Source organism: Aquabacterium sp. (assembly GCF_049317225.1).
GTDB lineage: Bacteria > Pseudomonadota > Gammaproteobacteria > Burkholderiales > Burkholderiaceae_C > Aquabacterium.
This window is the reverse complement of sequence record NZ_JBMOIR010000023.1, coordinates 1-46,738: the sequence shown is the minus strand read 5'-3', so window position 1 is coordinate 46,738 and position 46,738 is coordinate 1. Positions and strand designations below refer to the sequence as shown.

Below are 46,738 nucleotides of genomic sequence, written 5' to 3'. Positions count from 1 at the left end.
ACGATCTGGATCACCAGCACCAGCATGGCCAGCGAGCCAAAGAAGTACCAGAAGTTGAAGTTCTTCGGCGCGTAGTACTCGGACATGTGCTCCTTGTACATCTTCGTGGCCGGGAATCGATTGTCGATCCAGGTCATGAACTTCTCGCCTGCCGAGGCGCCCGCAGGCGCTTGCTTGAATTCAGCCATTGTTTATCTCCGATCAGGCCTTCTTGTCTTCACCAATCAGCAGCTTGGTGTCAGACAGGTACATGTGGGGAGGAACTTCAAGGTTGGTGGGCGCGGGCTTGTTCTTGAACACGCGGCCAGCCAGGTCAAAGGTCGAACCGTGGCAGGGGCACAGGAAGCCACCTTGCCAGTCGTCCGGCAGCGAAGGCTGAGGACCGGTCTGGAACTTCGACGAAGGCGAGCAACCCAGGTGCGTACAGATGCCGACCGTCACCAGGTACTCTGGCTTGATCGAGCGGTGCGCATTGCGGGCGTACTCGGGGCACTCTTCAGGCTTCAGCTCGGACTTGGGGTCCGTCAGCTGGCCTTCGATTTTGGCCAGAGCAGCCAGCTGCTCGGGCGTGCGGCGCATGATCCACACGGGCTTGCCGCGCCATTCGACTGTCATCATTTCGCCCGGTTTCAGGGCGCTGATATCAGCCTCAACGGCGGCACCGGCAGCACGAGCACGCTCGGAAGGTTGGAATGTCGAAACGAAGGGGATGGCGGTGGCCACGCCGCCCACGCCACCGGCGGCGCAGGCCATGGTCACCCAGGTCCGACGGCTTTGATCCACTGGCTTGTTGCTCATGGGTATCCTCAGGGACTGATGGGACGATGACAGAGGTTTGGGGTCAACCTCGTATTCTAACGGACGCCAACAGGGTTAATTACCTAGTCTCATCAAGGTTGCTCAAACATCGCACAAAACAGCCTGCAACTTTTTCGCAACAGCCGGCACCAGACGAGACGCATCCAGAGAGGCTACCTCGTCGTCGCCCCACCGCTGCCATCCTCATGCGTTTTTTCACCAATGCACACGAATTTGATGCACTCAAAAGTAAAGGGATGATCTGAAATGGTTAACCTTTACAAAGTCAGGCGCTTGGTCAGCGGGCTTGCGCAGCTTTCATCATTCAAAATTGGTGACAGTTTGCAAAAGCACGAAAGCCGCAGCGCCGGCGGTCGATAACCTACGATAACGGGGCTCCGCGCGGAGCGCTCCGTGCTTCTCACCTCATCAACTTTGCAGTGATTGGATGTTTGCGTGACAGACCATCGTCTCGAAACCGTTTTGCAGGCCGCCGTGGGCCGCATCAAGGTGACGGTGTCGTCCACCCTGGACAAGCTGGCCACGCAGTTGGGCCCCTTGGCCTTGTCCGCCACCAATAACGCCCAACGGCAGGTACTGAACGAGGCTGATCGCGTCTTGCGCCTGAAGGGCAGCGCGATCAAATCATCGTTTGATCGCGCCATCGAAAGCCAAGTGACCCGAGGTGGTCGCAACAGCCAGCAAGGCACCTTGAGCAACGGCCCAGATGCAACAGACTGGGCTTCGCTCTCGCTGGTCGACAACGACGAGGTTGAACGGGGCGTGATGGCCGATCGCATGGCCCGCACCGTTCTGGCCGACTGCGACAATGCTTTCGAGTCGGTCGGCAGCTTCATCGCCTCGTTGGTCGGCGATGCCAGCCCGGATCGCAACCCACTGCGGCCACAGAAGATCACGCGCGCACTGCTGGATGCCATGGCCGAAGCCGGCTGCGACGAAGAATCGCTCCAGGTCCTGGCAGGACAGTTAGCCCGCACACTCGGCCCGGAACTCGACGCCTGCTACAAGCAACTGGCGGCCGACATGCGGACCCAGGGCGTGCAGCCACTGGCCATGACGCTCCAGCGTACTGCAGCCCCCAACAACTCCATGTTCGCCGGACTGAGCGGCACGTCGTCCGGGGGCACCACCAACTCAGAGCAAGGCGAGTTGGGAGCGTCGTCCACCCGCAGCGGCGCTTTTGGCGAAACGCAGTCGGGCCGGATGACTTCCTCGCCCCCGCCCGAGGCCCATCTGCGCGCAGCACAGGCGCTGGGTGAAATGTTCGGCGTCAGCATGCCCAACACCACCACTGGTGCGCAGTCCGGGCTCGCGCCATTGGGCTGGGCACCCCGTACAAGCGGCGCGCCTTTGCCCCCCGTCAGCGCCGACTTCCAAAACCTGCTCCGCCAGATCACGCAACAGGCGGGTCCGTCCGGTTGGGACACGCTGGCTGCTGCCGGGTACTCGACACCCGGCATCGGTTTCCCGGGTGCGTCAGCTACCGATGCCGCAGGAGCTGCCGGGTTTGCCGGCCCCCTGATGGCCGCCAATCTGATCAGGGTTCACCGCGATGAACTGATCAAGGCCAGCGGCGGTGCTGCCATCGACCAGATGGTGATCGACATCGTGGCAGCGCTGTTCGATCAGGTGCTCTCTGACCCGAAGGTAGCCCCCCAGATGGCACGGCAGATTGCCCGGCTGCAAATGCCCGTGCTGCGTGTCGCGTTGGGCGACATGACCTTCTTCAACTCGCGCAAGCATCCGGTTCGGCGCTTCGTGAACCGCATGGCCACACTGTCGGCGTCATTTGATGACTACGACCAAGGACCGGGCAAGGCTTGCCTCGACCGCATCACCGAATTGGTCAACGAGATCGTCGATGGCGATTTCGACCGCATGGATGTGTATGACGCCAAGCTGAAAGAGCTGGAATCGTTCATTGATGCCGAAAGTGCGCGTGATGCCGCCGAGCATGCGGCCGTCGCAGAGTTGCTCAGCGGCAAGGAAGCCGATTTGCGCGTTCAGCAGCGCTACATGCAGATCCTGAAGCGCGAACTGCTGGACGTCGAAATGCCGGAGTTCGTGCGCGACTTCCTCTCGCAGATCTGGAGTCAGGTACAGGTCATGGCTCTCGCGCACGGCGGCCCAGACTCGCCTTTGGCACAACGCATGAAACGTGCAGGTCATGATCTGGCGCTCAGCGTGCAGCCCAAGGGCAGCCCACAGCTGCGCAAGGAGTTTCTGCTGCGGCTGCCGCAACTGATGAAGGACCTGAACGAGGGTCTGGCCATGATTCAGTGGTCAGAGTCCGCCAAGCAGCAGTTCTTTGCGCAGTTGTTGCCGGCTCACGCGGCCGGTCTGAAGGCGGCACCGCCTCACGAATTGACCACACGACTGCTGGAGCAACGCCTTCATCAGGTCGAACAGATCTCCATTCCATCCAGAGAAGAAGCGGCCAACGATCCGCTGCCGTCATCTCTGGATCAGTTGGGCGAAGCACCGACCTTGACGGTGGCCTCGGCACTCTCCCCCGAGGAAGTCCAGCAAGCCGGCTTCGTCCCCGAAGCCGCACTGAGCGCAGAGGGTGATCTCGACATCAACCTGGATTTGCCAGGCGAGGCCGACCCCAGCCTGAGCGACATCGATATCAATCTGGACATCCCGCCGCCGCCCTCTGCGGGGCTGCAATTGGTGCACCACATCCAGAAGGGCACGCCGTACCAAATGATGATGCAGGGCCAGTGGAAAAAGGTGCGTCTGACCTGGGTGAGCGATGGCCGCACCTTCTTCATCTTCACGCACGGGCAGATGCACAAGCAGACCATTTCGCTGACTGGCCGCACGCTTGCCAAGATGTGCGAAACCGGCCGCTTCAAGGCCTTTGAACAGTCCGAGCTGATCGAGCGCGCCACGGTGCGCGCCCGCCGCCAACTGGCTGCACTGCGCAGTCAGTCTCGCGCAGCCGGCGCTGCCTGACGCCCCGAGACCAGCAGGCGCGCCATGCGCGCAGCCTCGGCCAGACTGGATTCGTCGGCCCGCCCCGTCCCAGCCAGGTCGAAGGCTGTGCCGTGATCCGGACTGGTGCGCACAAACGGCAAGCCCAGGGTGACATTGACCCCCTGATCCAGCCCCAGGTACTTCACCGGAATGAGCCCTTGGTCGTGGTACATCGCGACCACGACGTCAAACTCGCCCGTGTGCGCGGGCGGCGCATGCCGCGCACGCATGAACACGGTGTCCGGGGCATAAGGGCCACTGGCATCGATGCCCATGGCGCGAGCCGCCTCAATGGCCGGGCTGATGATGCGCAACTCTTCGTCACCAAACAGCCCCCCCTCCCCGGCATGCGGGTTCAAGCCCGCGACAGCAATGCGTGGCGACGGCTGCCCCCACAGGCGCGCGCTGCCATGCGTGATCCGCAACGTTTCCAGCACAGCGTCATAGGTCACCTGTTCGATGGCCTGTCGCAACGAGACGTGGATGGTGACCAACACGGTTTTGAGCTGATCGTTGGCCAACATCATGCGCACGGGAGCGGGCGGCTGCCCGGGCGGGGCACCCTCTGCCTGCAGCAACTCGGTATGGCCAGGATATGGCTCACCCGCCAGCGACAAGGCCTCTTTGTGCAGCGGTGCCGTGACGATGCCAGCCACCAACCCCTGCTGCGCCAGGCGAACGGCCTCACGAATGCTCGCCGCTGCCGCACGGCCCGCGCGCGCATCAATCTGCCCCACAGGCGCATCGATCACGTCGGCCGGCAAACCGGGCGGCTTCAGCACAGCCATGTCCCCAGCCAACAGGCCTGCCACCTCTCCCACCGACGCCACGGGCACCACCCGAAGTTCGGCCCCCCGCCCCACGCTCAGTACGGCACGCCGCATCACGACGGGACAACCGATGACCAGCGCGGCGGGGCGCCCTTGCCACCACTTGGCGATGATCTCGGGGCCAATGCCACAGGCATCCCCCATGGTGACCGCCAGCAGCGGCAAGCTTGCTTCATCCCGAGCAGACACGAACCGAATCCTTCATGAGGGTTTGAGATAAGGATATTGTGATGCCTTCCATCCCTTCGAGCGTCATCTGGCCCCTCGATTGCTACACTCCCCACCTATGACTTGGTTAGATGAAATCCGCTGGGATGAAAACGGCTTGGTGCCGGTCATTGCCCAGGAAGACAGCACGGGTGACGTGCTGATGTTTGCCTGGATGAACCGGGAGGCACTGGCCTTGACCGCTGAACGCGGTGAAGCCGTGTATTGGAGCCGCTCGCGCAAAAAGCTCTGGCACAAGGGCGAAGAATCCGGCCACATCCAGAAAGTGCATGCCATCCGCATGGATTGTGACAACGATGTCGTGCTGTTGCGCGTGACACAACTCGGTCACGAACCTGGCATAGCCTGTCACACTGGCCGTCACAGTTGTTTCTTCCAGAAGTACGACAATGGCCAATGGGTCGCTATCGACCCTGTTCTCAAAGATCCTGAACACATTTACAAATGACCGCCTCGCTGGATACCTTGGACGTGCTGAACCGTGTGGCAGCCGTCATTGAGTCGCGCAAAGGTGGCGACCCTGACAAGAGCTACGTCGCACGCCTGTTTCACAAAGGCACGGACACCATCCTGAAGAAGGTGGGCGAGGAAGCCACGGAAACCGTACTGGCCGCCAAGGACATGGCCGCCGAGGCCAGCCCCGAGCACCGCAAGGCCTTGGTGGGCGAGTTCGCTGACCTGTGGTTCCACTCAATGGTCGCCATGGCCCATCTGGGCGTCGGCCCAAACGATGTGGTGGCCGAATTGGCGCGCCGCGAAGGCCTGTCTGGCCTGGAAGAATTTGCATCGCGCCAGTCCAAGCCTGGTGCTGCAGCCTGATCAACGTTTATTTTGGGTCCTCTGCGCCCTAACTGGAGTACATCATGGGTTCGTTCAGCATTTGGCACTGGCTGATTGTTCTGGTCATCGTGGTTCTGGTGTTCGGCACCAAGAAGCTCAAGAACGTGGGCACCGATCTGGGCGCCGCCGTCAAGGGTTTCAAGGACGGCATGCGTGACGGCACCACCTCGGCCGACGCCGCACAGCAGCAAGTGACCAACGCCACGCGCAACGACGCCAACACGGTCGACGTCGACGCCAAGACCAAGTCCTGAGTCCCCTCGCCCTCTCCGCTTGGCGGGATCTGACGCATGATCGACTTTGGTATTGACAAAATCGCCCTCATTGGCGCAGTGGCCCTGATCGTCATCGGTCCGGAAAGGCTGCCTCGCGTCGCCCGCACGGTGGGCTTGCTGATTGGCAAGGCCCAGCGCTATGTGTCACAGGTGCAAAGCGAAGTGAACCGTTCCATCGAGCTGGAAGAGCTCAAGAAGATGAAAACGGGCATGGAAAACGCTGCACGGGACATCAATGCGTCGGTCTCCGACGGGCTGAAAGAGGCTGCCCAGGCCTTGGGCGAACAGCACCAGACCACGAGCGGCCCGGGTTACTACAACGACCTGCCCGATCTGCCTTACACAGATGACGGCAAGCGTGTCCGCAAGAATTGGCGGCTCAAGCGAGGCGCGACGCCGCTTTGGTACAAACAACGCCATGGCGTGCGCCGACACATCCAGTCGGGTGCCGCGCGCGTGGCACGCTTCCGGCCGCGTTCGCGGTGAAGCACTCAAGCATTGACTGATCCCTGTGAGCGACAACCCACGCCCTGATGAGCTCGACGGCACCGAGCAGCCTTTTGTCTCCCACCTGATCGAACTGCGCGATCGGCTGGTGCGTGCCTTGATGGCAATTGGCGTGGCCTTCATTGTGCTGGCCATCTACCCGTCGCCATCGGGCTTGTATGACTTGCTGGCCATGCCCCTGGTGCAACACCTGCCCAAGGGCGCCACGCTGATTGCCACCAACCCGATCTCACCCTTCATGGTGCCCATCAAGGTCACCATGCTGGCTGCCTTCATGCTGGCTCTGCCCGCGGTGCTGTATCAGATCTGGGCCTTTGTTGCTCCGGGTCTGTACAGCCACGAAAAGAAACTGGTGCTGCCACTGATCGTTTCCAGCACCCTACTGTTCTTCCTGGGTGTGGGCTTTTGCTACTTCTTCGTGTTCGGGAAGGTATTCACCTTTATCCAGTCGTTTGCACCCAAAAGCATCACGGCCGCCCCTGACATTGAGGCCTACCTGAGCTTCGTGCTCAACATGTTCCTTGCGTTTGGCGCCGCTTTCGAGGTGCCGGTGGTCTTGGTCATCCTCGTGCGCATGGGCATGGTATCGGTGCAAAAGCTGCGCGAATTCCGCAGCTACTTCATCGTCATCGCCTTCGTGATCGCCGCCGTGGTGACCCCTCCTGACGTGGTGTCACAACTGGCACTGGCCATCCCGATGTGCTTGCTTTACGAAGCAGGCATTTGGGCCGCGCAGTTGTTCGTCAAGCACACACAGGCGCCGTCAGAAGACAGCGCCAGTTGATCCGCTCACTCACTGCTCGTCGCCGTCTTGGCGGGGCGACACGGCCATGTGCGGGCGCTTGGCCACGACCACGTCGACGTTGAGCACCTCACCGCCTCGCTGCACGCGCAACTTGGCCGATTGGCCGGGCCGCAGCAAAGCCACAGCGTTCAGCAATTGCGCGGTGTTGGCCACCTTGGTGTCGGCCACTTGAACCACCACGTCGCCCGGGCGGATGCCACCCACGGCTGCGGGACCGTTGTGCAACACGCCGGTGATGAGCACCCCTTCTTTCAAGGGCAGGTTGAAGGTTTCGGCAATTTCAGGGGTCAGATCACGGGGTTCCACGCCGATCCAGCCACGGGTCACCTGTCCGTCCTTGATCAAGCTGTCCATGACCTGGCGCGCCGTAGACACTGGGATGGCAAAGCCGATCCCCATGTTGCCGCCCGAGCGCGAATAAATGGCACTGTTGATGCCGACAAGGTTGCCATCTACATCCACCAGCGCCCCGCCCGAGTTACCGGGGTTGATGGCCGCATCGGTCTGGATGAAGTTCTCAAACGTGTTGATGCCCAACTGATTGCGCCCCAAGGCGCTGACGATCCCGGCCGTGACGGTCTGCCCCACCCCGAACGGATTACCGATAGCCAGGACCGCATCGCCCACCAACAAGGTGTCCGAGTTACCGAAGGTGATTGCGGGCAAGCGATCCAGATCGATCTTGAGCACAGCCAAATCGGTGTCAGGGTCGGTGCCGATCACTTTGGCACGCGCTTTGCGCCCATCGGTCAGCATCACCTCAATGTCGTCCATGCGATCGACCACATGGTTGTTGGTCAGCACATAGCCTTCAGGTGAAACGATGACACCCGAGCCCACACCCGATTGAGGCTGCCCGTCCTGGTCACCAAAGAAATAACGAAACCATTGATCACCACGGCGCGGACTGCGTGCTGCGGCGTTGCTGGTCACCACACTGACCACGGTGGGTGCGGCACGTTGTGCCGCCATGCGGAAGCTGGCACCCGCTGTGCCACTTTTACCAGCGAGGGCACCACTGGCTGGCGTTGGCGCGACCGCCACCGTCGGCCCGGGCAGCGCCTGACGCCAGGAAATCGACTGAATCCACTGGGGGCGGAAAGTGGACACCACGAAAACGACAGCGACAGCAACTGTCACAGTCTGCGAGAAAATCAACCAGATTCGACGCATGAATATCACCAGCCAGAAAGGGCCCACCGTGATCGAAAGAGATGCTTTGCTCAGCCACCTGCAATCGCTGCTGGAGCCTGAGCGCTTCAAGGATTATGGGCCGAACGGTCTACAAGTTGAGGGCAAGACAACGATTCGCAAGGTTGTCACCGGGGTCACAGCCAGTCTGGCCCTGATCAATGCAGCGGTGGCCGCAGGCGCCGATGCCATTCTGGTGCATCACGGACTGTTCTGGCGCGGGCGGGATGGTCGTGTCACGGGCTGGATGAAGCAGCGCCTGGCACAGCTGATTCGCCATGACATCAACCTGATTGCCTACCACCTGCCCCTGGATGCCCACCCAGGCTTGGGCAACAACGCACAGTGGGGTGCCTTGCTGGGTTTGTGTGCCGACGAGACGTTTGGTGAGCAGTCACTGGGTTTCATCGGCGCTGCGCAAGAGATGACCAGCGTGGACCTGTTGGCCGCGCGCGTCCGGGAGCGCATGCAGCGCGCCCCCGTGCTGATCGAGGGTGACGGTCGCCCGCTCAAGCGGATCGCCTGGTGCAGCGGCGGCGCGCAAAGTTACTTTGAAGCCGCCATCGCCGCCGGTGCCGATGCATTTTTGACCGGAGAAATTTCCGAGCCGCAGGCGCATTACGCACGTGAATCCGGCGTGGCCTTCATCGCATGCGGGCACCATGCCAGCGAACGCTATGGTGTGCAAGCGTTAGGTCGCCATCTGGTCAATGAACTGGGCATACAGCACCAGTTCATTGAAATCGACAACCCAGCCTGACCCGTGACCCGGAGCGACTTGGCGCGTCAGTGATGTGCCAAGTCGTGCTCAAGCTCGGCAAAGGTGCGTGCGTGCAACCCAGGCTCGATGGTGATGCTCATCGCCATTTCCAGTCGACGTGCAGAGAACAGGCCGCGCAACACTGTCTGACCGTTCTTCTGCTGGGTAACCAACAGATAACGCAAGCCATGGTCGCGCAAGGTGGCGGCGATGTCTCCCAAACGAGAGGTGCGCACCACGCTCATGTCCACTGTGGGCCACTGCGACAGCGGGACCATGACATCGGCAATGGTCAGTTCATGATGGGAGACTCGGCGTGTTGCCGCATGCAGAACGGGACGCTCGCCCTGAATGTCTTCGGCACTCACCATGCCGATGAGCGATCCATCGGCACCAGACACGAACACCATGCGAACCCCGGCGCGCATCATCAGATGCAGGGTCTGGTCCAATCCATCATGGTGATCCGCCACCACACAAGCACTGTGATGCAGGTCCGTGAACAAGGTAACCGCTGGATCCTGGGGACGCGCTGTACGCTGCACCGAGGGAAGTTGTGGGGCATGAGAGAGGCCCACCAGAGGCAAAGGCATGAAACGATAGCTATCGGGCATGAAGCGCTCCTTGAATCGTTGCCGAAGACAGCTTCAGCTTACGCCTCGGCCTCGGGGCTCGCCAAGACCTGATCTACCCTAGGGTTTTCGGGCAAGATTGCCTCGCTCAGGGTGCCTCAGATGTGAAAAAAGCCACCTTTCGGTGGCTTGGCAGGCTCAAGTTGCACGGTCGCTCAGATGCGAACCGGGATGCCGCGTTGGGCCATCAAGGCTTTGGCCTGGGCCACGGTGTATTCACCGTAATGGAAGATGCTGGCCGCCAGGACGGCATCTGCGCCGCCTTGCTGCACGCCATCGGCCAAGTGGTCCAGGTTACCCACGCCACCGGAAGCGATCACCGGCACACCCACAGCGTCGCTGACCGAACGGGTCAACTCGAGATCGAACCCCGACTTGGTGCCGTCACGGTCCATGCTGGTCAGCAGGATCTCGCCAGCGCCATGCTCGGCCATCTGCCGAGCCCACGCCACGGCATCCAGACCGACGTTCTTGCGCCCACCGTGGCTGTAGACATCCCAACCCGGTCCGCGTGCGGCGAGGTCGTCGCCATGACGCTTCTTGGCATCAATGGCCACCACGATGCACTGCGAACCGTATCGCTCGGACGCATCACGGATCACCTGAGGATTGGAAATGGCCGCAGAGTTGAAGCTGACCTTGTCGGCACCGGCATTGAGCAGGCGACGCACGTCTTCCACCGTGCGCACGCCCCCACCCACCGTCAAGGGGATGAAGACTTGCGAAGCCACGGCTTCGATGATGTGCAGGATCAGGTCGCGGCCATCGCTGGTGGCCGTGATGTCCAGGAAGGTCAGTTCGTCGGCGCCCTGCTCGTTGTAGCGAGCCGCGATTTCAACCGGATCACCGGCATCACGCAGCTCAACGAAATTGACGCCCTTGACGACCCGACCACCGGTCACATCCAGGCAGGGGATGATGCGTTTGGCCAGCACGTCAGACGCCGCCGTTCAGTTCGTCAGCACGCTTCTGGCCGGCGGCAAAGTCGAGGTCGCCGGTGTAGATGGCACGTCCGCAGATCACGCCTTCCACGCCCTCGGACTCGACTGCGCACAGACGCTCGATGTCTTGCAGGTTGGACAGGCCACCCGAGGCGATCACGGGGATGCTCAGGGCCTGCGCCAGCTTGACCGTGGCGTCGATGTTCACGCCCGACAGCATGCCGTCACGGCCGATGTCGGTGTAGATCACGCCTTCGACGCCGTAGTCTTCGAACTTCTTGGCCAGGTCCACCACTTCGTGACCGGAGAGCTTGCTCCAGCCATCGGTCGCGACTTTGCCGTCCTTGGCGTCCAGGCCCACGATGATGTGACCACCGAAGGCGGTACAGGCATCGCGCAGGAAGCCGGGGTTCTTGACCGCAGCGGTGCCAATGATGACGTAGCTCAGGCCGCCGTCGAGGTAGCGCTCGATGGTGTCCAGGTCACGGATGCCGCCGCCCAATTGCACGGGGATCTCATCGCCCACCTCTTTCAGGATGGCCTTGATGGCGGCCTGGTTCACAGGCTGCCCGGCAAAAGCGCCATTGAGGTCCACCAGGTGCAGGCGACGTGCGCCCGCATCCAGCCAACGGCGTGCCATCGCGGCAGGATCCTCGCCGAAGGTGGTGGAATCGTTCATATCGCCTTGCTTCAGGCGAACGCATTTGCCGTCTTTCAGGTCAATCGCAGGGATCAGCAGCATGGCTGTGGTGCGGTAGTGAGGAAAAATCGAAAAAAGATTCTGGAAGCCAGTTTAAGGTTTCCAGAGGAGGAAATTGCGGTACAGCGCCAGCCCGTGTTCTGCACTTTTTTCAGGGTGGAACTGCGTGGCAAAAATGTTATCCCTTGCCACGGCGCAGGTAAAGCGAACACCGTACTCGGTTTCCCCGGCGCTGTGCTGGGGATTGTCCACGACCGCATGGTAACTGTGGACGAAATAGAAAAAGCTGTTGTCCGGCACACCAGCCCAGACCGGATGAGGCTGCCCACCCCACACGCCGTCATGGCGCGCCTGGTGAACACGGTTCCACCCCATCTGCGGCACTTTGTAGCGGCTGCCATCCGGCTGCTTGAGGCCATCCAGGCGGAACTTGATCACCTTGCCGGGAATGAGACCCAGGCCCGGCGTGTCTTGCTCTTCAGAATGGTTGAGCAGCATCTGCATGCCCACGCACACGCCCATCAACGGCTTGTTGGCGGCCGCGTCCAGCACAGCACCGAGCAACTCGCCGCCATGGGCTTCGCGCAGTTCGCGCATGCAGTCGCGCATGGCGCCCTGGCCGGGCAGCACGACGCGCTCGGCCGACTGCACCACCTTGGGATCGTTGGTGACCACCACCTTCAGGTTCAGGTCCTTGGCAGCGTGTTCCACTGCCTGCGACACCGAACGCAAATTGCCCATGCCGTAATCGATGACGGCCACTGTCGAGGTCTGGCTCATGAGAGTCAAAAAGTAAGCAACAGAGGGGCGAGGTTCACAAGGAACCCTTGGTGGACGGGATGATGCCGGCCATACGGGGATCACGCTCGAGCGCGCCACGCAGGGCACGTGCAAACGCCTTGAACACGGTTTCACACTGATGGTGGGCGTTGGCCCCCTTCAGGTTGTCGATGTGCAAGGTGACGCCAGCATGGTTGACGAAGCCTTGGAAGAACTCGTAGGTCAGTTGCGTATCGAAACCGCCGATGCTCCCCGCCGTGAACGGGATGTCGATGTGCAGACCGGGACGACCTGAGAAGTCGATGACCACGCGAGACAAGGCCTCATCGAGAGGCACATAGGCGTGTCCATAACGGCGAATGCCCTTTTTGTCGCCCACGGCCTTGGCAAAGGCCTGACCCAAGGTGATGCCCACGTCTTCCACCGTATGGTGTCCGTCGATGTGGAGGTCACCCACCGCGTGAATGTCCAGATCAATCAGACCATGGCGGGCGATCTGGTCGAGCATGTGGTCGAAGAAACCAATGCCGGTATGCAGCTTGGCCGTGCCAACGCCGTCCAGGTTCACACGAACCGTGATCTGGGTTTCTGCGGTGTTGCGGGTGACTTCTGCGACGCGGTCTGCGCAGTCGGGGGTCACCGTTTGGGGAGCGTTCATGCGGATGGGTGGATCAAAGGTTCACTCAGGATGTCAGCCAAAGCCGTCATCAAGGCGTCATTCTCCGAGGGCAAGCCCACGGTCAGACGGATGCAGTTTGCCAGCAAATGGTGCAGTCCGGACACATTCTTGATCAGGATGCCACGCGCTTTCAGGGCCGCAAAGGCCCCTGCCGCATCATGGACACGCACCAGAATCATGTTGGCCTGACTTGGATAGGCCTTGGCGCCGGGCACGGTGGCGAGGAAGGCCAGCAGGCGCTCACGCTCGGACTTGATGGTGTCAGCCTGACGCGCAAATTCGTCAGCGTGCTCCAGAGCAAAAATGGCGGCCTCGGTGTTGAGCACACTGATGTTGTAAGGTGGACGCACCTTCTCAACCTGCTCAATCAGGTCGGCGCGACCCATCATGTAGCCCAGACGCACCCCCGCCAAGCCAAACTTGGACAAGGTGCGCATCAGCAGCACGTGAGGGTGACGACCCAGTCGGTCCAGATAGGACTTGGACGCGAAAGGCTGGTAGGCCTCATCCATCACCACCAGGCCTTGGCCATTGGCCGCCACAGCCTCGATGATTTGCTCGATGGCCGCGTCATCCCACAGATTGGCCGTGGGATTGTTGGGATAGGCCAGATAGGTCAGCGCAGGCTTGTGTTCACGAATGGCCGCCAGCATGGCCGGCACGTCCAACTCAAAATCGGAAGTCAGCGGCACGCCCACGAAACGCATGCCAGTTTGCTTGGCAAACGCCTCGTACATGACGAACCCAGGCAGCGGCGCCAGCGCGACGGCCCCAGGCTGAGCGCACGCCACCGACAGCAATGAGATCAGTTCGTCGGAACCATTGCCCAGCACCAGCCCGCAATGGGCCGGCACCTTGGCGTGAGCGCGCAAGGCGTGGTGCAGGTCATGGATGCGAGGGCCTGGATAGCGATTCAACGCCACCTTGCCCAGACGTTCACCCAGTTGGGCTTGCAGTTCAGGCGGCAAGGCAAAGGGGTTCTCCATGGCGTCCAGCTTGATGTAGCCGGCAGCGTCCTGCACGTGATAGGCATGCATGGCCAGCACATCAGGACGGAAGACGTTGAGCAGACTCATGGCTTCTTACTTTTTCAAACGGAACTCTGCGGCCTGTGCGTGGGCTTGCAAGCCCTCACCGTATGCCAGCACAGCGGCCGTCTTGCCCAGAATCTGGGCGCCCGCTTCGCTGACTTCGATCAGGCTGGAACGCTTCTGGAAGTCGTACACACCCAGCGGCGAGGAGAAGCGCGCCGTCCCCGAGGTGGGCAGCACGTGATTGGGCCCTGCGCAATAGTCGCCCAAGGACTCCGAGGTGTAAGCACCCAGGAAAATGGCGCCTGCATGCTTGAGCAGCGGCTCCCACTTGTGCGGTTCGTTGGAGGACACCTCCAGGTGCTCGGGCGCAATGCGGTTGCTGATCTCGCACGCTTCTTCCATGTTGCGAGTGAGGATCAATGCGCCACGACCTTCCAGCGAAGCGCGAATGATGTCGGCGCGTGGCATGGTGGGCAACAGGCGGTCGATCTCGGCCTGGACCTGGGCGATATAACCCGCATCCGGGCACAGCAGAATGCTCTGGGCCAATTCGTCGTGCTCAGCCTGACTGAACAAGTCCATGGCGACCCAGTCTGGCGGCGTCGTGCCATCTGCCAGGACCAGGATCTCGGACGGGCCGGCGATCATGTCGATGCCAACCTGACCGAACACGTGCTTCTTGGCGCTGGCCACGTACGCGTTGCCGGGGCCGGTGATCTTGTCGACCTTGGGCACGGTGGCGGTGCCATAGGCCAAAGCAGCCACGGCTTGCGCACCACCGATGGTGAAGGCACGGGTCACACCGGCCACATAGGCCGCGGCCAACACCAAGGGATTCTTTTCACCACCCGGCGTGGGCACGACCATGATGATTTCACCCACACCGGCGACGTGCGCGGGAATGGCATTCATCAACACGGACGAGGGGTACGCCGCCTTGCCACCCGGCACGTAGATGCCGACGCGGTCGAGCGGCGTGACCTTCTGACCCAACAAGGTGCCGTCTTCGTCACGGTACGACCAGCTCAGACCACAAGCCTGCTTCTGGCGTTCGTGATAGCTGCGCACACGGGCTGCGGCACTTTCCAAGGCCTCGCGCTGCACCCCAGGCAGGCTGTCAAAAGCAGCCTTGAGCTCTGCCTGGCCCAACTCCAGCGCCGACATGTCTGCCACGTCCAGGCGATCAAAACGCGCGGTGTATTCCAGCACGGCAGCATCGCCGCGCGTGCGCACATCGGCCAGGATGGCGGCCACACGGTCTTCGATGGCCGAATCGGTCTCGGCCGACCAATGCAGCACCTTCTGGAAGGCGGCATCGAAATCGGGCTGCGTGGTGGCGAGGTGGCGGATCTGGACTGTCATGGTGCCAAGGATCTCAGAAATCAGGGGCAAAGGGGACGTGACCGCGATGGGTTCTCGCGATCAGCGTCATAGCTCAGGCAGGGATGGCCGATTCGAACGCCTGGATCAACGCACGGATGGGCTCGCGCTTGAGTTTCAGCGATGCCTGGTTGACCACCAGACGCGAACTGATGCTCATGATCTGCTCGACTTCGACCAGGTTGTTGGCGCGCAAAGTGTTGCCGGTGGACACCAGGTCCACGATGGCATCGGCCAGGCCGGTCAGCGGTGCCAGCTCCATCGAGCCATACAGCTTGATCAGGTCCACGTGCACGCCCTTGTTGGCAAAGTGCTCACGGGCAATCGTCGTGTACTTGGTGGCCACGCGGATGCGCGAGCCTTGCTTGACGGCGGCAGCGTAATCAAAGTCCGAACGCACGGCCACGCTCATGTGGCACTTGGCGATGTTCAGATCCAGCGGCTGGTAAAGGTTTTCGCCGCCGTGCTCGATCAGCACATCCTTGCCGGCCACGCCGATGTCGGCGCCGCCGTACTCGACATAGGTGGGCACGTCGGTGGCGCGCACCAGCACCACGCGAACATCCGGGCGGTTGGTCGGCAAGATGAGCTTGCGGGTCTTTTCTGGATCTTCGGCGACCTCAATGCCTGCTGCAGCCAGCAAGGGCAGGGTTTCTTCAAAGATGCGGCCTTTGGAAAGAGCAAGTGTGATCATGGGCTTCAGGCCTTGACGCGTTCGATGTCTGCGCCAATGCCGCGCAGTTTGGCTTCCATGCGGTCGTAACCACGATCGAGGTGATAGATGCGATCGACCAGGGTTTCACCGTCGGCCACCAGGCCGGCGATCACCAGGCTGGCCGAGGCGCGCAAATCGGTGGCCATGACGGTGGCACCCGACAGTTGCGGCACACCCGTGACCACCGCGCTGTGACCGTCCACGGCGATTTTGGCGCCCAGACGGATCAGCTCGTTGACGTGCATGAAGCGGTTTTCAAAAATGGTTTCGTGAATGATGGCCGTGCCGTCCGCCACGCAGTTGAGCGCCATGAACTGGGCCTGCATGTCGGTCGGAAACGCCGGATATTCACGGGTACGGAAGCCGACAGCCTTGGGTCGTTCATCGGCACGCACGCGGATCCAGTCGTCACCCGACTCGATCTGCACGCCCGCTTCACGCAGCTTTTCAATCACGGCATCCAGATGGCCGGCAAAGGCCTTGCGCAGCAAGACGTCGCCCCCCGTGGCGCCCACCGCGCACAGGAAGGTGCCGGTTTCGATGCGATCGGGAATGATCTGGTGCGCACGATCCGGCGTCAAACCATGCAGGCGATCCACACCCTGGATGCGGATGCGACTGGTGCCCTGCCCTTCGATCTTGGCGCCCATGGCGATGAGCATCTCGGCCAGGTCGACGATTTCGGGCTCTTGCGCCGCGTTTTCGAGGATGGTTTCCCCCTCAGCCAGCGACGCAGCCATGAGGAAGTTCTCGGTGCCGGTCACCGTCACCATGTCGGTGGTGATCCGGGCGCCCTTCAGGCGTGTGGGTTGACCGTGGGCATCGACCGGCGTACGCGCCTCGATGTAGCCATGCTCAACCGTGATCTGCGCCCCCATGGCCTGCAGGCCTTTGATGTGCTGATCGACCGGGCGCGAACCAATGGCACACCCCCCCGGCAAGGACACACGGGCGCGTCCAAAGCGCGCCAGCAAGGGACCCAGCACCAGGATGGACGCACGCATGGTCTTGACCAGTTCGTACGGTGCTTCCGGGTTGTTGACCTGCCCGGCATCGAGCGTCACGCGATCCGGATTGGCCGCATCGCGCTGCGCCACCACACCCATGTTGGCCAACAGCTTGAACGTGGTCGACACGTCCTGCAGTTGCGGCACGTTGTCGAGCGTCACCGGCTCGGCGCTGAGCAGGGTCGCGCAGAGGTCGGGCAAGGCAGCATTTTTGGCGCCAGAGATCGTCACTTCGCCTTGCAGGCGGCGACCACCGCGAATCAGGAGTTTGTCCATGAAGCACAAAGGGCGCGATGCCACCGCCACAGCGGGGTCGCGCCTGAATAAATTGAATGACTAAAGTCGAGCGATGCCGGATCAGGCCTGCGCCGACCACTCGTCGGGCGTCAAGGTCTTCATCGACAGGGCATGAATCTCAGCCCGCATTCTATCGCCCAGGGCCTGATAGACGCGCTGATGACGCTGGATCCGGGACTTGCCTTCGAACTCAGACGAGACAATCGTCGCGAAAAAATGCTGTCCGTCGCCGTCGACTTCGAGGTGGGTGCAGTGCAAACCGTCGGCGATGTACTGCTGGATGGCGGCTGGCGTGGGATTGGCCATGTCGATTCTTTCACTTAACGAAATCTACAACCACAGGGGCAACGCGTGCGCGCCCTCAGTGACGGATCTTGTAGCCCGACTTGAGCAGGTGCAGGCTCCAGGCCGACACCAGCACCGTGGCCGACAACACGACGGACAGGCTCAACCAGGGGCTGACATCACTGACGCCGAAGAAGCCACGACGGAACCCGTCGATCAAATAGAAAAAAGGATTGAGGTGAGACACCGTGTGCCAGAACGGCGGCAGGGAGTGCACCGAGTAGAACACGCCCGACAGGAAGGTCATGGGCACGATGATGAAGTTCTGGAACACCGCCATCTGGTCGAATTTGTCGGCCCACAGCCCAGCGATCAGACCGAGGCTGCCCAGGAGCACGCCCCCCAACACCGCGAAGATCACGGCCCACCAGGGTTCGGCCAGCCCGGGCACGGCAAACCAGAGGGTGGCCAGCAAAACACCCCCCCCCACCACCAGCCCTCGCACCAGCGAGGCCCCCACGTAAGCCACAAACCATGCACGGTGCGACAAAGGCGTCAGCAGGATGAAGACGAGGTTGCCCGTGATCTTGCTCTGGATGAGGGACGAGGAGGTGTTGGCGAACGCGTTTTGCAGCAAGCTCATCATCACCAGGCCGGGGATGAGGAAGCGGGTGTAGCTCACGTCCTTGAAGACGTGTACATGGTCTTCCAGCACGTGGCCGAAGATGAGCAGGTACAGCACGGCGGTCAGGATGGGGGCCCCCACGGTCTGGAAACTCACCTTCCAGAATCGCAGCACTTCTTTGTAGAACAGGGGGCGAGCGCCCTCCAGGGTCTTGAGCACGCTCATGCGGCCACTCCTTGCTTGCCTTGCATGATGGCCAGGAACACGTCTTCCAGATCCGCGCGACCCAACTCCATGTCTTCGATGGGGCAGTTTGCTTCGCGCAACTGCGCGAGGATGCGCTCCACGTCCAACGCGTCTTTCGCGGGCACCTGCACGATGCGCCCCGTCACACGGGCTTGCGCGGCCAGATCCGGCGGCAAGCTGACATCGGTTTTGAACCGCAACATGGTCGACGCCGTGCCTGCCAGCAAAGCCGAGGTACGGTCCAGCGCCACCAACTCACCTTTTTTGAGCATGCCAATGCGATGGCACAGCGCCTCGGCTTCTTCCAGATAGTGAGTGGTCAGCAAAACGGTGTGCCCGGCCTTGTTGAGGCGGGCAATGAAATGCCACAGCGTTTGGCGCAATTCCACATCCACCCCGGCCGTGGGCTCGTCCAGCACGATGACGGGGGGGCGATGCACCAGGGCCTGCGCCACCAGCACACGGCGCTTCATGCCGCCAGAGAGTTGACGCATGTTGGCGTCCGCCTTGTCACTCAGCCCGAGATTGGCCAGCAGCTCGTCGATCCAGTCGTCGTTATGACGCAAACCGAAGTAGGCACTCTGGATGCGCAAGGTTTCGCGCACCGAGAAAAACGGGTCGAACACCAGTTCCTGGGGGACCACACCGAGGGCGCGGCGAGACTCGCCATATTCGCTCACGACATCGTGCCCAAGCACGGACACACGCCCACCCGAGGCACAGCTCAAGCCGGCCAGGATGCTGATGAGGGTGGTTTTGCCGGCCCCGTTGGGGCCCAGCAAACCGAAGAACTCCCCTTCCGCGATGTCGAAACTGACATCGTTGAGGGCACGCACGGTGCGCCCGCCTGAGGAGAAGGTCTTGGATACGTGCTGAAAGGTGACGGCGCTCATGGAGGGGCCGATTTTAGGCCCCTGCCCCGCACCTCACAGTACGTCGGCCAATCAGGCCTCGCCGCCGGAGGCCTTTTCGATCATGCGGGTGAAGCTCTTGGTGATCTCGGCTTCGATCATGGGCTTGAAGGCCTTCATCATCAGGCCGAGCTTGATGTCGACGTTGAAGCTCTCGCCGGTCACGATCATGGTGCCGTTGACGCCCGAACGTTCGAAGCTCACGACGTCCTTATCGGCACCTTGCTCGGTCTTGCAGGTCAGACCCATCTTGGCACCTGCTCCTTCGACCCAGCGCTGGGCCAGTTCACGTGCCTTGTCCAGGCCGAGAGTGTGGGATTGCTGGAATTGCACGTCGCTCATGTCGGTTTCCTCGTACTCAATCAGGGTTTGCTATGACGGGCGCAACTATAAGGGAGCAGACGGGTAAGATGACCAGCCTCGCAACATGCGACCCGCAGTCGCGCTGCTTTGAACATGACGTCTGTCCACCCTGTTTCGCCCGACACTGTTTTGCCGGACATCCTCGAACAGGCCGATGCCATGCGGGCATTGCGGCGAGACCTGCACGCCCACCCCGAGTTGTGTTTTGAAGAAGTCCGCACCTCGGACATGGTGGCACGCACCCTTCAATCGTGGGGGGTTGAGGTGCACCGCGGGTTGGGCAAAACCGGCGTGGTGGGGGTAATTCAGGGCCGCCCGGGGCCGCGTTCGGTGGGTTTGCGCGCCGACATGGACGCCCTGCCCATGACCGAGCACAACACCTTTGCGCACGCCAGTCGCCATGCGGGCCGCATGCACGCCTGCGGTCACGATGGCCACACGGCCATCTTGCTGGCCGCTGCGCAACACTTGGCCGCCACGCGCGATTTCGATGGCCGCGTCGTCCTGGTGTTCCAACCCGCCGAAGAAGGCGGCGGCGGTGCGCGCGAAATGATGCGAGACGGGCTGTTTGATCGCTTCCCGATGGATGCCATTTTCGGCCTGCACAACTGGCCTGGCATTCCCGCAGGGCATGTGGCCGTGAAATCCGGCCCCGTGTTTGCATCCAGCAATGAGTTCGTGATCACCATCAAGGGCAAGGGTTGCCATGGCGCCATGCCCCACCTGGGCATTGACCCGGTACCCATCGCGTGTCAGCTGGTGCAGTCCTTCCAGACCATCCTGACGCGCAACATGCGCCCGTCCGAAACCGGCGTCATCTCGGTGACGATGATTCAAGCTGGCGAAGCCACCAATGTGGTGCCCGAATCTGTCACGATGCAAGGCACGGTGCGCACCTTCACCACCGATACGCTGGACCTGATTGAAAGCCGGATGCGCGAACTCACTGAGCACCTGTGCACGGCTTTTGGCGCCACGGCCGAGTTCGAGTTCATGCGCAACTACCCGGCCACGATCAACCATCCGGACGAGACGGCGTTCGTGCGTCAGGTGATGGTGGACATGCTTGGGGCCGACCATGTGCAGGAGTTCGAGCCCACGATGGGCGCGGAAGACTTCAGCTACTACCTGCAAGAAAAGCCGGGCACCTATTTCGTGATCGGCAACGGCGATGGCACCCATCGCGAAGGGGGCCATGGCTTGGGCCCCTGCACCCTGCACAACCCCAGCTACGACTTCAACGACAGCCTGATCCCGTTTGCGGCAACGCTGTGGGTGCGGCTGGCTCAACGTTGGCTCAGCCAGCCCTGATGCGGCTTACGCTTCGCCGTCGTCGGTCCAGACGACGCGATTCCACTGGATCGCACGGTTGCGCCAGTGCTCTTCAATGGCCTGCACAAAGTCCGGACGAACGAGCTTGGCCCGCTGCAGCAACCAGTCGTCATCTTCGTAGCGGATGACCACGCCTTCCAGGTGCCCATCACGGTAGTGGCTGCGGTGGGCCTCCACCCATTGGGTCAGCTCCGACAAACTGGTCTGCCCCTGGCTGACCTGCGGCACCTCTCGCAGTCCCAGCTTGACGGCCAATTCATGACGGCGGCGCGTGCTCCAAAATTTCTGGGCCTGCCGGTCGTACACGTCAAAAGCCATGTACCAGTCGGGCAAGCCGTCGTAGTCCAGCGAGTGCTGGGCGGCACACCACTCGCCAAACAGAATGAGCTGATCGCCCAAGGCATCAAACAAATCGCCTTCCCGAATGGCCAGCCACTCGTCGAGGCGCGCAAACTGTCCGCCATACGGCTTGTTGAGATACTGCCCGCGGTTTTGCACGTGCAGCACCGCCTCGCTCGAAAACGAGATGCCCATGTTGGCGCCGTCGAGCTTTTCTTCGACCACCACCGCGTGTTGCAGCAAGGCCTCGGCCTCGCTCGGCGCCAGCACCTTGTCGTCACGCGGCGTGCCCTTGGACAACCAGGCAATGTGCGGCGTGTGCGGAAAACGGAAAAAATCGTGTGTGTGCATGGGCAATGAGTAAACGTCAGACACCGAACTTGTGCCGATGAAAGAGATGCAAGTCGGGCGAGCACAGAAAACGGATGCTCACATCGTGCTCGGCCAGGCAGGGCGACCAATCCAGCCATTTTGAATCGGCCGCCTGCAAGATGGTGGGGTGCTCGGGATGGGTGCGCGCCACGGCCACGAACTTACGGTCGGAGAGGTCAAACGCCGACAGGCGTGTGTCCGGCGGAAAGGCTGTGTAGCCACGATCCGCATCAGCCACCACGGGCACAAGATCACAACGCGCACTGTCGTCGAGGTGGTGAAGCACCCAGCGCAAAAAAGCATCCCCCAAGCCCTGACCATCGCTGGCATGGGTCTTGTGCTGGTACTCGCGAACGATGGCGAAATCGCTGTCCAGAGCAATGCGCCCCTCGGCCATCACCCAGGTCAACCACTGCTGACACGCGGCCACGCAGGCCGACGTTACCCCCGGATGCTGGCCATTGGCCACCAGGATGACGTTGGTGTCCACCACGTAAGTGGCCGGCCGGAACTCCGCGGGCCTCTCGACCGACTTCTCGGGATGATCTGGGGGAAACGATGAGTGGATCGACATGACTCCTTTCGATTGTGCATGAAGTGCGTCGCAGAACCAGGCACAAGCAACGGTATCCTTCAGGGCATGTACGCGTCTTACTTCGGCCTGAAGCAGTCCCCGTTTTCGATTGCGCCTGATCCACGCTATTTGTTCATGAGCGAACGCCACCGCGAGGCGCTCGCTCATCTGTTGTATGGCGTCAATGGGGGCGGCGGTTTCGTGCTGCTGACGGGTGAAATTGGCGCGGGCAAGACCACGATCTGCCGCTGCCTGCTGGAGCAAATTCCGCGCCGCTGCAACGTGGCCTACATCTTCAATCCGAAGATGACGGTGCCAGAGTTGCTGCAAAGCGTGTGCGACGAGTTTCACATTCCGTTGAAGCACGAGGGCCACAGCCCTGCGACCGTCAAGGACTACATTGACCCGCTCAACGAATACCTGCTCAAGACCCATGCAGTGGGGCAAAACAACGTCCTGATCATCGACGAAGCGCAAAACCTCTCGGCCGAAGTGCTCGAGCAGTTGCGCCTGATGACCAATCTGGAAACGAATGAGCGCAAGCTGCTGCAGATCATTCTGATTGGTCAGCCTGAATTGCGTGACATGCTGGCACGTCCCGACATGGAGCAACTGGCGCAGCGCGTGATTGCGCGCTGCCATCTGGATGCCATGTCCGAAAAGGAAACGGCGCAGTACATCCTGCACCGCTTGACGGTGGCGGGGCTGAAAAAGGGCGCGCTGTTTGAACCCAAGGCCATCCGACGCATCCATCAGATCACACGGGGTGTGCCGCGGCGCATCAACCTGCTGTGCGACCGATCCTTGTTGGGGGCGTACGCCGAGGGCAGAACCAAGGTAGACCGCCCCATCGTGGACAAGGCTGCGACCGAAGTGTTCCCGCCACCGACCAAGCCCAGCCATGGGAGCGTCATCCCCTTACAAGCTGTCAGCGTTGGCTTGCCCCCATACCGTCCGTGGCTGGCCATGGGCTCTGCGGTCCTGGCTGGTGTAGTCATGGTCGGCGCGGCCGCCGCGCTGTACCAGAGGCAAGCCGAACGACTCTCCAAGCAGACACAGCCGAAGGCCACCGACAGCCGTACCACGACAGTTGCCACCGCGACTTCGGCGCCAGCCATCGCGGCCAGCGCAGCGACGATACCGCCCTCTGCCCCATCGGCTGCCGCAGCTGCAACAAACATCCCCGCCAACGCTGCATTGCCCCTGGGAACTGCGGAGGAGGTTCTGGCGGCTGCGTGGCACAACGAAGACACAGCTGTGACCGCCTTGGCCAAGCAATGGCAAGTCCAACTAGGCAAAGGCGACGCCTGTCAGGTCGCAACACGCCAACAACTTTTTTGCTTCCGAAACAGCAGTGGCTTGCCACTTGTTCGCCAGCTCGAGCGTCCGGTCATGCTGATGCTGCATGGGGATCGCACACCAACGCTGTATGGCGTGCTGGTGGCGCTCGACGATCAATTTGCCGTGTTGCAACTCGGTGAACAGCGCCTGCGCATCGCACTCGGCACATTGGCCAACGTGTGGCGTGGCGATTTCGTGACCCTGTGGAAGGCGCCCGAAAGCTATCGCAGCAAGATATTGCTGGGACAGAGCGGACCGGTCGTGGATTGGGTGGCGCAGCGCATGAGCCAAATCGATGGCAAAGGCACGCCATCGCAAAGCGAGCGCATCGTGTACGACACTGCGCTGCAAGGACGTGTACAGGACTTTCAACTCGCCCAAGGCCTGAAGCCAGATGGGGTGGTGGGTGGCACCACCTTCATGCAGATCAACCGGCTCACGGGCATTGATGAACCCCGTCTGCCCACGCCAGCAACGTTGAGGTAAGCCATGTCGTACATCCTTGACGCACTGAAAAAAGCGGATGCTGAGCGTGAACGCGCTGCGGTGCCTGGACTGCACACTGCGGCGACACCCCTGGCAGATGACGCCTTGCCGAAAACCATCTCGGTCACCCCCCTGGCGATGGGTTTTGCCGCCGTGGCATTGGCAGCCTTGGGCGTGATGGGGTGGCAACTCTGGCAGCATGCTGCAACGCCTACGCCAGCACCTGCACAACCATCATCACCGCCCCCCATGATGATGCCGCCGCCCATGCAGCCTCCGGCGTCGATGCCCGCGCCAGCACCGAGCTTGCCTGCGTCGCAACCGATGCCAGTACCACCTCAGGCACAACCATCGCCGACGCCATTCACAGACAGCGTCAGGCAGAGCACACCGCAGCAGCCCGTGGCTTCACGCCCATCGAGCACGCCAAAGGTCACGACTCCCGCGACGGCCAACTCGCCCATCCTGCGTTTGAATGAGCTGCCCGAGGAGATGCGTCGCACACTGCCCAACATGGTGTTTGGCGGGGCGATGTATTCGGACGTGCCCAGCAAGCGCATGCTGATCATCAATGGCGGGGTTTTCCACGAAGGGGATCAGCCCATGTCGGGCTTGAGCCTCGATGAAATCCGCCTGAAATCTGCCGTATTCAGCTACCAAGGGCAGCGCTTCAGCGTCGCGTACTGACGCCCCTCAGGCGTCGCGAGAGAAGCGCACCTCGATGTCTCGCGGCACGGCATGGGGCAAGGCAGAGCTCACCAGCATCTCTGCCCCAGCAATCGCATAAGCGACCGCATTGGCGGCCGTAACCTCACCAGACACCACCAGCATCGGGTGCAGTTTGGCCGTGTGCAGGGCCAAGCGGCAGGTGCGGACGGCATCCGGTAGCATGCCTTGCAATTCCAGCACTTCGGCGCCAGCCGAGGCCATGGCCAGAGCTTCTTGCAAAGACCCGACTTCGGCCACCAGTCGCCGTTCCGGGTGGTGCTTGCGTAAGCGGCCCACGGTGTCGTCGAGCGTGGCGTCCATGAACACCCGCTGCGCCGGGGTCAGCACCAGACTGTCCGACAGGTTGAGCCGGTACATGGTCCCGCCGCCGCTGTGAACGGCCTTGGCCATGAGCGCACGGGTACCAGGAAAGACTTGTGCCGTGCAAGCCAGTGGCAGCGTGTGCCCCGCCGCACGCAATTCGGTGACGATGCGCGCCACTTCACTGGCCAAACCGCTCGTATCGGCGATGAGGGTGCGCGCCAGCGGCCACACGCGCAGCAAGGTGGAGGCCGGGCCATGGGCACCCAGCAACTCCGTCCCGGCGGGCACATGGCGCCCTGACGGTGACAGCACATGGGCCTTGGCGCCACACAACTCGAACAAGCGGGCCGCTTCCTCACACCCACACACGGTCATGGGCTGCTTGGCCGCCAGCGTCACGCTGCCCGGCTGATCGCCGAGCCCGAGGCTCATGGTGCTGAGATCCCCATAAGGGGCTTCGTCACGCAAGAGCTGTTGAAGGGCTTCATCAGACAGGGCCAGTAACGACATGGTGGTCACTCCTGTTGAGAGGGGCCCTTTCGCCCCGAGAACGGTCAGCCTTCGCTGCAGCGGCGGGCCAAATGGGCCAACGCCTCTTCCACCTGATCCACCAGCACCAGGCACAGGTCGCCCGGTTGCAGACGGTCCAGGGCTGTGTCGATGGCCAGGAACTCGCCACGGATTTCATCCACACGTTGCGCGCGCTGGGCCTTGCTCAAGCCTTCACGCAGCAACGCCAGTACTTCGCCGTCTTCACGGCCACGCTGACAGGCATCCTGGAACAGGATCAGGTCGTCAAAGGCCTCACCCAGGATCGCGGTTTGCTCCCGGATGTCTTCGTCACGACGGTCACCGGCACCGCTGATCACCACCGAGCGGCGCTTGGCAGGCAAGGCGTTCACGGCAGACACCAGCGCGCGCATGGCGTCCGGGTTGTGACCGTAGTCGGCAATGATGGTGGCGCCCTTGAAGTCCATCACATTGAAGCGACCGGGGGCGTTGTCGGTATCGGCCACGAAACTGGCCAGACCACGACGGATCGTGTCCCAATCCAGACCCGAACTCCAAGCTGCCCCCACCGAGGCCATCACGTTCTCGATCTGGAAGCCAATGGCACCGCCACGGGTGATGGGGATGTCACGCAGCGCCAGCGTTTCACGCCAGCTGCCTTCGCACACCACGATGGCATCGCCGTCCACCGAGATGGTGCGCTTGCCTTGCGCACGATGGGCCGTGAGCACCGGGTTGTGCGGATCCAGCGCAAAGTAGATGACGCCGCCTGGGCACTTGGGCGCCATGGCGGTCACGATCGGGTCAGCAGCGTTCAGGACGGCGTAGCCGTTCTCGGCCACGTTCATCACGATCACGCGCTTGAGCACCGCCAGGTCTTCCACCGTGGTGATGTAGTTCAGGCCCAGGTGATCGCCCGCGCCGATGTTGGTCACCACGGCGGTCTGGCAACGGTCAAAGCCTAAGCCTTCACGCAGGATGCCGCCACGCGCGGTTTCAAACACGGCCGCGTCCACATCGGGGTTGAGCAGCACGTTGCGAGCGCTCTTGGGACCGGAGCAGTCGCCACTGTCGATCTGGCGGCCATTGACGTACACCCCATCGGTGTTGGTCATGCCGACGCGCAAGCCACTGGTGGCCAGCAGGTGTGCAGTCAGACGGGCAGTGGTGGTCTTGCCGTTGGTGCCGGTCACGGCCACCACGGGGATGCGACCATCCTCGCCGGGTTTGTAGAGGTTGGCCACCATGGCTTCGCCCACATGGCGACCCTTGCCGTACGACGGCGACAGGTGCATGCGCAGGCCCGGTGCGGCGTTGACTTCCACGATGCCACCGCTCTGTTCTTCCAGCGGACGGTGCACGCTCTCAGCCAGCACGTCCACGCCACAGATTTCCAGACCGATGGTCTGCGCCGCTGCCACTGCACGCGCCGCCACTTCGGGGTGGACGTCGTCGGTCACATCGGTGGCGGTGCCCCCCGTCGACAGATTGGCGTTGTTGCGCAGGATGACGCGCTGACCTTGCATGGGCACCGACTCGGGCTTCAAACCCTGCATGTCAAGACGCGCAATGGCGATGTCGTCGAAACGAATTTTGGTCAGCGAGGTCGCATGGCCTGTGCCACGACGAGGATCAGCATTGACCTGATCGACCAGTTCGCGCACGGTGTGCACGCCATCCCCAATCACATGAGGGGGATCGCGGCGCGCGGCAGCGACCAGCTTGTCACCCACCACCAGCAGACGGAAGTCATTACCAGGCAGATATTTTTCAACCATGACCTGACCGATGTCGGCGGCAGCCTTGTAGGCGATGTCCAGTTGCTCACGGCTCTGGATGTTGACGGTCACGCCCTTGCCCTGGTTGCCGTCTTGCGGCTTGCACACCACGGGCAGACCGATTTCCTGGGCCACGACCCATGCGTCATCCGGATCCGCCACAGGGCGACCGATGGGCACAGGCACGCCGGCGGCGGCCAGCAAACGCTTGGTCAGATCCTTGTCTTGTGCAATCGACTCGGCCACGGCGCTGGTGTTGTCCACCTCGGCCGCCCAGATGCGGCGCTGCTTGCTGCCCCACCCAAACTGCACCAGACTGCCCTGGGTCAGGCGACGCCAGGGAATGCCACGTGCAGCGGCGGCCGACACGATGGCACCGGTGCTGGGGCCCAAGCGGACGTCTTCGTCCAACTCTTGCAATTCGGCCAGCACGGCCGGCAAGTCAAAACTGCCGTTGTCCTGCAGCGCGGCGGCCACCAGCGCTTGGGCGTAACCAAACGCGAGCTTTCCCACGGCCTCTTCCGAATACTCGACGATGACCTGGTAAACGCCGTGCTCCAGCGTTTGCGCCGTGCGGCTGAACGTCACCGGGCAACCCGCCTGGGCCTGCAGGGCCAAGGCAGCGGTTTCGAGCACATGCGCCAGGGAGATGTGTCCGGGGCGACCATCCGGGCGCAGCGGACCCAAGGTGGGGAACAGCTTGCGCAAACGGTCTTCGAAACCGGGCAGCTTGTCCAGGGTGCACTCATCAGGCTCACAGGCCACAACGGCCTCAATGGCCGTATGACGGCTCCAGAGATTGGGGCCACGCAGGGCCCGGATGCGAGAAACGTCCATCTGCTTGTCTCTTGGTGTTCGCGTCGAATGGATGGATTCAGGTTGGTGACGGCCTTAACGCACCGCCTTGCCCGTCGGATCGTAGGTTTCCAATCCGGCAGCGATCAATTCGGGGGAGATGCCCATGGCCCACGCCGCCGCCACCGCGGCCAACAAGGCCTGGATGCTGGCGCCGGGCAACGGCTGCTCCGACAATCCACCGGTCATGCGGCGAGCCGCAGCACTGTTCAGGTCGGCACAGCGCACCGCCATCTGACCGTTGTGGGTCAGCAAAACATGGTGCCCCTCGACCGACACGGTCCGGCCGCCTTTGGCGCGGTGCGCGACCATGGCCGGGTTGTCGTGATGGGTGTCGTAGAAGATGACGTCGCCGTCGCACAGGTCAGCCATTTCCACCAGGCGTTCATCGCCGGCATTCAGCACCGCCACGCCGTCGGACAAGACCACATCCACCTGCGTGCGCAGCACCTTGAACATCTGCTCGCTGGCATGAATGTCGTGGTGAGCCAAAGCCGGAGCCACCGGGGCTTCGGCGCCATGCAGGTCAGTGACCACGCCCACCGTGCAGCGGTCGTAGGCCAAGCCGTCGTTGAGGATGCTGACGGGGCCGTTTTCCATGACCACCGCATTGACCTCGCGGTTCATGAGCAGGCGTTGCCCCGCAGCGAAGTTGGCACGGTTGCCCTGCTCGACACGACGCGAACCGAGGAACAAGCCATCTGCACAGGTCAGGCCCACATGGCGACCGCTCAGGTGCAGGAACCAAGCGATGAGGCGGCTGACTTGCGTCACGCCATCCGAGCCCGCCACGCCAATGATGGGCACGCGGCCGGTTTCATCTTCGTCAAACAGGTTGTCGACAATCGCCTTGCCCACAGGGCGCGGCAGGCCTTCCGCCGGCTTCAGGTGCATCAGCAGACCCGGACCCGCGTTGACTTCCACCACTGCGCCACCTTGGGCGGCCAGCGGCTTGGAGATGTCTTCGACCACGAGGTCGATGCCGGCGATGTCCAGCCCGACCACGCGCGCCGCCAGGGAAGCCGCGTGCGCCACATCGGGGTGCACATCATCGGTGCAGTCGATGGCCACATTGCCGTTGCGCTGCACCAGCACCTTCTGACCATCTTTGGGGATGGCTTCGCCGTGCAAGCCCTGACGCTCGAGCAGCAGGCGCATGGCCGGCTCGCGCTCCAGAATGATGGTTTCGAGCGGGAACTCTTCAGCCTCGCCACGGCGAGGGTCGCTGTTGAGTTGCTTGTCAATCAACTGGCGCACGGTGTCGCGACCGTTGCCGTGAATCCACAGGCTTTCGCCACGCGCAGCAGCCACCACCTTGCCGCCCACGACCAGCACGCGGTGCTCGTCGCCACGGATGTAGCGCTCGACGATCACATCGCTGCCTTCGGCGTCCGCGATCGCATACGCGGCCTCGACATCGGCCTGCGTCATCAATTCGAGCGACACGCCACGGCCGTGGTTGCCGTCCAGCGGCTTGACCACCACTGGCAGGCCAATGTCTTGCGCAGCTTCCCAGGCCGCAGCCGGGCTGTTCACCACTTCGCCTTCGGGCACGGGCACGCCACACGCCTTGAGCAGGGTCTTGGTCAGGTCCTTGTCGCCGGCAATGCCTTCGGCAATCGCGCTGGTCTTGTCGGTTTCGGCTGTCCAGATGCGACGTTGCGCCTTGCCGTAGCCCAGTTGGACCAGGTTGCCGTCATTGAGGCGAATGTGCGGGATGCCACGGTCGGTCGCGGCCCCCACGATGGCCGCCGTGCTGGGGCCAAGGTAGCAGTCGTCGATTTGTTCACGCACGCGCTCCACGGCGGCGGCCACACCAAATGACTCGTCGTTGATGGCGGCCATCAGCAAGGCATGGCCTTCCTTGAGGGCACTGCGCGCCACTTGTTCGTCGCGGGCACGAAACACCATGCGGTAGACGCCGCGCTGGGAAGTGCTACGCGTTTGACCAAAGCCGGTGGGCATGCCCGCCAGGTTCAGCAACTCAATGACCACGTGCTCCAGGATGTGCCCGGCCCAGGTGCCTTCTTGCAAACGCTGGATGAAGCCACCACGCTCGCCCACGCCGCAATGGTGCTCTTCGAGCGCGGGCAGCAGGGCCGTGAGGCGTTCGTTGAACCCGGGCAGCAGGTTGGACGGAAAGTCTTCGAGCTCTCCGAGGTCCAGCCAGACTTCCAACACCTGGCGGTAAGTCCAGATATTGGGTCCGCGCAGGTAGTTGATGCGCAACAGCTTGATGTCGTTCTTCTTGCTCATGTCCAGCGTGGATTACTGCGTCCTGACGATGATGCCGGACCAACTGGGAGGTTGAAAGAGTGACATTGTCGCCCCTTCATCGGTCAAAATGACGTTGTCCGTGCAGAGAGCGATTGATTCTTTGCTCCCGTGGATACAGACAACACCATGCACCATCACCACCCCGCTGATGCCTCAGGGCACCTGGTCGTTCAAGACAAAACCAGCGTCGATTTGCCGCTGGCATGTGGAGAAAACGTTTTGGTCAGCCTCTCGGTTGACCTCGACCACCAATTGCGTTTTGCCGCCAGCCAGCTTGTCCTGACCGATCAGCGCCTTGTGAGCCGGGTTTCCGGCCAAACCGACTGGCAAAGCTGGCCATTGAGCTCTGCGCTCAGCCTGCATCACCACGACCATGCAGGCGTCGGCACACTGGAACTCCACTCGGCTGACACCCGTCTGGCGCTCTGGCATTTCACCCTCGATACCCAGATGCAGGTGTTGCGCCTGGTCGAGCAATTCGACCGACACATCCTCGCGCTGCGTACCGGCGAACTCCAGCCAGAAGACGACAGCGCTCAGTGTCCCACATGCAAGGCCCAACTCCCGCCCGACAGTGACGAGTGTCCGGTTTGTTCGCGTGAATTGCAAACGCCACCGTCCACCTGGGTGCTGCTGCGCCTGTGGCGGTTTGCCAAGCCTTATCAGGGTAAGTTGCTGGCCGGCTTCCTGCTGACGCTGGCGGCCACGGCGGCCACCCTGGTCCCGCCCTACCTGACCATGCCACTGATGGACGAGGTGCTGATCCCGTTCCAGAACGGCCAGGCCATCGACACCACCAAGGTGGCATGGCTGCTGGGCGGCCTGCTCGCGTCGGCGCTGTTTGCCTGGAGCCTGGGTTGGGCCCGCACCTACCTGCTGGCCCTGGTGTCTGAGCGGATTGGCGCCGATCTGCGCACCACCACCTTCGAGCACCTGCTGCGACTGTCGCTGGACTACTACGGCAGCAAACGCACCGGCGATCTGATGAACCGCGTGGGCTCGGAAACCGATCGCATCAATGTGTTCCTGTCGCTGCATGCCCTGGATTTCGCCACCGACGTGCTGATGATCGCGATGACGGCGGCCATTCTGGTGTCGATCAATCCCTGGCTGGCGTTGGTCACCCTGGTGCCCCTGCCCTTCATCGCCTGGCTGATCCACGTGGTGCGCGACCGCCTGCGCACCGGCTTCGAAAAGATCGACCGGGTCTGGAGTGAGGTCACCAACGTGCTCGCCGACACCATTCCCGGCATCCGCGTGGTGAAGGCCTTTGCACAGGAAAAGCGCGAAGCAGACCGCTTCCGCGCAGCCAACCAGTACAACCTGCAGGTCAACGACAAGCTCAACAAGACATGGTCACTGTTCTCACCCACCGTGTCGCTGCTGACCGAAATCGGTCTGCTGGTGGTGTGGGGTTTTGGCATCTGGCTGGTGGCGCATCACAGCATCACCGTGGGGGTGCTGACCGCCTTCATCGCCTACATCGGTCGCTTCTACGGCCGACTGGACTCGATGAGCCGCATCGTGTCGGTGACGCAAAAGGCCGCGGCAGGCGCCAAACGCATCTTTGACATCCTGGACCATGTCTCGAACGTGCCGGATCCGGTCAACCCGGTGAAGATGCCCATGGTCAAAGGCGGCATCTCGCTGGACAACATCGGTTTCCGCTACGGCAGCCGCTCGGTGATCCGTGGGGTGAGCCTCGAGATTCATCCTGGTGAAATGATCGGATTGGTGGGTCACTCCGGGTCGGGCAAGAGCACGCTGGTCAACCTGATCTGCCGCTTCCACGACGTGAGCGATGGCGCCATCAGCATCGATGGCACCGACATCCGCCGCATCGCCGTGGCCGACTACCGCCGCAACATCGGCCTGGTACTGCAAGAGCCCTTCCTGTTCTTTGGCACGATTGCCGAGAACATTGCTTACGGCAAGCCCGATGCCACCCGCGAAGAAATCGTGGCCGCAGCCCGCGCGGCCCACGCACACGAATTCATCTTGCGTCTGCCGCAGGGCTACGACTCGCTGGTGGGTGAACGCGGCCAAGGCTTGTCGGGTGGTGAGCGCCAGCGCATCAGCATCGCCCGCGCCCTGTTGATTGATCCGCGCATCCTGATCATGGACGAGGCCACATCGGCCGTCGACACGGAAACCGAAAAGGAAATCCAGAAGGCTCTGGACAACCTGGTGCAAGGTCGTACCACCATCGCGATTGCCCACCGGTTGTCGACACTGCGCAAGGCCGACCGCCTCGTGGTGATGGACAAGGGCAAGATCGTGGAGGTGGGGCCGCACGACGAACTGATGGCCCGCCAGGGCGCCTACTGGCGCTTGTACATGGCGCAACAACGCAAGGCCGAGCAAGACGCGCTCATTGACGCCGAAACCGCCCACTGACGCGAGGCCCACACCATGACTGCACTCACTTTTCAGCTGGCACGCAACGCCTTCGGCAAACTGGTTCTGACCGATGCAGAGGGGGCCACCCACGTGGGCATTACCCCCGTCCGCGCCTTCCCCATGTCCGCCCCGGATGACGGCGTGTCCCTGGTCAGCCCGGACGGCCATGAACTGGCCTGGATCGACCGACTCAGCACCCTGCCTGCGCCGGTGCGCCAGTTGCTGGATGAGGAACTGGCCGTGCGCGAGTTCTCCCCCACCGTGCTGGCCATCCAGGAGGTGTCCACCTTCTCAACCCCGTCCACCTGGACGGTGGACACCGACCGGGGACGCACTCAGTTTGTACTCAAGAGCGAAGACGACATTCGCCGACTGGGCAACGGCCGCCTGCTGATCAGCAGTGGCCAGGGCCTGTATTTCAGCGTGAAGGATGTGGCTGCACTCGACAAGCATTCCAAGAAGTTGCTGGAACGCTTCCTCTGATTGGAGAAAGCTACGCCAAAACAAATGGGCCGCATTGCGGCCCATTTGCTGTGCAGCGGGGCGAGCAGACTCACCCCGGCAAAATCACTTTTTCTTCTTCAGCCAGTTGCAGGCATCGTTGCGCTCAGGAATGATTTCCGAGCCCTTGGCCTTGGCGCGCTCAACCATGTCGGCCTGATGCTGGTCCACGAAGGACTGGCATTCTTCGGGCGTCTTCATGCCCTTCATCTTGGCGCGATAGTCGGCACGCTCTTGAGCCGTCATCAGCTTCCAGCCCGGGGTGTTGTACCAGTTCGCGCGTGCACGCTTCGCAGCGCGGGGAGCGGGTGCGGCAGCGTCCGCCGCAGCCTTGTCAGTGGATGGCACAGGCGCATCGGCGGCAAAAACCGAACTCATGCACACCACCGCGAATGCAGACACCAGCGCTTTTTTGATGACAGACATTGATCACTCCTGAAAACGGTAAGAGATTCAAGGATAAACAGCTTGCTATCCGTTTTGGCTCAGGATACGCCCTAGCCAGGGGACGCCGCGCAAAACTCCCGCACAAAGTTGATGTGCCGCAAAGCTACAACGGCCCTTCTGCTCAGAATGAGTTGGTATTTTCACCAATCCCAGACACCGCCGGAGCGAAGGAGCCCACATGTCAGCCCTCATGCAGAACCTTCAATCGCAGTCCGCCACGCCACACGGACGCGCCATTGAGCCCTTTGACGTGCTGGATGCCTGCCATCAACAGATGGTGACTGCTTTGGCGCAGATGTCGGACTTGGTCGCCCATTTGCAAAACCACGGGGTGGATGGTCAGGCCCAAACCATGGCCAAGAACATTTTCATGTTCTTCATGAACACGGCTCGACAGCATCACATTGATGAGGAGCGTCATGTGTTTCCGGCGCTGATCAACAGCGGCAACGACGATCTGGTGCAAGCCACGCTGCGCCTGCAGCAGGACCATAGCTGGATTGAAGAGGACTGGCTGGAATTGGCACCGCAGTTCGAGTCCATCGCCGCAGGCTACAACTGGTTCAACATCGATCAACTGGCGCTGGCGGTTCCCGTGTTTCAGGCGCTTTACCAGGATCACATGGCACTGGAGGAATCGCTGATCTATCCGGAAGCCAAGGTGCGCATTGCGGAGTGGGACCTGCAAGGCATGGGCCGCGAGATGGCCATGCGCCGCAAAGCACGCGGCTAAAGCCGCGCCAGAAACAAAAAACGCACATGCCTTTCGGTCATGTGCGTGATACAGCAAGAGGCCCATCGGGGCCTCTTTGCCTGGAAGATCACTTCTTCTTGGCAGCCTTCTTGGCGGCAGGCTTGGCAGCGGCCTTCTTGGCGACAGGCTTGGCAGCAGGCGCAGCCTTGGCAGCCTTGCGAGCCGCTGCCTTGGGATCCACGGCAGCCTTGAAGGTGGCGCCAGGGGTGAACTTGGGCAGCTTGGCGGCCGCGATCTTGATCTTGGCGCCGGTGCTGGGGTTCACGCCATTGCGAGCGGCACGAGCGTGTTGCTTGAACGAACCGAAACCGGGAATGGTCACGGCATCACCCTTCTTGACTGCGGTCACCACGGTGTCCAGCAGTGTGTCGAGGATGCGGCCTGCCTCGGCCTTGGACAGGGAATGCTTATCAGCCAGTTGCTGGATCAGATCGGTCTTGTTCATAAGTCGAAGTTCGAGTTGCACCCGCAATCGTCGGGCAAGGCCTATTGTGCCCCCGGCAAACCCCGATGGGTACTGGTTTTTGCACGAAACGTGGCCCGCAAACCCCCATCAACCCTGATTTTTTCGACTATTTGAGCGGGAAACCCAGTGTTTGCAGGGCTTCCACGAGCTTCTCTCGTCCGGTGAGGGCTTCGGGTGTCGCAATGCGCTTGGACGAATGCACTGCCCAGGTGCCTCGCACATTCATGCCTTGGCTGGCATAGAAATCGGCCATGGACTGGTTGTACGTCGTCACGCCACGCAACTGCTCCGCCACAGGCTCGTATCGCTCGTTGTGCCAGACCACGGCTTGAGGCAACCGGGGCTTGATGTCAGCAGGACGCGCCGGGTCCTCTTTCCCCAATGTCATACCAAAAACCGCGAACACTTTGGGAGGCAAGCCCAGCAAGCTGGCCACCTGCTCTGCGTGATTGCGCATGCCCCCGATGAAACAACCTGACAACCCCAGCGATTCGGCTGCGGCCATGGCATTTTGGGCCGCAAGCGAGGCGTCAATCACGCCAACGAGCAACATCTCCAGATAGTCCAGGCCGTCTTTCGTCAACCCGGCCGACTGGGCCACTGCATCCAGTCTGGCCAAGTCTGCCAACCAGATCAGAACCAGTGGAGCCTGTGCAACATGTGCCTGATCGCCCGCCAATGCCGCCAAGCGCGCCTTGGTATCCGGTGTCCGCACCGCGATCACGCTCCAGGGTTGCAAGTTGGACGAGGTGGCTGCAGACTGAGCCGCAGCGACGATGGCGCGTAACGCATCGTCCGAGACCGGGTCTGGCAAATGTTGTCTGACGGTTCGGTGCGACAGCAACTGTTCGATCACCGCAGACATTGCCACCGATGGCATCTCTTCTCGCCCGTAGCGCTGCGCCACCAACTGATCACGGTTCATCACCCACTCCATTCAACGGACATCAAAAAATGAACTGAACGATTGTCACAAAACACAAACATCCACGCTTTCCCTTGGTTTTGCAGACTCACCACACCCCTCTATGGGGGATATTCTGCGAAAATGCGCCCCTTTTGAGTGAGCCAACTCGCCCCAAAAGCTTGGCTCGACATGGTCCATCCCCCTTCTTAGGATTCGACAATGACACAGTCCAGCACTTGGATTCGACGCGGCATGGTGTTTGCCGCAGCCTTGATCACCGCTGTGGGCATTCAGGCTCGCCCATTCGAGGACATCAAGAAGGACGGCAAGATCGTCATCGCCACCGAAGGGCAGTTCATGCCGTTCAACTACTTTCAAGGCAGCAAGCTGACTGGCTTTGAAGTGGAGTTGGCGGAATTGGTCGCCAAGAAAATGGGCGTCACCATTGAGTGGAAAGCGCTGGGGTTTGACGCCTTGCTCGCCGGCCTGCGCCAAGACCGCTGGGATCTGGTGATCGCGTCGCACGGCATCAACGAAGAGCGTTCGAAGGCCGTGACCTTCACCAACCCGCACTACTGCTCGGGCGGCCAAGTGGTGTCGCTGACACCAGCGATTCATTCGGGTGCAGACTTGGCTGGCAAGGTGGTGTCGGTTCAAACCGGCACCAGCTATCTTGAAAGCGTGCGCAAGCTGCCTGGCATCAAGGAAGTGAAGAACTTCCCCAAGGACACCGATGCCCGCGCTGCGCTGCTCAATCAACGTGTGGACGCTTGGGTGACCGATCGCTTTGTGGCCAAGCAAGCCATCAGCCTTGCCCCCAATGCCGGCATGAAGGCGGGTGACATGGTTTTTGTGGAGCGCGTGGCCGCTGCCGTTGCCAAGGGCAATCAGAGCCTGGCCGCTGCCTACAACACAGCATTGGCTGAAGTGATGGCCGATGGCAGCTATGCAGCCTTGTCGAAGAAGTACTTCAACGAAGACGTTCGCTGCAAGTAAATCGAACCGAGGTCACTCATGATGTTGTCCCTGCCTCATTGGCCAACCAAATGGAGCAGAGCTGCGCGCAGCAACGCCACCATCGTGGTGGCCTCCTGCGTACTGCTCGCTGCGCTGTGGTTGCTGGCCATTCCGTTGTCCTGGGCGCCCGATCCGATTGGCCCGGCGGCTCAAGACTTCGCCGATGGCACCTGGATCACCATGGAACTCACCCTGGTGTCGGGTGTGGCAGGGCTCATCATCGGCTTGCTCGCAGCGTTGGGCAAGACCTCCCGCGTGCCACCGGTGCGGTGGCTGGCGGGACTGTTCATCTGGATCATCCGTGGCACACCGCTGCTGGTGCAAGTGCTGTTCGTGTACTTTGCCTTGCCGGTGCTGGCACCATCGCTGCGCCTGAGCGACTTCACATCGGCCTGCATTGCCTTGGCACTCAATGTCGGCGCCTACAACGCAGAAGCGATTCGCGCGGGCCTGCAAGCCGTGCCCAAGGGCCAGCACGAAGCCGCGCGTTCACTGGGTCTGTCTGGATGGCAGACCTTTCTGGACATCATCTTCCCGCAGGCGATGAAGATTTCTCTGCCATCGTTGGTCAACAACTTTGTGTCGCTGCTGAAGGATTCGTCGCTGGCCTACGCCATTGGCGTGGTGGAACTCACGAACGTTGGCAATCGCATCCAGGCCGCCACGTTTGAACCCATTCCCACCCTGGTGACCACGGCAAGCATCTATCTGGTGATGACCACACTGCTGACCCGCATCTCCGACGCCGTGGAACACCGCTATGACGTGGAGGGCCGCCGCTCATGAGCACCCCAGCATTCATCACCGTCGACAACGTTGAAAAGTCATTTGGTGCGCACCATGTGCTGCGCAACCTCAGTACGCATTTTGAAGCCGGCAAGGTCACCGTGATCCTGGGGTCTTCCGGGTCCGGCAAAAGCACCTTGCTGCGCATGCTCAACCGTCTGGAAAAGCACGACAGCGGTCGCATCTGCGTCGATGGCATCGAGGTCAGCGACGACAGTCGCTCTCTGCACGCCCTGCGTCGCGAAGTCGGCATGGTGTTCCAGCAGTTCAACTTGTTCCCTCATCTCACCGTGCTGGACAACGTCACACTGGCGCCTCGTCGGGTGCGAGGTCTGTCACGCGCCCAAGCCGAGTCTCTGGCTTTGGATTTGTTGCGCAAGGTTGGCATGGAAGCCCACGCGCACAAACATCCGTTTGCCCTGTCGGGCGGACAGCAGCAGCGTGTGGCCATTGCCCGCGCCCTGGCCATGGAGCCCAAAGTCATGCTGTTCGATGAACCCACTTCCGCACTGGACCCCGAAATGGTCAAGGAAGTGCTGGACGTGATGAAACAGCTTGCTGCCAGTGGCATGACCATGATCGTGGTGACACACGAAATGGGTTTTGCCCGCGAAGTGGCTGATCGCGTGCTGTTCCTCAATCAAGGCGAAATCCTTCAGGACCGCACCCCTGAGGAATTCTTCGACCGTCAAGACAACCCTCGCATCCGGGCCTTCCTTGGCCAAGTCGCTCATTGAGCCCCCTCACCTTTGCCTGCCCATCATCATGAAACTTCATCCTATCGCCCTGGCCCTGGTGGCCTCTTCCGTGTTGACCGTTCCGGCCCACGCTCAGTCGGCCAAGGACTTCAAGCTGCTGCGTCAGGAAGTGCAGCGTTTGCGCGCTGAACTGGAAGCACTGAAACAGCAAAGCGCCAAGCCGGCTCCGGCGGCAGCGGCCCCTGTTGCCGCCACACCCGTTGCCGCACCGGCTCCTGCTGAAGCGCCCGCCGTGAGCGCGGCCGCGCTGGCCGAGCGTGTGGAACAGGTCGAAATGAAGCAAAAGGATGCCGTCGTGGCCGGCGACATCCCGGGCAGCTTCCGCCTGCCGGGCTCCGAGACCTCGATCAAGCTGTACGGCTATGTCGAAGTCAACGCCATCCATGACGCCAAGGGTGACAACAGCAACAACGACTACTCGACCTTCCTGCCCTATGTGCCACTGAATGGCAGCACCCAGCGCAAGGGTCAGACCTATGTGCACGCGCGCACCTCGCGCCTGGGCATCGAGTCAGCCACCCCCACGGCGGCTGGCGTGCTCGGCGTGAAGATCGAAGGCGACTTCAACAACGATCCCCGCTTGGGCAACTCGGCCTTTGGCAAGTCGTCGGACAGCATCCTGACCCAACAAGCCCTGAACGGCTACAACTTCCGTCTGCGTCAGGCCATCGGCACCTTTGCCGGTTTCACCGTGGGTCAGACCTGGTCGACCTTCATGGACATCGACAACGCGCCTGAGACCGTGGACTTCAACGGCCCCATCGGCAACACCTTCATCCGTCAGCCCGTCATCCGCTACACCTACAACGCCCCGGACATCGGTGGCCTGACGGTGGCACTGGAAAATCCGGTGAGCTATGCCTATGACAACAGTGGCACCGTCGTCAAAGAAGGTTTGTCGCGTAGCCCCGACCTGGTGCTGCGCTGGGATCGCACCTTTGACTGGGGTACCGCCAGCCTGCGCGGCGTGACGCAAGAGGTCAAGGTCATCCGTGATGCGGATTCGCCCGTCACCGCTTTCCGCGCCGCCAAGCGTGGCTACGGCTTCGCCGGCACCAGCCTGATCAAAGTGCGTGACAGCCAGGACTCGCTCAGCCTGGGCTTCACCTACGGTCAAGGCATCGGCCGCTACCTGAACTACATCGAAGGCGCCTTTGTGGACGAAGCCAACAACCGCATCCTGATGGAACGCGCTGTCGGCATCACCGCGGGCTATCAGTACAAGGCCAGCGACACGCTGCGCAGCAACGTCGTGCTGGGCTGGCAAGAGAACTACAGCAGCGACTACACCCGCTTTGCCGCGGCCAATGGCCTGGATTCCGGCCAGTACGGCATCAACAAGAGCATGTACCAGTTGCACACCGGCGTGATCTACAACCCCGTGAAGAACGTGGACCTGGGTGCCGAGTACATCTGGGGTCAGCGCAAGACCCTGGCCGGCGAGAAGGGCGACCTGTCGCGCTTCAACCTGATGGCCCGCTACACCTTCAACTGATGAAGGTATCCCGCATACGCGTTTGACGGTTTGCTAGGAAGGTTGTTCATGTCACTCGCGTCTGCGGGCACACGCCACCGCATGGGCCTGGGAGCCCTGCTGCTCGTCACCATGGTCTGGGGAACCACCTTCCCCGCCATGAAGGCCATGAGCGGCGACCTCCAGGCACTGGAGATCATCAGCCTGCGTTGCGCCGTGGCGCTTTGCGTGCTGTGGCCATTCCTGCGAGGTCTGCGCCCGCAAGAATGGCGCTGGGGCTTCATCATGGGTAGCGTCATGTTCATGGCCACGGCCCTGCAGGTGAGCGGACTGGGGCTGACCAGCAGCAACCGCAACGCCTTCATCACCGGCTTGAATGTGGTGATCGTGCCCTTGCTGGCAGCGCTGCTGGGCCAGCGTCTCGGCTGGCCAGTCATCGGCGGCGCCGTCCTCAGCGTGGCGGGCATGTTCGGCCTGTTCTATGAGTCTGCACCCTGGAATCTGGGGGACACACTCACTCTGGCCAGTGCCTTCGTCTACGCCATCTACGTCCTGACGTTCGAATACTGCGCCCGGCAACAGCCCGTTGCCCCCTGCCGTCCTGAGCGGCTGGCCGCCGTGCAAACGCTCGTGATGCTGAGCTTAGGCTGCGCGGGTATCTGGCTGCAGGGCGCCGACATGGCGAGCCTGCCCGCTCGGGCTGAAGCGCACATCGGACCGCTGATCTACCTCGGCGTCCTTGCGAGCGCGGCGGTCGTCTGGCTGCAGGCCTGGGGCCAAGCAAGGGTGCGTGCCGTAGAAGCCGCCCTGCTGTACGGACTGGAACCCGTCTTTGCATCGCTGACCGCTGTGTGGTACATCAACGAAGTGCTGGCCGGGCGAGCTTTGGTGGGCGCCGCACTGATCGTTCTGGGCGTCATGTTGTCTCAATGGCCTGCCGCAACCCCGACCGCAGCTCCGGCGCGCTCTTCCTGACCCTGCTGTTCAGATCGCCATGGACCACGACTTTCTGTCCGCCTTCATCGTCTTGCTGATCGTGATTGATCCGCTCGGTAACGTGCCAGTGGTCATCAGCTTGCTGAAAAATGTCCCCAAGCCACGTCGGCTCTGGGTCATCACACGCGAATGCCTGATCGCAGCGGTCATGCTGCTGCTTTTCATGCTGGGCGGCGAGCAATTGCTCAAGGCCATGCATCTCACCAATGCCTCGCTGGAAATTGCTGGCGGCGTGATTTTGTTTCTGATCGCTTTGGGCATGGCATTCCCCAGCATGGGCGTCAGCGTCAGCGACGAAGAAGGCCAAGGCGAGCCTTTCCTCGTGCCCTTGGCCATCCCGCTGATTGCCGGGCCATCGGCCCTGGCCACGGTGGTGCTGCTGGCTTCTCGCCAACCCGATCGTGCTTGGCTGTGGTCCGGTGCCATTGCCCTGGCGATGGCTGTGGCATGGGCCATCCTCGCTTCTGCTGACCGCCTGTCACGCCGACTTGGGCAACCCGGTCTGGTGGCGCTGGAGCGCTTCATGGGGCTACTGCTATCGGCCATGGCAGTCGAGATGCTCATCTCGGGACTGAACCGCGCCTTTCCAGTCCTGCATCAGACCGGTCTGCACTGAGCCCCCTCAGGAAATCCCTTGGCATTTGGTGCGAGCCAGCACGCTCACACCCCATGTGACTCGGTTAGATTACATCCACCCGTATCTCGTCCGCATCACGCCCGCCCCGCATGGCCTTTCATTTGACGTCTCTGTTTGCCGTTAACGTCCTGTCAAGCATCGTCTTGACGCTGGCGTTGGCGTGGATTGGCGTGCGTGGACGCAGCCACATGGTTTGGTGGGTGCTTGGCTTTCTGCTCCACGCGTGGAGTTACTTACTGTTCATCGGCCGCGACGACTTACCAGCCGTGCTGGCCATTGCGGCAGGCAATACCGCGCTGTCTGCCAGCCTGGCTGCATTTTGTCAGGGGATCTACACCTTTCAAGGACGTGCCGCCCCGCGCTGGAACTGGCTACCTGTGGCCGTGATGGCCGGTGTGATGCCCTTCATCGTGCATCAGATGACACCCCGGATTCTGGTTTCGGGGTTGGTACTCGGCGCGCAGTCCATCGTGGCCGCACAGGCCATCTGGCGTCAGCGTCATCAAACCGCTGGACGTGGGCAATACATCTTGCTGGCTGCCGTGATGGTGCTGTGCGTCATCATGGTGATGCGCTTGCTGAGCATGCAGACCGTCAACCTGAACAGTGTCGATTCTGTGGATCGACTGCCCCTTCACGGTTTCATGTTTCTGCTTGCCACACAGATCCCTCTGCTGTTGGCGGTCGGCATGACCTTGATGACCCAGGAGCGCATTGAACACACATTGAGCGATCGGGAACAGCAATATCGCCAGCTCCTGCAATCTGCCAACGAAGGGATTGCCGTCACGCAAGATGGCATCCTGGTACTGAGCAACCCAGCCATGACCGAGTTGCTAGGACATTCCGCACAGCAACTACAGCATCGCCATTTCGTCGAATGGGTGAGCACCGACCATCGCAAACTGGTTCAGGATCACCAGCGCCAGCATCAGTCCGGACAAAGGACAGACCAACACTACGAAGCTCAAGTGATCACGGCACACAAAGGCCTGCGGTGGTTTGAGTTCAGTGGCAGCCCCTTCATCTGGCATGGGCGCCCTGCGGCGCTGACCTTTGTCACCGATGTGACCGATCGCAAGGCGCTAGCCGCCCGCATCGAGCGCATGGCCTACCACGACACCCTGACCGAACTCCCCAATCGCAGGCTGCTCAGCGATCACATCCGTCTGGCCTTGGCGCACCAAAAGCGCAGCGGTCATCACAGCGCGCTCATCTACCTCGACCTTGACAACTTCAAGCCCCTCAACGACGAGCACGGTCACGCCATGGGCGATCTGCTGCTGATGGAGGTGGCCATGCGGCTCAAGCACAGCGTCCGTGAAGCGGATACGGTGGCACGCGTCGGCGGTGATGAATTCGTGGTGCTGCTCAGCAACCTGCCAGAGTCCGCGGTCGAGGCACAGCACGATGCCATGTTCGTCGCGCACAAGATCCTGAACCAACTGTCAGAGCCTTATGTGCTGACCAGCGTGCAAGAGGACGGCCTCGAAATCACCATCACGCACCATTGCAGCGCCAGCATCGGTGTGACTGTGTTCCAGTACCACGATGGCCCGGACGCTGTCCTGCTGTCTCGCGCCGACGAGGCCATGTACCGCGCCAAGGAGGCTGGCCGTGGCACCGTGCGCCTGCACGAATCGTCCCTGATCTGAACCGGGGGGGGCACCAAGCCGCCGACGGTCACACCACAGGCAAGGTCCACCAGAACAGGGCCCCGGCTCCGGGCTGCGAACGCACGCCGATCTGGCCACCGTGGCACTCGACGATTTTTTTGGCCACAGTCAGGCCCAAGCCCGTCCCCGCCACTTTGCTGTCCAAGCGCTCGAAGGGCTGAAACAGCTTGGTTGCTTGCACAGAATCGAATCCTGGCCCGTTGTCGTGCACCTCAAAGCGCCAGCAATCGCCTTCCAGGCTGGATTTCACATGCACCTGAAGCCCTTGCGTGCCCTGCCCAAACTTCAGCGCATTGCCCAGAAGATTGTGCAGCACATGGCTCATCAAACCGGGATCCGCCGTGGCCACAGGCAGGGATGACACCTCGATCTTGCTGGTGGCATCCGGATAGGACAAAGACAAGGACTGAACGCAGTCCTGCGTCAGCTCATGGAAGTCAACGGGCATCTTCTTGACCGCCGCCTGCTCAGCACGCGCCAACATCAACAAGTCCGTCACCATCGCGACCGCACGATGCCCTTCTTTGATCAGCAGCGCCAGATAACTGGCGACCTTGGACACATCGCCTTTGGCCAGTGACATCTTGGCCAATTCGCCAACGGTGACGACGTTGCCGAGCGGTCCCCGCAGATCGTGGGAAACCATGCCTGAAAACGACTTCAGGCCCTGCACCAAGTCTTCCAACTGGCGCGTGCGGGCGTCAACCTTGATTTCCAAGGTGGCGGCCAGTTCCCGAAGTTCGTCTTCCGCATCCTTGCGCAACGCCAACTCGCGCTGCAAACCCTGAGACTGATGCTGAAGCAACATGGCGGTCGCCATCACAAAGATGGCCACGCACAGCGCAACCACATTGCTGCGGAACTGCTCGAGTGGGACATCGTTGGCCAAAGTCCAGGCCAACAGCAAAGGATGCAAATCAAACAACGCGGCCAGGATGAGTAGCATGCGATACCCCTTGCGCCGCCACGTCCAGACCATCCAGACCGATCCGACAAAACAAGTGGCCGACACCACGACCGGCCCTGAAAACGGCCAGCCATGAGTCAACCAGGTGAGCACGGCGGTTGCAGTCAGTCCTGTACCGAAGAGCCCCCAGAAAAACCGGCCATGCGTCACCCCAGGTTCACTGAAATAGGCCCGCAAACCCGCCACAAACAAGGAGGCTGTTCCAAATGCCATCACGGCAATCAACGGTGCAACGATAACCTGATCGACGCCTCTCGTTAGCTGAATGACGCGAACAACAATGAATACCACGCCATAAAGCAGCGCAGAGGAACCAATCCATTTGATCCATGCATCAGAGTGTCGGTGGGCAGACAGTAAGACGACGCCCAACAAAACAGCCAGCAAACTTGTGGCCACTCTGGAATCGCTGATGAGGTTGAAATACTCGTACATCCATCCCGTCCGAAATTCGAACAGCCATACAAGATGGTGGATATAACCATATTTCCATGAAAGATCAAATATTGATTTCCATGAAACATCAGTATCGCCTAAATATTAGGACGATATCCCAATCCCGCCAGACGCCATCGGCAGCGTCCACCAAAAGCGAGCGCCCTCGCCTGGCACAGCGTGAACCCCCATGGCACCGCCATGCGAATCCACAATCTTCTTGGCCACGCTCAGCCCCAGGCCCGTCCCGGAGACGGCGTGCCCCAAGCGCACAAAGGGTTCAAACACATCATGCCCATTGCTGGCGTCAAAACCAGGGCCGTTGTCCGAGACTTCAAAGCGCCAGAAGGCCCCATCGCGCGCCGAGCGAACCACAATTTGCAGATCAGGGGTGCGCTGCCCAAACTTCAGGGCATTACCCAGCACGTTGTGCAGCACATGGCTCATCAAACCACGGTCCGCACTGGCATGGGGCATGGCTTCGACAAGAATCTTGTCTGTAGCATCAGGATAAGACAAGGCCAAGGACTGCACACATTCTTTGATCAACTCATTGAAATCGACCGTGGTGCGCTTGATCGCATCATGCTCCGCGCGAGCCAGCATCAGCAAGTCGGTCACCATGGTCACCGAACGATGCCCTTCCTTGCTCAACAAAGCCAGATAGTGCGCAACCTTCGCCAAGTCGCCATTTATCAGTGCACGCCGGGCCAACTCGGACACGGTCACAACATTGCCAAGCGGCCCCTTCAGGTCATGCGAAACCATTCCGGAAAAAGATTTCAGCCCCTGCACCAACTCTTCCAGTTGCTGGGTTCGTGCCTCGACTTGTGACTCCAGTGTTTCCGTCAACTGCCGCAAGCCATCCTCGGCCTTGATGCGCAACTGCAACTCGCTTTGCAGGCGCTGCGCCTGGTGCTGAAGCAGCATCGCCGTGGCCACCACAAAGATTGACACGATCAGCACCACCACATTGCCCCGAAACTGCTCCAACGGCACGCCAAGCGAGACCGACCACGCCAGAAACATCGGGTGAAGATCAAACGCCACGGCCAGCACCAGCAGCAATCGATTGCGCGTGCGCCACCAGGTGCGCACCATCCACACCGACACGCAGAAACAAATGGCGGCCACAACAGCTGGCCCGGCATAGAGCCACCCATGCGTCAAACGGATCAGCAGCAAAGTGGACAGCAAGCCCCCCACAAACAGTGCCGCACAAAAGCGGTAGTCCGGCGCAGCCTGCTGTTTGAAGTACGAACGCAACCCAGACACAAAGCAAGTGAGTGTCACCAAGCCAACCAACGACACCAGAGGTGCCCCAATGGCCAGATCAATCCCGATCGTCAACTGAATCACGCGGATGACGACAAACACCGAGCCGTAGAGAAAGGCGGAACCACCGATCCACTTCACCCAATGTTCGGCATCCCGGTTCACCGAGAGCAAGGCCAAGCCAAGCAAGGCGGCGAACAAACTGGTCGCCACGCGAACATCACCGACCAGGTTGAAGTACTCGTACATCGATGCCTTTCATCCAGTGACACCCAGAAGCCATCCAGCCACGGGTCACGATTCGCATGCAGCGCCGCTCATTGAAGCACAGCAACTTGACAGCAGCCTTCACGGAAGCACGCATACTTTCCCGCAGAGACAACCAAATTCCATGCCAAAACGAAAAAGGGACCAGCCGTTAAGCTGGTCCCTCAAGAAATTTGGTGGGCCCTGTAGGATTCGAACCTACGACCAACGGATTAAGAGTCCGCTGCTCTACCAACTGAGCTAAGAGCCC

At 61.4% G+C, this 46,738-nt stretch carries 45 protein-coding genes, 1 tRNA gene and 3 pseudogenes; 21 read left to right on the top strand and 28 right to left on the bottom strand.

What is annotated here, in order from left to right; translation table 11 throughout:
* Both ACOYNB_RS12780 and petA read right to left on the bottom strand, forming a co-directional pair.
* Positions 1-188 (bottom strand): annotated as a pseudogene (locus ACOYNB_RS12780) (cytochrome bc complex cytochrome b subunit); the annotation flags it as partial.
* 13 nt (positions 189-201) lie between these two features.
* Complete coding sequence (gene petA, locus ACOYNB_RS12775; RefSeq protein ID WP_374259098.1) at positions 202-798, bottom strand: ubiquinol-cytochrome c reductase iron-sulfur subunit; 597 nt, start codon at positions 796-798, stop codon at positions 202-204.
* 456 nt (positions 799-1,254) lie between these two features.
* On the opposite strand from petA, the gene ACOYNB_RS12770 reads away from it, so the two are divergent.
* Positions 1,255-3,777, top strand: a complete 2,523-nt coding sequence (locus tag ACOYNB_RS12770; protein ID WP_422839406.1) for a DUF1631 family protein — start codon at positions 1,255-1,257, stop codon at positions 3,775-3,777.
* On the opposite strand, the gene pdxA is transcribed toward ACOYNB_RS12770, so the two are convergent.
* The gene (gene pdxA / locus ACOYNB_RS12765) at positions 3,750-4,772 is read right to left on the bottom strand and encodes a 4-hydroxythreonine-4-phosphate dehydrogenase PdxA (RefSeq protein WP_422839408.1); all 1,023 of its coding nucleotides are present in this window, start codon (positions 4,770-4,772) and stop codon (positions 3,750-3,752) included. The genes ACOYNB_RS12770 and pdxA overlap by 28 nt on opposite strands.
* Positions 4,773-4,914: 142 nt before the next feature.
* On the opposite strand from pdxA, the gene hisI reads away from it, so the two are divergent.
* The 6 genes and pseudogenes from hisI (at position 4,915) to tatC (ending at position 7,262) form a co-directional block, all read left to right on the top strand.
* A complete protein-coding gene (hisI, locus tag ACOYNB_RS12760) occupies positions 4,915-5,304 on the top strand; it encodes a phosphoribosyl-AMP cyclohydrolase (protein WP_374259100.1) in 390 nt (129 codons plus the stop codon).
* Positions 5,301-5,675, top strand: coding sequence for a phosphoribosyl-ATP diphosphatase (locus ACOYNB_RS12755; protein ID WP_422839405.1), 375 nt, complete (start codon positions 5,301-5,303; stop codon positions 5,673-5,675). Before hisI ends, ACOYNB_RS12755 begins: the two co-directional genes overlap by 4 nt.
* Before the next feature lie 44 nt (positions 5,676-5,719).
* Entirely contained in the window at positions 5,720-5,950 is a 231-nt protein-coding gene (gene tatA / locus ACOYNB_RS12750) for a Sec-independent protein translocase subunit TatA (protein WP_422839404.1), read from the top strand.
* A gap of 36 nt (positions 5,951-5,986) precedes the next feature.
* Positions 5,987-6,233, top strand: a pseudogene (gene tatB / locus ACOYNB_RS12745) (Sec-independent protein translocase protein TatB); the annotation flags it as partial.
* A gap of 98 nt (positions 6,234-6,331) precedes the next feature.
* Positions 6,332-6,457: pseudogene (tatB, locus tag ACOYNB_RS12740) on the top strand (twin-arginine translocase subunit TatB); the annotation flags it as partial.
* 25 nt (positions 6,458-6,482) lie between these two features.
* Positions 6,483-7,262, top strand: a complete 780-nt coding sequence (tatC, locus tag ACOYNB_RS12735; RefSeq protein ID WP_422839403.1) for a twin-arginine translocase subunit TatC — start codon at positions 6,483-6,485, stop codon at positions 7,260-7,262.
* A gap of 9 nt (positions 7,263-7,271) precedes the next feature.
* On the opposite strand, the gene ACOYNB_RS12730 is transcribed toward tatC, so the two are convergent.
* Positions 7,272-8,456, bottom strand: coding sequence for a S1C family serine protease (locus ACOYNB_RS12730; RefSeq protein ID WP_422839402.1), 1,185 nt, complete (start codon positions 8,454-8,456; stop codon positions 7,272-7,274).
* On the opposite strand from ACOYNB_RS12730, the gene ACOYNB_RS12725 reads away from it, so the two are divergent.
* On the top strand, positions 8,455-9,234 hold the full coding sequence (locus ACOYNB_RS12725) for a Nif3-like dinuclear metal center hexameric protein (RefSeq protein ID WP_422839401.1): 780 nt from the start codon (positions 8,455-8,457) through the stop codon (positions 9,232-9,234). The genes ACOYNB_RS12730 and ACOYNB_RS12725 overlap by 2 nt on opposite strands.
* Before the next feature lie 26 nt (positions 9,235-9,260).
* Here ACOYNB_RS12725 and ACOYNB_RS12720 read toward each other — a convergent pair whose 3' ends face one another.
* The 13 genes from ACOYNB_RS12720 to ACOYNB_RS12660 form a co-directional block, all read right to left on the bottom strand.
* Positions 9,261-9,848: a CBS domain-containing protein gene (locus ACOYNB_RS12720; protein ID WP_422839400.1), complete on the bottom strand. Its 588-nt coding sequence runs from the start codon at positions 9,846-9,848 to the stop codon at positions 9,261-9,263.
* A gap of 173 nt (positions 9,849-10,021) precedes the next feature.
* The gene (gene hisF / locus ACOYNB_RS12715) at positions 10,022-10,801 is read right to left on the bottom strand and encodes an imidazole glycerol phosphate synthase subunit HisF (protein ID WP_422839399.1); all 780 of its coding nucleotides are present in this window, start codon (positions 10,799-10,801) and stop codon (positions 10,022-10,024) included.
* Between the two features lies 1 nt (position 10,802).
* Positions 10,803-11,549, bottom strand: a complete 747-nt coding sequence (gene hisA, locus ACOYNB_RS12710; RefSeq protein ID WP_420817296.1) for a 1-(5-phosphoribosyl)-5-[(5-phosphoribosylamino)methylideneamino]imidazole-4-carboxamide isomerase — start codon at positions 11,547-11,549, stop codon at positions 10,803-10,805.
* A 51-nt stretch (positions 11,550-11,600) separates the two neighbouring features.
* Positions 11,601-12,287 carry an imidazole glycerol phosphate synthase subunit HisH gene (gene hisH, locus ACOYNB_RS12705; protein ID WP_422839398.1) on the bottom strand — a complete coding sequence of 229 codons (687 nt, stop codon included), beginning with the start codon at positions 12,285-12,287 and terminating at the stop codon, positions 11,601-11,603.
* A gap of 34 nt (positions 12,288-12,321) precedes the next feature.
* Positions 12,322-12,945 (bottom strand): imidazoleglycerol-phosphate dehydratase HisB, encoded by a 624-nt coding sequence (hisB, locus tag ACOYNB_RS12700; protein WP_422839397.1) that lies wholly within the window; start codon positions 12,943-12,945, stop codon positions 12,322-12,324.
* Positions 12,942-14,042 (bottom strand): histidinol-phosphate transaminase, encoded by a 1,101-nt coding sequence (gene hisC, locus ACOYNB_RS12695; RefSeq protein WP_422839396.1) that lies wholly within the window; start codon positions 14,040-14,042, stop codon positions 12,942-12,944. The genes hisB and hisC overlap by 4 nt, the downstream gene beginning before the upstream one ends.
* A gap of 6 nt (positions 14,043-14,048) precedes the next feature.
* Positions 14,049-15,362 (bottom strand): histidinol dehydrogenase, encoded by a 1,314-nt coding sequence (hisD, locus tag ACOYNB_RS12690; RefSeq protein ID WP_422839395.1) that lies wholly within the window; start codon positions 15,360-15,362, stop codon positions 14,049-14,051.
* A 73-nt stretch (positions 15,363-15,435) separates the two neighbouring features.
* Positions 15,436-16,074, bottom strand: coding sequence for an ATP phosphoribosyltransferase (gene hisG / locus ACOYNB_RS12685; protein ID WP_422839394.1), 639 nt, complete (start codon positions 16,072-16,074; stop codon positions 15,436-15,438).
* Positions 16,075-16,079: 5 nt separating this feature from the next.
* Positions 16,080-17,378 carry a UDP-N-acetylglucosamine 1-carboxyvinyltransferase gene (gene murA, locus ACOYNB_RS12680; RefSeq protein ID WP_422839393.1) on the bottom strand — a complete coding sequence of 433 codons (1,299 nt, stop codon included), beginning with the start codon at positions 17,376-17,378 and terminating at the stop codon, positions 16,080-16,082.
* A gap of 81 nt (positions 17,379-17,459) precedes the next feature.
* A complete protein-coding gene (locus tag ACOYNB_RS12675; protein ID WP_422839392.1) occupies positions 17,460-17,705 on the bottom strand; it encodes a BolA family protein in 246 nt (81 codons plus the stop codon).
* Between the two features lie 55 nt (positions 17,706-17,760).
* Positions 17,761-18,534, bottom strand: coding sequence for an ABC transporter permease (locus ACOYNB_RS12670; RefSeq protein ID WP_422839391.1), 774 nt, complete (start codon positions 18,532-18,534; stop codon positions 17,761-17,763).
* On the bottom strand, positions 18,531-19,448 hold the full coding sequence (locus tag ACOYNB_RS12665; RefSeq protein ID WP_422839390.1) for an ABC transporter ATP-binding protein: 918 nt from the start codon (positions 19,446-19,448) through the stop codon (positions 18,531-18,533). Before ACOYNB_RS12665 ends, ACOYNB_RS12670 begins: the two co-directional genes overlap by 4 nt.
* A 51-nt stretch (positions 19,449-19,499) precedes the next feature.
* Positions 19,500-19,808 (bottom strand): polyhydroxyalkanoic acid system family protein, encoded by a 309-nt coding sequence (locus tag ACOYNB_RS12660; RefSeq protein WP_422839389.1) that lies wholly within the window; start codon positions 19,806-19,808, stop codon positions 19,500-19,502.
* A 180-nt stretch (positions 19,809-19,988) separates the two neighbouring features.
* Between ACOYNB_RS12660 and ACOYNB_RS12655 the strand changes: the two genes are divergently transcribed.
* Positions 19,989-21,140, top strand: a complete 1,152-nt coding sequence (locus ACOYNB_RS12655) for a M20 aminoacylase family protein (protein ID WP_422839407.1) — start codon at positions 19,989-19,991, stop codon at positions 21,138-21,140.
* Positions 21,141-21,146: 6 nt separating this feature from the next.
* Here the strand turns inward: ACOYNB_RS12655 and ACOYNB_RS12650 are convergent, their stop codons facing one another.
* Both ACOYNB_RS12650 and ACOYNB_RS12645 read right to left on the bottom strand, forming a co-directional pair.
* On the bottom strand, positions 21,147-21,851 hold the full coding sequence (locus tag ACOYNB_RS12650; protein ID WP_422839388.1) for an RNA ligase family protein: 705 nt from the start codon (positions 21,849-21,851) through the stop codon (positions 21,147-21,149).
* Between the two features lie 16 nt (positions 21,852-21,867).
* Complete coding sequence (locus ACOYNB_RS12645; RefSeq protein ID WP_422839387.1) at positions 21,868-22,446, bottom strand: hypothetical protein; 579 nt, start codon at positions 22,444-22,446, stop codon at positions 21,868-21,870.
* Between the two features lie 66 nt (positions 22,447-22,512).
* Between ACOYNB_RS12645 and ACOYNB_RS12640 the strand changes: the two genes are divergently transcribed.
* Together ACOYNB_RS12640 and ACOYNB_RS12635 are read left to right on the top strand one after the other, a co-directional pair.
* Entirely contained in the window at positions 22,513-24,273 is a 1,761-nt protein-coding gene (locus ACOYNB_RS12640; RefSeq protein ID WP_422839386.1) for an AAA family ATPase, read from the top strand.
* 3 nt (positions 24,274-24,276) lie between these two features.
* Positions 24,277-24,960 carry a general secretion pathway protein GspB gene (locus tag ACOYNB_RS12635; protein ID WP_422839385.1) on the top strand — a complete coding sequence of 228 codons (684 nt, stop codon included), beginning with the start codon at positions 24,277-24,279 and terminating at the stop codon, positions 24,958-24,960.
* A 6-nt stretch (positions 24,961-24,966) separates the two neighbouring features.
* Here ACOYNB_RS12635 and ACOYNB_RS12630 read toward each other — a convergent pair whose 3' ends face one another.
* The 3 genes from ACOYNB_RS12630 to cphA (ACOYNB_RS12620) are packed head-to-tail and all read right to left on the bottom strand — an operon-like array spanning position 24,967 to position 30,704.
* Positions 24,967-25,815, bottom strand: coding sequence for a ModD protein (locus tag ACOYNB_RS12630; protein WP_422839384.1), 849 nt, complete (start codon positions 25,813-25,815; stop codon positions 24,967-24,969).
* A gap of 44 nt (positions 25,816-25,859) precedes the next feature.
* Entirely contained in the window at positions 25,860-28,430 is a 2,571-nt protein-coding gene (gene cphA, locus ACOYNB_RS12625; protein ID WP_422839383.1) for a cyanophycin synthetase, read from the bottom strand.
* 54 nt (positions 28,431-28,484) lie between these two features.
* Complete coding sequence (gene cphA, locus ACOYNB_RS12620) at positions 28,485-30,704, bottom strand: cyanophycin synthetase (RefSeq protein WP_422839382.1); 2,220 nt, start codon at positions 30,702-30,704, stop codon at positions 28,485-28,487.
* 147 nt (positions 30,705-30,851) lie between these two features.
* Here cphA (ACOYNB_RS12620) and ACOYNB_RS12615 point away from each other — a divergent pair, with 147 nt between their 5' ends.
* A complete protein-coding gene (locus ACOYNB_RS12615; protein ID WP_422839381.1) occupies positions 30,852-33,122 on the top strand; it encodes an ABC transporter ATP-binding protein in 2,271 nt (756 codons plus the stop codon).
* Positions 33,123-33,137: 15 nt separating this feature from the next.
* Positions 33,138-33,608: a DUF1854 domain-containing protein gene (locus tag ACOYNB_RS12610; protein ID WP_422839380.1), complete on the top strand. Its 471-nt coding sequence runs from the start codon at positions 33,138-33,140 to the stop codon at positions 33,606-33,608.
* Between the two features lie 84 nt (positions 33,609-33,692).
* Here ACOYNB_RS12610 and ACOYNB_RS12605 read toward each other — a convergent pair whose 3' ends face one another.
* The gene (locus ACOYNB_RS12605; protein ID WP_422839379.1) at positions 33,693-34,052 is read right to left on the bottom strand and encodes a hypothetical protein; all 360 of its coding nucleotides are present in this window, start codon (positions 34,050-34,052) and stop codon (positions 33,693-33,695) included.
* Between the two features lie 199 nt (positions 34,053-34,251).
* Between ACOYNB_RS12605 and ACOYNB_RS12600 the strand changes: the two genes are divergently transcribed.
* Positions 34,252-34,806, top strand: coding sequence for a hemerythrin domain-containing protein (locus ACOYNB_RS12600; RefSeq protein ID WP_374258820.1), 555 nt, complete (start codon positions 34,252-34,254; stop codon positions 34,804-34,806).
* An 88-nt stretch (positions 34,807-34,894) separates the two neighbouring features.
* Here the strand turns inward: ACOYNB_RS12600 and ACOYNB_RS12595 are convergent, their stop codons facing one another.
* Together ACOYNB_RS12595 and ACOYNB_RS12590 are read right to left on the bottom strand one after the other, a co-directional pair.
* Positions 34,895-35,272: an HU family DNA-binding protein gene (locus ACOYNB_RS12595; RefSeq protein ID WP_420817277.1), complete on the bottom strand. Its 378-nt coding sequence runs from the start codon at positions 35,270-35,272 to the stop codon at positions 34,895-34,897.
* Between the two features lie 127 nt (positions 35,273-35,399).
* Positions 35,400-36,218, bottom strand: a complete 819-nt coding sequence (locus ACOYNB_RS12590) for a nitroreductase family protein (RefSeq protein WP_422839378.1) — start codon at positions 36,216-36,218, stop codon at positions 35,400-35,402.
* A gap of 201 nt (positions 36,219-36,419) precedes the next feature.
* On the opposite strand from ACOYNB_RS12590, the gene ACOYNB_RS12585 reads away from it, so the two are divergent.
* The 7 genes from ACOYNB_RS12585 to ACOYNB_RS12555 all read left to right on the top strand — a co-directional run bounded on the left by ACOYNB_RS12585 (position 36,420) and on the right by ACOYNB_RS12555 (position 43,523).
* Entirely contained in the window at positions 36,420-37,196 is a 777-nt protein-coding gene (locus tag ACOYNB_RS12585; RefSeq protein ID WP_374258826.1) for an ABC transporter substrate-binding protein, read from the top strand.
* 18 nt (positions 37,197-37,214) lie between these two features.
* Complete coding sequence (locus tag ACOYNB_RS12580) at positions 37,215-38,003, top strand: amino acid ABC transporter permease (protein WP_374258827.1); 789 nt, start codon at positions 37,215-37,217, stop codon at positions 38,001-38,003.
* Positions 38,000-38,740, top strand: coding sequence for an amino acid ABC transporter ATP-binding protein (locus ACOYNB_RS12575; protein ID WP_374258828.1), 741 nt, complete (start codon positions 38,000-38,002; stop codon positions 38,738-38,740). Before ACOYNB_RS12580 ends, ACOYNB_RS12575 begins: the two co-directional genes overlap by 4 nt.
* Before the next feature lie 28 nt (positions 38,741-38,768).
* Positions 38,769-40,256, top strand: coding sequence for a DcaP family trimeric outer membrane transporter (locus ACOYNB_RS12570; protein ID WP_422839377.1), 1,488 nt, complete (start codon positions 38,769-38,771; stop codon positions 40,254-40,256).
* Positions 40,257-40,304: 48 nt separating this feature from the next.
* Entirely contained in the window at positions 40,305-41,210 is a 906-nt protein-coding gene (locus tag ACOYNB_RS12565) for a DMT family transporter (protein ID WP_422839376.1), read from the top strand.
* 19 nt (positions 41,211-41,229) lie between these two features.
* Entirely contained in the window at positions 41,230-41,847 is a 618-nt protein-coding gene (locus ACOYNB_RS12560; protein ID WP_420817272.1) for a MarC family protein, read from the top strand.
* Positions 41,848-41,957: 110 nt separating this feature from the next.
* Positions 41,958-43,523, top strand: coding sequence for a diguanylate cyclase domain-containing protein (locus ACOYNB_RS12555; protein ID WP_422839375.1), 1,566 nt, complete (start codon positions 41,958-41,960; stop codon positions 43,521-43,523).
* A 28-nt stretch (positions 43,524-43,551) separates the two neighbouring features.
* Here ACOYNB_RS12555 and ACOYNB_RS12550 read toward each other — a convergent pair whose 3' ends face one another.
* From ACOYNB_RS12550 to ACOYNB_RS12540, 3 genes are all read right to left on the bottom strand, one after another.
* A complete protein-coding gene (locus ACOYNB_RS12550; protein ID WP_422839374.1) occupies positions 43,552-44,946 on the bottom strand; it encodes a sensor histidine kinase in 1,395 nt (464 codons plus the stop codon).
* A 105-nt stretch (positions 44,947-45,051) separates the two neighbouring features.
* Positions 45,052-46,470 (bottom strand): sensor histidine kinase, encoded by a 1,419-nt coding sequence (locus ACOYNB_RS12545; RefSeq protein ID WP_422839373.1) that lies wholly within the window; start codon positions 46,468-46,470, stop codon positions 45,052-45,054.
* Between the two features lie 192 nt (positions 46,471-46,662).
* Positions 46,663-46,738, bottom strand: a tRNA-Lys gene (locus tag ACOYNB_RS12540).

Coding starts and splice junctions, on each gene's coding strand:
- ACOYNB_RS12640 (WP_422839386.1), top strand. CDS start 22,513: ATGTACGCGTCTTACTTCGGCCTGAAGCAGTCCCCGTTTTCGATTGCG.
- murA (WP_422839393.1), bottom strand. CDS start 17,378: ATGGACAAACTCCTGATTCGCGGTGGTCGCCGCCTGCAAGGCGAAGTG.
- ACOYNB_RS12675 (WP_422839392.1), bottom strand. CDS start 17,705: ATGGCCAATCCCACGCCAGCCGCCATCCAGCAGTACATCGCCGACGGT.
- ACOYNB_RS12755 (WP_422839405.1), top strand. CDS start 5,301: ATGACCGCCTCGCTGGATACCTTGGACGTGCTGAACCGTGTGGCAGCC.
- hisI (WP_374259100.1), top strand. CDS start 4,915: ATGACTTGGTTAGATGAAATCCGCTGGGATGAAAACGGCTTGGTGCCG.
- ACOYNB_RS12565 (WP_422839376.1), top strand. CDS start 40,305: ATGTCACTCGCGTCTGCGGGCACACGCCACCGCATGGGCCTGGGAGCC.
- ACOYNB_RS12720 (WP_422839400.1), bottom strand. CDS start 9,848: ATGCCCGATAGCTATCGTTTCATGCCTTTGCCTCTGGTGGGCCTCTCT.
- ACOYNB_RS12555 (WP_422839375.1), top strand. CDS start 41,958: ATGGCCTTTCATTTGACGTCTCTGTTTGCCGTTAACGTCCTGTCAAGC.
- ACOYNB_RS12630 (WP_422839384.1), bottom strand. CDS start 25,815: ATGTCGTTACTGGCCCTGTCTGATGAAGCCCTTCAACAGCTCTTGCGT.
- ACOYNB_RS12580 (WP_374258827.1), top strand. CDS start 37,215: ATGATGTTGTCCCTGCCTCATTGGCCAACCAAATGGAGCAGAGCTGCG.
- tatA (WP_422839404.1), top strand. CDS start 5,720: ATGGGTTCGTTCAGCATTTGGCACTGGCTGATTGTTCTGGTCATCGTG.
- ACOYNB_RS12655 (WP_422839407.1), top strand. CDS start 19,989: ATGCGGGCATTGCGGCGAGACCTGCACGCCCACCCCGAGTTGTGTTTT.
- ACOYNB_RS12595 (WP_420817277.1), bottom strand. CDS start 35,272: ATGAACAAGACCGATCTGATCCAGCAACTGGCTGATAAGCATTCCCTG.
- ACOYNB_RS12665 (WP_422839390.1), bottom strand. CDS start 19,448: ATGAGCGCCGTCACCTTTCAGCACGTATCCAAGACCTTCTCCTCAGGC.
- ACOYNB_RS12575 (WP_374258828.1), top strand. CDS start 38,000: ATGAGCACCCCAGCATTCATCACCGTCGACAACGTTGAAAAGTCATTT.
- cphA (WP_422839383.1), bottom strand. CDS start 28,430: ATGGACGTTTCTCGCATCCGGGCCCTGCGTGGCCCCAATCTCTGGAGC.
- ACOYNB_RS12600 (WP_374258820.1), top strand. CDS start 34,252: ATGTCAGCCCTCATGCAGAACCTTCAATCGCAGTCCGCCACGCCACAC.
- pdxA (WP_422839408.1), bottom strand. CDS start 4,772: ATGGGGGATGCCTGTGGCATTGGCCCCGAGATCATCGCCAAGTGGTGG.
- hisA (WP_420817296.1), bottom strand. CDS start 11,549: ATGCTGCTGATCCCTGCGATTGACCTGAAAGACGGCAAATGCGTTCGC.
- ACOYNB_RS12660 (WP_422839389.1), bottom strand. CDS start 19,808: ATGAGCGACGTGCAATTCCAGCAATCCCACACTCTCGGCCTGGACAAG.
- ACOYNB_RS12550 (WP_422839374.1), bottom strand. CDS start 44,946: ATGTACGAGTATTTCAACCTCATCAGCGATTCCAGAGTGGCCACAAGT.
- ACOYNB_RS12615 (WP_422839381.1), top strand. CDS start 30,852: ATGCACCATCACCACCCCGCTGATGCCTCAGGGCACCTGGTCGTTCAA.
- ACOYNB_RS12725 (WP_422839401.1), top strand. CDS start 8,455: ATGAATATCACCAGCCAGAAAGGGCCCACCGTGATCGAAAGAGATGCT.
- ACOYNB_RS12610 (WP_422839380.1), top strand. CDS start 33,138: ATGACTGCACTCACTTTTCAGCTGGCACGCAACGCCTTCGGCAAACTG.
- hisG (WP_422839394.1), bottom strand. CDS start 16,074: ATGATCACACTTGCTCTTTCCAAAGGCCGCATCTTTGAAGAAACCCTG.
- ACOYNB_RS12635 (WP_422839385.1), top strand. CDS start 24,277: ATGTCGTACATCCTTGACGCACTGAAAAAAGCGGATGCTGAGCGTGAA.
- ACOYNB_RS12730 (WP_422839402.1), bottom strand. CDS start 8,456: ATGCGTCGAATCTGGTTGATTTTCTCGCAGACTGTGACAGTTGCTGTC.
- hisD (WP_422839395.1), bottom strand. CDS start 15,362: ATGACAGTCCAGATCCGCCACCTCGCCACCACGCAGCCCGATTTCGAT.
- ACOYNB_RS12670 (WP_422839391.1), bottom strand. CDS start 18,534: ATGAGCGTGCTCAAGACCCTGGAGGGCGCTCGCCCCCTGTTCTACAAA.
- ACOYNB_RS12545 (WP_422839373.1), bottom strand. CDS start 46,470: ATGTACGAGTACTTCAACCTGGTCGGTGATGTTCGCGTGGCGACCAGT.
- hisB (WP_422839397.1), bottom strand. CDS start 12,945: ATGAACGCTCCCCAAACGGTGACCCCCGACTGCGCAGACCGCGTCGCA.
- petA (WP_374259098.1), bottom strand. CDS start 798: ATGAGCAACAAGCCAGTGGATCAAAGCCGTCGGACCTGGGTGACCATG.
- ACOYNB_RS12645 (WP_422839387.1), bottom strand. CDS start 22,446: ATGTCGATCCACTCATCGTTTCCCCCAGATCATCCCGAGAAGTCGGTC.
- hisH (WP_422839398.1), bottom strand. CDS start 12,287: ATGAGCCAGACCTCGACAGTGGCCGTCATCGATTACGGCATGGGCAAT.
- ACOYNB_RS12570 (WP_422839377.1), top strand. CDS start 38,769: ATGAAACTTCATCCTATCGCCCTGGCCCTGGTGGCCTCTTCCGTGTTG.
- ACOYNB_RS12590 (WP_422839378.1), bottom strand. CDS start 36,218: ATGAACCGTGATCAGTTGGTGGCGCAGCGCTACGGGCGAGAAGAGATG.
- hisC (WP_422839396.1), bottom strand. CDS start 14,042: ATGAGTCTGCTCAACGTCTTCCGTCCTGATGTGCTGGCCATGCATGCC.
- ACOYNB_RS12605 (WP_422839379.1), bottom strand. CDS start 34,052: ATGTCTGTCATCAAAAAAGCGCTGGTGTCTGCATTCGCGGTGGTGTGC.
- ACOYNB_RS12585 (WP_374258826.1), top strand. CDS start 36,420: ATGACACAGTCCAGCACTTGGATTCGACGCGGCATGGTGTTTGCCGCA.
- ACOYNB_RS12560 (WP_420817272.1), top strand. CDS start 41,230: ATGGACCACGACTTTCTGTCCGCCTTCATCGTCTTGCTGATCGTGATT.
- ACOYNB_RS12650 (WP_422839388.1), bottom strand. CDS start 21,851: ATGCACACACACGATTTTTTCCGTTTTCCGCACACGCCGCACATTGCC.
- cphA (WP_422839382.1), bottom strand. CDS start 30,704: ATGAGCAAGAAGAACGACATCAAGCTGTTGCGCATCAACTACCTGCGC.